Annotated in this window: 57 protein-coding genes and 1 tRNA gene (2 of these 58 running past the window's edge); 33 read left to right on the top strand and 25 right to left on the bottom strand. The window is 70.4% G+C overall.

The window, feature by feature from the left end:
* Positions 1-118 carry the 5' end (the start) of an FHA domain-containing protein FhaB/FipA gene (locus tag OG194_RS23305; protein ID WP_266770390.1) on the bottom strand. Its footprint begins 404 nt before the window's first position, so only the first 118 of its 522 coding nucleotides appear in the window; its start codon is at positions 116-118; the stop codon falls past the left edge of the window.
* Positions 119-128: 10 nt separating this feature from the next.
* Positions 129-977, bottom strand: coding sequence for a DUF3662 and FHA domain-containing protein (locus OG194_RS23300; RefSeq protein WP_327402767.1), 849 nt, complete (start codon positions 975-977; stop codon positions 129-131).
* A 584-nt stretch (positions 978-1,561) separates the two neighbouring features.
* Here OG194_RS23300 and OG194_RS23295 point away from each other — a divergent pair.
* The 3 genes from OG194_RS23295 to OG194_RS23285 all read left to right on the top strand — a co-directional run bounded on the left by OG194_RS23295 (position 1,562) and on the right by OG194_RS23285 (position 2,730).
* A tRNA-Leu gene (locus OG194_RS23295) sits at positions 1,562-1,645 on the top strand.
* Between the two features lie 520 nt (positions 1,646-2,165).
* Complete coding sequence (locus OG194_RS23290; protein ID WP_327402766.1) at positions 2,166-2,492, top strand: hypothetical protein; 327 nt, start codon at positions 2,166-2,168, stop codon at positions 2,490-2,492.
* 7 nt (positions 2,493-2,499) lie between these two features.
* Positions 2,500-2,730 (top strand): hypothetical protein, encoded by a 231-nt coding sequence (locus OG194_RS23285; RefSeq protein WP_327402765.1) that lies wholly within the window; start codon positions 2,500-2,502, stop codon positions 2,728-2,730.
* Between the two features lie 217 nt (positions 2,731-2,947).
* Here OG194_RS23285 and OG194_RS23280 read toward each other — a convergent pair whose 3' ends face one another.
* Positions 2,948-3,601 carry an FMN-dependent NADH-azoreductase gene (locus OG194_RS23280; RefSeq protein ID WP_327402764.1) on the bottom strand — a complete coding sequence of 218 codons (654 nt, stop codon included), beginning with the start codon at positions 3,599-3,601 and terminating at the stop codon, positions 2,948-2,950.
* Between the two features lie 167 nt (positions 3,602-3,768).
* On the opposite strand from OG194_RS23280, the gene OG194_RS23275 reads away from it, so the two are divergent.
* From OG194_RS23275 to OG194_RS23260, 4 genes are all read left to right on the top strand, one after another.
* The gene (locus OG194_RS23275; protein ID WP_327402763.1) at positions 3,769-4,131 is read left to right on the top strand and encodes a winged helix-turn-helix transcriptional regulator; all 363 of its coding nucleotides are present in this window, start codon (positions 3,769-3,771) and stop codon (positions 4,129-4,131) included.
* A 335-nt stretch (positions 4,132-4,466) separates the two neighbouring features.
* Positions 4,467-5,876 carry a DUF2252 domain-containing protein gene (locus OG194_RS23270; RefSeq protein WP_327402762.1) on the top strand — a complete coding sequence of 470 codons (1,410 nt, stop codon included), beginning with the start codon at positions 4,467-4,469 and terminating at the stop codon, positions 5,874-5,876.
* A gap of 346 nt (positions 5,877-6,222) precedes the next feature.
* Positions 6,223-7,284 carry a hypothetical protein gene (locus tag OG194_RS23265; RefSeq protein WP_442811610.1) on the top strand — a complete coding sequence of 354 codons (1,062 nt, stop codon included), beginning with the start codon at positions 6,223-6,225 and terminating at the stop codon, positions 7,282-7,284.
* Positions 7,285-7,298: 14 nt separating this feature from the next.
* The gene (locus tag OG194_RS23260) at positions 7,299-7,628 is read left to right on the top strand and encodes a rhodanese-like domain-containing protein (protein ID WP_043675918.1); all 330 of its coding nucleotides are present in this window, start codon (positions 7,299-7,301) and stop codon (positions 7,626-7,628) included.
* Positions 7,629-7,662: 34 nt separating this feature from the next.
* Here the strand turns inward: OG194_RS23260 and OG194_RS23255 are convergent, their stop codons facing one another.
* Positions 7,663-8,796: an acyl-CoA dehydrogenase family protein gene (locus tag OG194_RS23255; RefSeq protein WP_327402761.1), complete on the bottom strand. Its 1,134-nt coding sequence runs from the start codon at positions 8,794-8,796 to the stop codon at positions 7,663-7,665.
* Positions 8,797-9,223: 427 nt separating this feature from the next.
* Between OG194_RS23255 and OG194_RS23250 the strand changes: the two genes are divergently transcribed.
* From OG194_RS23250 to OG194_RS23240, 3 genes are read left to right on the top strand one after another with little or no spacing between them, the layout of a single operon-like run.
* Positions 9,224-10,174: a DUF5819 family protein gene (locus OG194_RS23250; protein WP_327402760.1), complete on the top strand. Its 951-nt coding sequence runs from the start codon at positions 9,224-9,226 to the stop codon at positions 10,172-10,174.
* Positions 10,171-11,580, top strand: coding sequence for an HTTM domain-containing protein (locus OG194_RS23245; protein WP_327402759.1), 1,410 nt, complete (start codon positions 10,171-10,173; stop codon positions 11,578-11,580). Before OG194_RS23250 ends, OG194_RS23245 begins: the two co-directional genes overlap by 4 nt.
* 39 nt (positions 11,581-11,619) lie before the next feature.
* Positions 11,620-12,372 carry a TrmH family RNA methyltransferase gene (locus OG194_RS23240; protein ID WP_327402758.1) on the top strand — a complete coding sequence of 251 codons (753 nt, stop codon included), beginning with the start codon at positions 11,620-11,622 and terminating at the stop codon, positions 12,370-12,372.
* A gap of 69 nt (positions 12,373-12,441) precedes the next feature.
* Here the strand turns inward: OG194_RS23240 and paaN are convergent, their stop codons facing one another.
* The gene (gene paaN / locus OG194_RS23235) at positions 12,442-14,133 is read right to left on the bottom strand and encodes a phenylacetic acid degradation protein PaaN (protein WP_327402757.1); all 1,692 of its coding nucleotides are present in this window, start codon (positions 14,131-14,133) and stop codon (positions 12,442-12,444) included.
* A 172-nt stretch (positions 14,134-14,305) separates the two neighbouring features.
* Between paaN and OG194_RS23230 the strand changes: the two genes are divergently transcribed.
* Both OG194_RS23230 and OG194_RS23225 read left to right on the top strand, forming a co-directional pair.
* A complete protein-coding gene (locus OG194_RS23230) occupies positions 14,306-15,820 on the top strand; it encodes a 3-hydroxyacyl-CoA dehydrogenase (RefSeq protein ID WP_327402756.1) in 1,515 nt (504 codons plus the stop codon).
* The gene (locus OG194_RS23225) at positions 15,817-16,413 is read left to right on the top strand and encodes a TetR/AcrR family transcriptional regulator (protein WP_327402755.1); all 597 of its coding nucleotides are present in this window, start codon (positions 15,817-15,819) and stop codon (positions 16,411-16,413) included. The genes OG194_RS23230 and OG194_RS23225 overlap by 4 nt, the downstream gene beginning before the upstream one ends.
* A gap of 24 nt (positions 16,414-16,437) precedes the next feature.
* Here the strand turns inward: OG194_RS23225 and OG194_RS23220 are convergent, their stop codons facing one another.
* Positions 16,438-16,938, bottom strand: coding sequence for an Lrp/AsnC family transcriptional regulator (locus OG194_RS23220; RefSeq protein WP_442811609.1), 501 nt, complete (start codon positions 16,936-16,938; stop codon positions 16,438-16,440).
* A 174-nt stretch (positions 16,939-17,112) separates the two neighbouring features.
* Here OG194_RS23220 and pdhA (OG194_RS23215) point away from each other — a divergent pair, with 174 nt between their 5' ends.
* The 7 genes from pdhA (OG194_RS23215) to OG194_RS23185 all read left to right on the top strand — a co-directional run bounded on the left by pdhA (OG194_RS23215) (position 17,113) and on the right by OG194_RS23185 (position 25,967).
* Positions 17,113-18,246 (top strand): pyruvate dehydrogenase (acetyl-transferring) E1 component subunit alpha, encoded by a 1,134-nt coding sequence (gene pdhA, locus OG194_RS23215; protein ID WP_327402754.1) that lies wholly within the window; start codon positions 17,113-17,115, stop codon positions 18,244-18,246.
* The gene (locus OG194_RS23210) at positions 18,246-19,250 is read left to right on the top strand and encodes an alpha-ketoacid dehydrogenase subunit beta (protein WP_327402753.1); all 1,005 of its coding nucleotides are present in this window, start codon (positions 18,246-18,248) and stop codon (positions 19,248-19,250) included. The genes pdhA (OG194_RS23215) and OG194_RS23210 overlap by 1 nt, the downstream gene beginning before the upstream one ends.
* Positions 19,250-20,626, top strand: coding sequence for a dihydrolipoamide acetyltransferase family protein (locus OG194_RS23205; RefSeq protein WP_327402752.1), 1,377 nt, complete (start codon positions 19,250-19,252; stop codon positions 20,624-20,626). Before OG194_RS23210 ends, OG194_RS23205 begins: the two co-directional genes overlap by 1 nt.
* A gap of 912 nt (positions 20,627-21,538) precedes the next feature.
* Positions 21,539-22,429, top strand: a complete 891-nt coding sequence (locus OG194_RS23200) for an NTP transferase domain-containing protein (protein ID WP_327407176.1) — start codon at positions 21,539-21,541, stop codon at positions 22,427-22,429.
* On the top strand, positions 22,426-23,823 hold the full coding sequence (locus OG194_RS23195) for a molybdopterin molybdotransferase MoeA (protein ID WP_327402751.1): 1,398 nt from the start codon (positions 22,426-22,428) through the stop codon (positions 23,821-23,823). The genes OG194_RS23200 and OG194_RS23195 overlap by 4 nt, the downstream gene beginning before the upstream one ends.
* Positions 23,820-24,914 carry a potassium channel family protein gene (locus tag OG194_RS23190; protein ID WP_327402750.1) on the top strand — a complete coding sequence of 365 codons (1,095 nt, stop codon included), beginning with the start codon at positions 23,820-23,822 and terminating at the stop codon, positions 24,912-24,914. Before OG194_RS23195 ends, OG194_RS23190 begins: the two co-directional genes overlap by 4 nt.
* Positions 24,915-24,986: 72 nt before the next feature.
* Complete coding sequence (locus tag OG194_RS23185; protein ID WP_327402749.1) at positions 24,987-25,967, top strand: NAD(P)H-quinone oxidoreductase; 981 nt, start codon at positions 24,987-24,989, stop codon at positions 25,965-25,967.
* A 32-nt stretch (positions 25,968-25,999) separates the two neighbouring features.
* Here OG194_RS23185 and OG194_RS23180 read toward each other — a convergent pair whose 3' ends face one another.
* Complete coding sequence (locus tag OG194_RS23180) at positions 26,000-26,656, bottom strand: hypothetical protein (protein ID WP_327402748.1); 657 nt, start codon at positions 26,654-26,656, stop codon at positions 26,000-26,002.
* Positions 26,657-26,817: 161 nt separating this feature from the next.
* Between OG194_RS23180 and OG194_RS23175 the strand changes: the two genes are divergently transcribed.
* Positions 26,818-27,357, top strand: coding sequence for a bacterial proteasome activator family protein (locus OG194_RS23175; protein WP_327402747.1), 540 nt, complete (start codon positions 26,818-26,820; stop codon positions 27,355-27,357).
* Between the two features lie 152 nt (positions 27,358-27,509).
* On the opposite strand, the gene OG194_RS23170 is transcribed toward OG194_RS23175, so the two are convergent.
* On the bottom strand, positions 27,510-29,129 hold the full coding sequence (locus OG194_RS23170; protein ID WP_327402746.1) for a protein kinase domain-containing protein: 1,620 nt from the start codon (positions 29,127-29,129) through the stop codon (positions 27,510-27,512).
* A gap of 374 nt (positions 29,130-29,503) precedes the next feature.
* On the opposite strand from OG194_RS23170, the gene OG194_RS23165 reads away from it, so the two are divergent.
* A complete protein-coding gene (locus OG194_RS23165; protein WP_327407175.1) occupies positions 29,504-31,015 on the top strand; it encodes a protein kinase domain-containing protein in 1,512 nt (503 codons plus the stop codon).
* A 117-nt stretch (positions 31,016-31,132) separates the two neighbouring features.
* On the opposite strand, the gene OG194_RS23160 is transcribed toward OG194_RS23165, so the two are convergent.
* The 3 genes from OG194_RS23160 to OG194_RS23150 form a co-directional block, all read right to left on the bottom strand.
* Positions 31,133-32,137 (bottom strand): phosphotransferase, encoded by a 1,005-nt coding sequence (locus OG194_RS23160; protein WP_327402745.1) that lies wholly within the window; start codon positions 32,135-32,137, stop codon positions 31,133-31,135.
* 113 nt (positions 32,138-32,250) lie between these two features.
* On the bottom strand, positions 32,251-32,688 hold the full coding sequence (locus OG194_RS23155; protein ID WP_327402743.1) for a pyridoxamine 5'-phosphate oxidase family protein: 438 nt from the start codon (positions 32,686-32,688) through the stop codon (positions 32,251-32,253).
* Between the two features lie 49 nt (positions 32,689-32,737).
* A complete protein-coding gene (locus OG194_RS23150) occupies positions 32,738-33,412 on the bottom strand; it encodes a response regulator transcription factor (RefSeq protein WP_327402742.1) in 675 nt (224 codons plus the stop codon).
* Between the two features lie 320 nt (positions 33,413-33,732).
* Between OG194_RS23150 and pdhA (OG194_RS23145) the strand changes: the two genes are divergently transcribed.
* Genes pdhA (OG194_RS23145) through OG194_RS23135 form a run of 3 tightly spaced genes read left to right on the top strand, consistent with a single transcriptional unit; the run spans position 33,733 to position 37,283 of the window.
* Entirely contained in the window at positions 33,733-34,890 is a 1,158-nt protein-coding gene (pdhA, locus tag OG194_RS23145) for a pyruvate dehydrogenase (acetyl-transferring) E1 component subunit alpha (protein WP_327402741.1), read from the top strand.
* Between the two features lies 1 nt (position 34,891).
* Complete coding sequence (locus OG194_RS23140; protein ID WP_327402739.1) at positions 34,892-35,908, top strand: alpha-ketoacid dehydrogenase subunit beta; 1,017 nt, start codon at positions 34,892-34,894, stop codon at positions 35,906-35,908.
* 10 nt (positions 35,909-35,918) lie between these two features.
* Positions 35,919-37,283, top strand: coding sequence for a dihydrolipoamide acetyltransferase family protein (locus OG194_RS23135; protein ID WP_327402738.1), 1,365 nt, complete (start codon positions 35,919-35,921; stop codon positions 37,281-37,283).
* A 97-nt stretch (positions 37,284-37,380) separates the two neighbouring features.
* Here the strand turns inward: OG194_RS23135 and OG194_RS23130 are convergent, their stop codons facing one another.
* From OG194_RS23130 to OG194_RS23095, 8 genes are all read right to left on the bottom strand, one after another.
* The gene (locus tag OG194_RS23130; RefSeq protein WP_327402737.1) at positions 37,381-38,334 is read right to left on the bottom strand and encodes a BRO-N domain-containing protein; all 954 of its coding nucleotides are present in this window, start codon (positions 38,332-38,334) and stop codon (positions 37,381-37,383) included.
* Between the two features lie 149 nt (positions 38,335-38,483).
* Positions 38,484-39,179, bottom strand: coding sequence for a contact-dependent growth inhibition system immunity protein (locus tag OG194_RS23125; RefSeq protein WP_327402736.1), 696 nt, complete (start codon positions 39,177-39,179; stop codon positions 38,484-38,486).
* 24 nt (positions 39,180-39,203) lie between these two features.
* Entirely contained in the window at positions 39,204-39,503 is a 300-nt protein-coding gene (locus OG194_RS23120; protein WP_327402735.1) for an RNase A-like domain-containing protein, read from the bottom strand.
* A 22-nt stretch (positions 39,504-39,525) separates the two neighbouring features.
* On the bottom strand, positions 39,526-40,248 hold the full coding sequence (locus OG194_RS23115) for a hypothetical protein (RefSeq protein ID WP_327402734.1): 723 nt from the start codon (positions 40,246-40,248) through the stop codon (positions 39,526-39,528).
* 10 nt (positions 40,249-40,258) lie between these two features.
* Positions 40,259-42,187 (bottom strand): RNase A-like domain-containing protein, encoded by a 1,929-nt coding sequence (locus tag OG194_RS23110; protein ID WP_327402733.1) that lies wholly within the window; start codon positions 42,185-42,187, stop codon positions 40,259-40,261.
* Entirely contained in the window at positions 42,187-42,504 is a 318-nt protein-coding gene (locus OG194_RS23105) for a WXG100 family type VII secretion target (RefSeq protein ID WP_327402732.1), read from the bottom strand. The genes OG194_RS23110 and OG194_RS23105 overlap by 1 nt, the downstream gene beginning before the upstream one ends.
* 69 nt (positions 42,505-42,573) lie before the next feature.
* Positions 42,574-43,005 carry a WXG100 family type VII secretion target gene (locus OG194_RS23100; RefSeq protein WP_327402731.1) on the bottom strand — a complete coding sequence of 144 codons (432 nt, stop codon included), beginning with the start codon at positions 43,003-43,005 and terminating at the stop codon, positions 42,574-42,576.
* Positions 43,006-43,243: 238 nt separating this feature from the next.
* Positions 43,244-44,155 carry a D-alanyl-D-alanine carboxypeptidase family protein gene (locus OG194_RS23095; RefSeq protein WP_327402730.1) on the bottom strand — a complete coding sequence of 304 codons (912 nt, stop codon included), beginning with the start codon at positions 44,153-44,155 and terminating at the stop codon, positions 43,244-43,246.
* A 311-nt stretch (positions 44,156-44,466) separates the two neighbouring features.
* Here OG194_RS23095 and OG194_RS23090 point away from each other — a divergent pair, with 311 nt between their 5' ends.
* Positions 44,467-45,162 (top strand): GntR family transcriptional regulator, encoded by a 696-nt coding sequence (locus OG194_RS23090; protein WP_327402729.1) that lies wholly within the window; start codon positions 44,467-44,469, stop codon positions 45,160-45,162.
* Positions 45,159-46,484: an MFS transporter gene (locus tag OG194_RS23085; RefSeq protein WP_327402728.1), complete on the top strand. Its 1,326-nt coding sequence runs from the start codon at positions 45,159-45,161 to the stop codon at positions 46,482-46,484. Before OG194_RS23090 ends, OG194_RS23085 begins: the two co-directional genes overlap by 4 nt.
* Positions 46,485-46,552: 68 nt before the next feature.
* Here the strand turns inward: OG194_RS23085 and OG194_RS23080 are convergent, their stop codons facing one another.
* Both OG194_RS23080 and OG194_RS23075 read right to left on the bottom strand, forming a co-directional pair.
* Positions 46,553-47,368 carry an SAM-dependent methyltransferase gene (locus OG194_RS23080; RefSeq protein WP_327402727.1) on the bottom strand — a complete coding sequence of 272 codons (816 nt, stop codon included), beginning with the start codon at positions 47,366-47,368 and terminating at the stop codon, positions 46,553-46,555.
* 59 nt (positions 47,369-47,427) lie between these two features.
* On the bottom strand, positions 47,428-48,252 hold the full coding sequence (locus OG194_RS23075) for a maleylpyruvate isomerase family mycothiol-dependent enzyme (protein ID WP_327402726.1): 825 nt from the start codon (positions 48,250-48,252) through the stop codon (positions 47,428-47,430).
* 179 nt (positions 48,253-48,431) lie between these two features.
* Between OG194_RS23075 and OG194_RS23070 the strand changes: the two genes are divergently transcribed.
* Positions 48,432-49,256 carry a carbon-nitrogen family hydrolase gene (locus tag OG194_RS23070; protein ID WP_327402725.1) on the top strand — a complete coding sequence of 275 codons (825 nt, stop codon included), beginning with the start codon at positions 48,432-48,434 and terminating at the stop codon, positions 49,254-49,256.
* A complete protein-coding gene (locus OG194_RS23065; RefSeq protein ID WP_327402724.1) occupies positions 49,253-49,786 on the top strand; it encodes a hypothetical protein in 534 nt (177 codons plus the stop codon). The genes OG194_RS23070 and OG194_RS23065 overlap by 4 nt, the downstream gene beginning before the upstream one ends.
* On the opposite strand, the gene OG194_RS23060 is transcribed toward OG194_RS23065, so the two are convergent.
* Complete coding sequence (locus OG194_RS23060; protein WP_327402723.1) at positions 49,783-50,274, bottom strand: LURP-one-related/scramblase family protein; 492 nt, start codon at positions 50,272-50,274, stop codon at positions 49,783-49,785. The two genes, OG194_RS23065 and OG194_RS23060, sit on opposite strands and share 4 nt — an antisense overlap.
* On the bottom strand, positions 50,271-51,287 hold the full coding sequence (locus OG194_RS23055; RefSeq protein ID WP_327402722.1) for a GlxA family transcriptional regulator: 1,017 nt from the start codon (positions 51,285-51,287) through the stop codon (positions 50,271-50,273). The genes OG194_RS23060 and OG194_RS23055 overlap by 4 nt, the downstream gene beginning before the upstream one ends.
* Positions 51,288-51,340: 53 nt before the next feature.
* On the opposite strand from OG194_RS23055, the gene OG194_RS23050 reads away from it, so the two are divergent.
* Positions 51,341-51,748 (top strand): cupin domain-containing protein, encoded by a 408-nt coding sequence (locus tag OG194_RS23050; RefSeq protein WP_327402721.1) that lies wholly within the window; start codon positions 51,341-51,343, stop codon positions 51,746-51,748.
* Here OG194_RS23050 and OG194_RS23045 read toward each other — a convergent pair.
* Positions 51,733-51,924 (bottom strand): DUF397 domain-containing protein, encoded by a 192-nt coding sequence (locus OG194_RS23045; RefSeq protein WP_327402720.1) that lies wholly within the window; start codon positions 51,922-51,924, stop codon positions 51,733-51,735. The two genes, OG194_RS23050 and OG194_RS23045, sit on opposite strands and share 16 nt — an antisense overlap.
* Positions 51,925-51,934: 10 nt before the next feature.
* Entirely contained in the window at positions 51,935-52,780 is an 846-nt protein-coding gene (locus OG194_RS23040; RefSeq protein ID WP_327402719.1) for a helix-turn-helix domain-containing protein, read from the bottom strand.
* Between the two features lie 219 nt (positions 52,781-52,999).
* Between OG194_RS23040 and OG194_RS23035 the strand changes: the two genes are divergently transcribed.
* From OG194_RS23035 to OG194_RS23020, 4 genes are all read left to right on the top strand, one after another.
* Positions 53,000-53,443 carry an ATP-binding protein gene (locus tag OG194_RS23035; RefSeq protein ID WP_327402718.1) on the top strand — a complete coding sequence of 148 codons (444 nt, stop codon included), beginning with the start codon at positions 53,000-53,002 and terminating at the stop codon, positions 53,441-53,443.
* A gap of 161 nt (positions 53,444-53,604) precedes the next feature.
* Complete coding sequence (locus tag OG194_RS23030) at positions 53,605-54,624, top strand: DUF262 domain-containing protein (protein WP_327402717.1); 1,020 nt, start codon at positions 53,605-53,607, stop codon at positions 54,622-54,624.
* Positions 54,590-54,781 carry a hypothetical protein gene (locus OG194_RS23025; protein ID WP_327402716.1) on the top strand — a complete coding sequence of 64 codons (192 nt, stop codon included), beginning with the start codon at positions 54,590-54,592 and terminating at the stop codon, positions 54,779-54,781. Before OG194_RS23030 ends, OG194_RS23025 begins: the two co-directional genes overlap by 35 nt.
* Positions 54,778-55,379: the 5' portion of an AAA family ATPase gene (locus OG194_RS23020; protein ID WP_327402715.1), read on the top strand. 523 nt of this gene lie beyond the right edge of the window; only the first 602 of its 1,125 coding nucleotides appear in the window; its start codon is at positions 54,778-54,780; the stop codon falls past the right edge of the window. Before OG194_RS23025 ends, OG194_RS23020 begins: the two co-directional genes overlap by 4 nt.

Raw genomic sequence — 55,379 nt, 5'->3', positions numbered from 1 at the left:
GCTGTGTGACACGCGTTCCGAACAGGTCGCTGCGGATGACCTGCACGGCCACGATCACGAACAGCCACAGTACGGCCAGGAAACCCAGCCGCATGACCGTGAGGGTCAGCTCTGACATTGCCCCCGCTTCACCCTTCGGCTTGCCGGTAAATGATGGTGGTGCTGCCCACGACGATCCGCGAGCCGTCGCGGAGCGTAGCGCGGGTGGTGTGCTGCCCGTCCACCACGATGCCGTTGGTGGACCCGAGATCCTGGATCACCGAGGGCGTTCCGGTCCGGATCTCACAGTGCCGGCGGGATACGCCGGGGTCGTCGATCCGCACGTCGGCCTCGGTGCTGCGGCCCATCACCAGCGTCGAGCGGGAGATCTGATGGCGGGCGCCGTTGATCTCCACCCAGTACCGCATCCGCACACCGGCCGCCGGGGCGGCGGGCGCGGGCTGGAGGTACGGCGCCGAGCCGCGGCCGCCGGGCGGCGGTGCGGCGGGCATGGGCGGCGGGGCGCTCGCGGGCGCGGCGGCGGGCGGATAGCCGTAGCCGCCGGGCCGTCCCGCCGTCGGCGGTGCCGCCGGAGCGGGGGTGCCGGGAGCCTGCTGGTTGGCGGAGGAGGCGAGCGTACGGCTGCGCACCCGGTACAGACCGGTGTCGAGGTCGTCCGCCTTCTCCAGGTGGACCTTGATGGTTCCCATGAAGGTGTAGCGCTGCTGCTTGGCGTAGTCGCGCACCATGCCGGCGAGCTCGTCACCGAGCTGGCCGGAGTAGGGGCTGAGCCGCTCGAAGTCCGGCGTGCTCAGCTCCACGATGAAGTCGTTGGGTACGACGGTCCGGTCGCGGTTCCAGATCGTCGCGTTGTTGTCGCACTCCCGCTGGAGCGCGCCGGCGATCTCGACGGGCTGGACCTCGGACTTGAACACCTTGGCGAAGGTGCCGTTGACCAGACCTTCGAGGCGTTGCTCGAACTTCTTCAGGACTCCCATGGGGCACCTCCTCCGTCGTTGCCGCACTGGCTGTCGTACCGACCGCCGTGCCGGCTGCCGTGGTGTCTGTCGTCGTGTCTGTGGTGGTGATTGTCGTGCCGACTGCCTTGGTACTGCTTACTGATCGTATCCACGCGCCGGTAAATCGGCTGGTTCCCCCTTGTCGGCCCGGTCGAACTCCTTCTGCCACTACTCCTGTCAGTACTCCTGCCCAGGATCGTAGAGGGGGCCGCAGACAAGTGTCCCGCACCTGACTGTGGACCTTGCCCGCCTCCTGGGGAGATGGCGGTTACCGGTACGAGGTTGATACGTGAACCGGTCCACGTTGATACGTGGGTTGATACGTGGCGGGGGGTGGGGGGTGTTCGGAGGGGGAGGTCGGAGGGGGTGAGGGGGGTCGGCGGGACGGGTGGGTGCGAGGCGGTGACCGCTGATGGGGGCCTCGCGCGGGGCGTCCGGCCCGGGGGAACGGGGGGTCCTGCTCAGGGGAAAGGGATGTGAATCCACCCCGTGCACCGTGCTAATCTTCTGCATGTCGGAAGGCGCCAGCCCCCTGGGGTGAAGGGCCTGAGGACACACCCAATGCGCGGGTGGCGGAATAGGCAGACGCGCTGGATTCAGGTTCCAGTGCCCGAAAGGGCGTGGGGGTTCAACTCCCCCCTCGCGCACAGACAGAAGCCCCTCAGGTCTCGGACCTGGGGGGCTTCTTCGTGTTCCCGGTGAGCCTGTTTCGCGCTGTGCCGGGGGAGGCCGGGCGCAATGTGATCGTGCTTACACGAGCGGTCGCGGGGCGGTTGGTGAGGCGTCGGCTCCGGGGGTGTTGATCTTCGATGGGTTGTCGAAGTGTGGGCTGTCTCACTCGTCGGGATCGGTTCTGTCCGAGGTGACCGACCTGCGGCTCTACGAGTGGGTCGCGGAAACGAATCACCAGGTCAGCGCGCTATCTCTTGATCACTCAAGTCGGTGAACCATCCCATCGGCCAGAAACATGATCGCGGCGACGGAGTTCATTCCGGTCGGAAGAGATGCTCCGCCGGAAGGGGATTGTTCATGGTCGCGCTGTATCGATCCAGGTTTTTCACGGCTCTTGCCGCCGCGTGTGCTCTCGTGCTGACGAGTTCCTCGGTGGCTCAGGCCGGTGCTGTCGGGTCGGCTCCTGTCCGGACCTTCGAGTACAGCGTCGGCGGCATGACGGTGAGGATTCCGACCGGGTGCCTGTTCACGCACATCGTCCGAGGCGGCGGGAAGAGGATCACCTACCAGAACGCGGGGGTCGACTGCGCCTTCGTTGGCGCGCTGAGCAGCGGGTTCTGCAACTGGCGTATCGACTTCACGTATGCCGACACCAACAACAGGACCTATCGGACGTCCCGAGGGCGAACGCACCCCGAGTGCAAGATCGACCCGATGAGGAACAACTCCCCGCAGACGTTGCCTCGTTATGGGAAGGCGTGCGCGCATCTCCATGTCAACGGGGTGCGGCGGGTGAGTCAGTGCCACCACATCACGAAGTGAGCCGTTCATGATCGATCAGCAGCAGGGGCGCGAGCAGTCCTCGGAGGTGCGACGGCGGTCGGCCGGGATCGCCGCATTTGTGGCGGGCCTTGTGGTGACGCTCGCCTTCTTCGCCTTCTGGCCCGGGCTTCCGCACGTCATCGACTGGGGGGCGATCGTCGTCGCCGTTCTGGTGGGGGCGCTGGCCCGTTGGATCTGCCGGTCCTGGATGGGGAAGAGGGGCAAGGGGAGCGAGTGAGCTCCGGCATGGTGTCGCCGCATCCCCGTATCCCCCGTAACCCCGTGCCGCCGTGTCGCGGCAGTTCGGGAAACCATCCCGGCGCCAGCTTCCGTGACGCCCCGGTGATCGCCGCCTCAGGTGAGGACAATCACACGTTGTTCTCACCTGAGGCGGAGGCGGAGGCGAGGCGGCGGCGAGGTGGAGGCGGAGGAAGAGATCGAGGCCAGGTGGTGGGTCAGGCCGCGAGGCGTTCCGCCAGGGCCTTGGCCTTGGTGGCCGCGTCGCCGAGGGCGCGCTCGCGGGACGCCTCGTAGAGCGGGACCAGGTCGGCCATCGCCGGGTTCTGCGGGGCCATGGTCAGCTCCGGGACGATGAACTCGGCGTCCAGGCCGAGGGCGTCGACGAGGACCGCCTTCAGGTAGTTCTGGACGTAGTCGTAGCCCTCGCGCGGGGTGCCGGGACCGTAGGCGCCGCCGCGGCTGGCGATCACGACGGTCGGGATGCCCTTCACCTTCGAGTCCTCGGTGCCCGCGGTGCGGCCCATCAGGATCACGTTGTCCAGCCACGCCTTCAGGGTCGAGGGGATCGTGGCGTTGTACATCGGGGCGCCGATCAGCACCGCGTCCGCCTGCTCCAGCTCCTCTATGAGCTGCACGCGCTCGGCGAAGGCAGCCGCCTGCTCGGGCGTGTGCGTGGCCGGGTCGGCGAAGCCGGCGGTGTGGGCGTCGACGGTGATGTGCGGGACGGGGTTCGCGGCGAGGTCGCGGTGGATCACCGTGCCCTCCGGGTGCTGTTCCTCCCAGGACGTGCGGAACGCGTCGGCTACGGCACGGGAGGCGCTGGCGCCGGCGGGGAACACGGACGAGTCGATGTGCAGGAGCGTGGCCATGGGGGTCTCCAAGAGGTGTCGAGCGAAGTGTCGAGCGGGTGCCGGGCGCGTGCTGGGCGCAGCGGTCCCGTCGCGATGTTCAGTAGCTAAGTTTTCGTACTCGACTATGAATAACACAGGTACTTACTTTTTTTCATCCCCGTACGGGAGGGCAGTACCCTGAGGGCATGGCGGTCGAGCAGAGTCACGGCACGGAGCAGTGCAAGAAGGTCGACGACGGCATCACCCGTGTCTTCCAACTGTTCGGAAAGCGCTGGACCGGGCCGATCGTGGCCGTCCTGATGGCGCAGCCCGTCCACTTCGCCGACCTGCGCCGGGCGATCCCGGGCATCAGCGAACGCATGCTCTCCGACCGGCTCACGGAACTCGGCGCCGCCGGGCTGCTCGTCCGCGAGGTCGACGAGGGCCCGCCGCTGCGCGTCTCGTACCGGCTGACGGAGTCGGGCAAGGCGCTGGGACCGGCACTTCGGGAACTCGGCGCGTGGGCGCAGGTGCATCTGCGCGAGGGGTGGCAGTCGGGCGGGTGCTAGGCCGGTGTGGGGCGCGGTAAGCCGAGGTAGGCCGTTCGGGGTGGGGCGGGACAGGCGCCGGGTTGGGCAGGGGTGCCGATCGCTGGTGCTTCGACGGCTCCCTGCGGCTTTCGACGACATCGCTGAGGCCTTGATCGGCTCCGGTGAGGCAACCTTCGGCTCCGGTGAGGCGTCCTTCGCAGCGGCAAGGCACCCTTCGGCACGGGTTTTCCACAGCCGCCGAGTTGTCCACAGGGTCTGACGTGTTTTCGCCACCGGTTGTACGGTCGTCGCGAGTTGATGTTCGGACGAGCGCACGTGTGAGCGTGGGTGTGTGTACGGGGGAGGCGGTCGGTATGACCGAGGCCGGTATCGGTGTGGGGCGCAGGCTGCCCGGGGTGCGGGGGTTCGCCACCTGGCCCGTGGAGGGGTCGCCCAAAGAAGAGGGGAAGGCGCTGCGGGCGAGCGTTCCGCGCAGCGCGCACGCCGCTTTCGACCTGGACGGTTCCCGCCCCGACGCGGTGACCACGGTCGAGGAGTCCGGCCGCGGCCGCATCCCCGGGCTCACGCCGATACGCGTGGGCAGGATGGCGGCCACGCCCTTCGCGTTCCTGCGCGGTTCGGCGGGACTCATGGCCTACGACCTCGCCCGCACCCCCATGACCCGGATCGGCGCCCAGATCTGCGGCGACGCCCACGCGGCCAACTTCGGCCTGTACGGCGACGCCCGCGGCGGCCTGGTCATCGACCTCAACGACTTCGACGAGACCGTGCACGGCCCCTGGGAGTGGGACCTCAAGCGCCTCGCCGCCTCGCTGGTGCTCGCGGGCCGGGAGGCCGGCGCCGACGAGGACACCTGCCGTACGGCGGCGCACGGCGCGGTGGGTTCCTACCGCCGCACCATGCGGCTGCTGGCCAAGCTCCCGGTGCTGGACGCGTGGAACGCCATCGCCGACGAGGAGTTGGTCTCCCACGCCGACGCCCGCGACCTGCTCGGCACGCTGGAGCGGGTCTCCGAGAAGGCGCGGGGCAACACCAGCGGACGGTTCGCGGCCAGGTCGACCGAGGCCGCCGAGGACGGCGGGCGCCGCTTCGTCGACGCCTCGCCGGTGCTGCGGCGGATCCCGGACGCGGAGGCCGCGGCGGTGGCGGCGTCCCTGGAGGCGTATCTGGACACGCTCTCCGAGGACCGCCTCCCGCTGCTCGCCCGGCACACGGTGCACGACGTCGCCTTCCGCGTCGTCGGCACCGGCAGCGTGGGCACGCGGTCGTACGTCGTGCTGCTCCTGGACCACCGCGGCGAACCGCTCGTCCTCCAGGTGAAGGAGGCCCGCCCCTCGGCGCTGGTGCCGCACCTGTTGACCGCCGGGTTCGACGCGCCGTCCGTCGCGCACGAGGGTCGGCGCGTGGTGCTCGGGCAGAAGCGGATGCAGGTCGTCAGCGACATCCTGCTGGGCTGGACGACGGTCGACGGACTCCCCTTCCAAGTACGGCAGTTCCGCAACCGCAAGGGCAGCGTCGACCCGGCCGCCCTCGCCGCCGACCAGATCGACGACTACGGCCGCATGACCGGCGCCCTCCTGGCCCGTGCCCACGCCCACAGCGCCGACCCGCGCCTGGTCGCCGGGTACTGCGGGAAGAACGATGAGTTGGACGAGGCGATAGCGACGTTCGCCGTGGCCTACGCCGACCGGACCGAGGCGGACCACGCGGAGTTGGTGGGGGCGGTGCGGGCGGGGCGGATCGCGGCGGAGATGGGGGTGTAGGCGGTTGGGGGCCGGGGGCCGGGAGCGGGAAGTGCGGGCGGGAAAGGGAAGTAGGCAGCGGGAAGCGGGAAGCGGGAAGTGCGGGTGGGAAAGGGAAGTAGGCAGCGAGGAGCGGGTGCGGATGCTCGCTGTAGTCGCGGGCGGGGGAGCTGATCACGGCGAGGTACCCCGGATCACCTGTCCTCTCCTCGGGGCGAGACCCGCACCGGCGGTGACCTGACCCGCAGCTCAAAAGGCACTGCCGGCACTGCCGATGCCCCACCGTCGGCGAGGTCACCCGTGGTCCACAGGGCCCCAGCCCAACCGATGCCCCATAGCCCGTCGGGCCGTGGCCTACGCTGGGCGGGTGACGACCCCGGAAGCTGAGCAGTCCCAGTCCGCACCCGTTGGTGAACCGGTGCCGGAGCAGACGGGTGCCGAGGTGCCGTCCGCCGCCGGAGCCGTGGCGGGTGACGGTTCCGTGAGCGAGGGCACCGAGGGCGGTGCGGCCGACGCCCGCGAGGCCGACTCCGGCCCGTCCGACTCCGGCCCGGCAGATTCCGCCCAGCCAGCAGATTCCGCCCACCCGGCCGACTCCGCCGACGGTGCCGCGCCCCGGCCCGAGGAGCGGCTGGAGCGGGCCGTGCGCGCCGCCGAGCAGGCGTTGATCGAGTACGAGATCGCGGTGGACACCTTCCGCATCGAGGTCGAGAACTTCTCGCGGCTGCACCACCAGAAGCTCGGCCCGATGTACACCCGCCTCGACGAGCTGGACGCCCGGATCGCCGAGGCCCTGGCCGCACGCACCGGCAACCCCGAGGACATCCGCAAGGCGGACGAGGCGCGGGCCCGGGTGATGCCGATGCCCGCGGTCGAGGAGCTGTTCCACGGCTGGATGGACGGGGACGGCCTGTTCCCCGAGGCCGCGGCGATGCTGACGGACCAGCCGGTCCGGCCCCCGCAGCGGGTGCGCCCCAGCGAGGAGGCGCGCAAGCTCTACCGCGAGCTGGCCCGCAAGGCGCACCCCGACCTGGCGCAGGACGAGGACGAGCGCAAGCGCCGCGAGGAGTTCATCACCCGGGTCAACGCCGCCTACAGCCGCGGTGACGCCCCGCTGCTGCGCGAGCTGGCCGAGGAGTGGGCGGCGGGACCGGCCCCGGTGGAGCGCGGCCCGAGCCCCAGCGAGGAGCTCTACGCCCGCCTCGAATGGCTCGCCCACCGCAAGGAACTCCTCACGCTCGTCGCCCGCGAACTGGAGGAGGGCGCCATCGGCTCCATGCTCCGGATCGCCCCGGACGACCCGGATCGCCTGCTCGACGAGATCGCCGAGCAGTTGCTCGCCCAGGTCTCCGAGCGGGAGGCCGAGCTGGCGAACCTGCTCGCGCAGCCGCACGCGTCGGAAGGCCCGTCGGGTAGCGTCGGGCCATGAGTTTCGGAACTGGTGTGCCCACGGTCGAGGTCGGCGACCTCAAGGACGGCGACTTCCTGCTGGACGTCCGCGAGGACGACGAGTGGCAGGCGGGTCACGCCACGGGGGCGCTGCACATCCCCATCAGTGAATTCGTGGCCCGCTACGGCGAGTTGACCGAGGCGGCGCCGCAGGACGGCAGGGTCCATGTGATCTGCCGCTCCGGCGGGCGTTCGGCCCAGGTCACGATGTACCTGGCCCAGCAGGGCATCGACGCCGTGAACGTCGACGGCGGCATGCAGGTGTGGGCCGCCGCGGGCCGGCCCGTCGTCACGGACGAGGGCCAACCGGGCTTCGTGCTGTAGCTGTAGCTCCAACTGCGTTCGGCGCGGGCGGGGTTCAGCCCAGCGGATGGGCCGCCAGCAGATCCCCCAACGCCTCCTCGTGCGCCGACGCCGGGCCGAGCGACAGCTCCAGGTGCTTGGCCCAGGCGTGGTAGCGGTGCAGGGGATATTCGGTGTCGGCGCCGAACCCTCCGTGCAGATGCTGCGCGGTCTGCACGACCCGTCGTACCCCTTCCGCCGCCCAGATCTTGGCCACGGCCAGGTCCGCGGCGGCGGGCAGCGTGCCCGATGCCCCCGAGGAGATCCGCCACGCGGCCTGCCACAGGGTGGCCTCCATCGCGCGCAGGTCGATGTAGCGGTCGGCGGCCTGCACGGCGACGGCCTGGAAGGTCGCGACGGGGAACCCGAACTGCTCGCGCTTGCCTGTGTATTCGCTGGTCATACGCAGCACGGCGGTGCCGAGGCCGAGGGCCAGCGCGCAGGTGCCGGCGGTCAGCAGGTCCCGCAGCCACTCCCAGGCGCCGTCGGCGTCGATGACGTCGACCCGCGCGATCGGCACGGAATCCAGGCGCAGTTCGGCGAGCCGCTCGCCCGCGGTGGAGATCTGCTCGGCGAGCACGATCCCTTCGCGGTCCGGGGCGACCAGCGCGAGGACGGTCCGGCCGGCGTCCGTGTGCGCCGGTACGACGACCAGGTCCGCGTTGTGCGCCCACGGCACCGCGGTCTGTACCCCGTCCAGCACCCACCGGTCACCGTCCCGCCGTGCCGTCACGGCGAGTTCGGCCGGGTCGTGGCCGGTGCGGCCGTGCGCGGCGACGGTCAGCACGAGGTCGCCGCGGCCGGCCCGGGTGAGCAGGGCGGACCTCAACTCCTCGCCGCCGTAGGCCTGTACGGTCGCCGCGGCCGCGCTGCTCTCCAGGAGCGGCACCCTGGCCAGCACCTTCGCCGACTCCCGGAGCACCAGGCACAGGGCGATCGCGTCCAGCCCCGCGCCGCCGTACGCCTCGTCGAGCAGCAGGCTCAGCAGGTCCGCCTCGGCGAGCCTGGCCCACAGCGCGCGGTCGAAGTCGTCGGCCACGGCGCCCGTGGTGTCGGCCGGACTGGGCACGCCGTCCGGCGCGACATCGGCGAACACCCCCGCTGCCGCCTCGGTCGCCGCCTGCTGCTCCTCGCTGAAGGTGAAGTCCACGGTCCCTGCCCTCCCGCACGCGCACACCGGCCAACAGCCGGGCGTGCGACCAGATCTGACGGAGCGTCAAGATAGAACAGGTTCTAGGAGAAGGGAACGGGCGCACCTCCGGGGTGTGCGGTAGCGGTCGAGGGGTCGTTCGGTGTCCGGCCGTGGGGTCGGCGGACGACCGATCGTTCGGTTCGGGGATTCAATGGTGGGATCCGACGAGGTGAGGTGTCAACGGCTGTGGATAACCTGCGGGCAGCCGCTGTGGACAACCTGTGCGGCCGGTGAGGTAGGGGACTGTGCCCGGGGCGTGCCCCTGAGTACCGTTCCGTGCGGCGCCGGGGAGTGGTAGGCGTGGAGCGCCGCCCGGCCCGCGACCGGTCGGGCAGGCGCGGTGGACGGTGGCCGATGGACGGACGGGACTCGGAAACGGGGCGGAATGGACGCGAACGACGGAGGCTCGAACGCCCCCGAGGACGGCGAGCGCACGCCTGCCTCCTCCGAGGACGGCGAGCGGACGCCCGCCCCCTCCGAGGGGCCACGCCCGCCCGCCCCCTCCGGCGGGCCGCACCCGCCCGCCGCCCCGGAGGACCCGCACCCGACCGCCGCCTCCGGGTGGCCGCACGTGCCCGCCCAGCAGCCCCCTCACCCGCCTCCGCCGCCACCCGAGCCACAGCCACAGCCGCAGCCGTCGTACGACCCAGCGGACGCGCCCACCGCCGTCCCCGCGTACCCAGATGCCCGTATCGGCGTCGCCGCGCTGTCCCTGCGCTATCAGGTCGGTGCCGCGCTCGCGGTCGCGGTCGTCGCGGTGGCCGCGCTCGTCCATCTCGGGATGGTGTTCCTGCACGTCGCGCCGTCGAACACGGTGACGAAGCAGCACGGCAAGGCGATCGACGAGTGGATCTACCCGGAGTTCGAGCAGAACTGGAAGCTCTTCGCGCCGAACCCGTTGCAGCAGAACATCGAGGTCCAGGTGCGCGCCGACGTCCGTACCGCGGACGGCACGACCCGTACGACCGGCTGGTACGACCTGTCCGCCGAGGACGGCGCGGCCATCGACGGCAATCTGCTGCCGAGCCACACCGAGCAGAACGAACTGCGCCGGGCCTGGGACTTCCTCACCGCCACGCACGACAACTCCAACCGCCCGATCGGCCTGCGCGGCACGCTCGCGGAGACGTATCTGCGGCGCATCGTCGTGCTGCGCCTGGACCGGGACGACGCGGCCGGAAAGGGCGGCGCCGTCCAGCGCGTCCAGGTCCGCTCCCGCACCACCAACGTGCCCCCGCCCGAGTGGAGTGACGAGCAGGTGTCGACCACCCCCCAGTACCGCCTGCTGCCCTGGTGGGCGGTTCCGGCGGACGAGGCCGCGGGAGGCGTCCGGTGAACGGTTTCGCCCTGTCGGTGTCCCGAGGCATCGCCCGCGTCACCGAGTCGGCCCTCGGCCCGTACCAGAGCGCCGTGATCCGCATCGGCTTCGCCGGCACCTGGCTGCTGTTCCTGCTCCGCGAACTGCCCCACCGCCAGGAGCTCTACGGCCCCGACGGACCGTGGAGCTGGGACCTCGCCCGCCAACTGATCGCGGACAACGGCGCGTTCACCGCCCTGATGTGGTGGGACGGGCAGTTCTGGTTCGAGGCGGTGTACGCGCTGGCCGTGCTGGCGAGCGTCCTGCTGCTGCTGGGCTGGCGCACCCGCACGATGTCCGTGCTCTTCATGGTCGGCGTGCTCTCCCTCCAGAACCGCAGCGTCTTCATGGGCGACGGCGGCGACAACGTCCTGCACCTGATGTCCCTCTACCTGGTGTTCACCCGCTGCGGCCAGGTCTGGTCCCTGGACGCGCGCCGGGCCGCGCGCACGCGGGAGGCACGCGCGCGTGGGGAGTGGATTCCCGACCGGGTCGGGCCCGTCCTGTGGGTCGTCCTCGGCGCGGTGCTCGTCGCGGTGACCGCGGGGGGCCGGTTCGACAGCGACTGGTTCGTGCCCGCGCTCCTGTGGGGCGTCTGGCTGGCGCAGGCCCTGTGGTGGGTCATCGGGTGGTACGCGAAGTCGTACGAGCCCCGGGTGCTGCTCGACATCGTCGCGAACGTGATCCACAACGGCGCGCTGTTCGTGATCGCGAGCGAGGCCTGTCTGATCTACGCGACGGCCGGCTGGTACAAGATCCAGGGTTCCCGCTGGCAGGACGGCACCGCCGTCTACTACCCGCTCCACCTCGACTACTTCTCCCCCTGGCCCGCCCTCGCCGACCTCCTGGCCGGCAACGGCACGATGGTCATGCTTGTGACCTACGGGACCGTGATCGTCCAGGTCGCTTTCCCGTTCACCCTCTTCAACCGACGCGTCAAGAACGTCCTGCTGGCCCTGATGATGGCCGAGCACGCCGCGATCGCCGTGCTCCTGGGCCTGCCGTTCTTCTCCCTGGCGATGATCGCGACGGACGCGGTCTTCCTGCCGACGTCGTTCCTGAGGAGGCTCGGCGGCTGGGCGGCACGCGCGCGTGGACGGTTGTTTTCCGCACGCGGCCCAGTGCTGCTCCCCGAAGGGGGCGCCGCCGCCCCGGTACCGGCCGGCGGTCCCATGCCGTCGCGCTCCGGGACGGACCCCGCTCCGCTCGCCGACGGCGGTTCTACGGTGGCCTCCGCGTCCGGTTCCTCGACGCGTCCCGAAGGCGGCCACGAAGGCGCCTCCACGCCGCCGCGTCGGCGCCCCGAGGAGTCGGCCGCAGCCCTTGAGGACCCCGGCGCCCAGGAGAGCCCCGCGCCCCGGACGACCCCGAGCACGCCCACGTAGGGCCAGAAGGCCGCGCCGCACCCACGTAGGCTGCACCCCATGACCGCCCCCGTCGCAGCCGCCTGGCACCGGCTGGCCGAGACCTCCGTGCTGCTCGACGGCTTCCACGCCCTCAAGCACGCGCTGCGCTTCGGGGCCGAGGTCCCCATGGCGGTCACCACGGACCGGCGGGCGGCCCTCGCCCTCGCCGACGAACTGGCCCCCGACGTACGGGACACCCTGGACGCCCTGCTGACGGAGGTCCCGGAGGACACGTACCGGTCGTTCGTGCCGCGCCCGCATCCCACGGCCGTGGCCGCCCTGGCCGTACGCCCCGCGCGCGAGGCCAACCTCCGGCAGCTCGCGCACACGCCCCGCACCGCGCCCGTCGTCGTCCTCGACAACCCGCGCAACCTGGGCAACGCCGGGGCCGTGATCCGCCTCGCCGCCGGTTTCGGGGTGACCGGGGTGGTCACCACCGGAACGCTCGACCCCTGGCATCCGTCGGTCGTACGCGCCGGGGCGGGCCTGCACTACGCGACCGCCGTGGAGCGGCTGACCGTGGCAGAACTGCCTCCCGGCCCGGTGTTCGCCCTCGACCCGGAGGGCGACGACATCCGGGGCCTCAAGCTCCCGGACGACGCCGTCCTGGCCTTCGGCTCGGAGCGCAGCGGCCTGTCGGCCGAACTACGCGCCCGCACCGACCACTTGGTGTCCCTCCCGATGCGCCCCCAGGTCTCCAGCTACAACCTGGCGACGAGCGTGGCGATGACCTTGTACCACTGGAGCACGTCCACTGCAGCGCCCCTTTAGGGGCGCGGGGAACGGCGCGACAAGCCACAACGAACCGTCAGCCGCACAGCACCCGCACCCCCCGAGCTCCTAGGCGTCCCGACGAACCTCGACAACCCGGAACCGGTTCGCGACAAACGCCCCATCACACAGCGCCGCATTGGCAGCCGGGTTACCACCCGACCCGTGGAAGTCGGAGAACGCGGCCGTCTGATTGACGAACACCCCACCGGTGAGGTTCAGCGACAACTGGGCGGCCTCCTCCAGGCAGACCTCCTCAACCGCAGCCTCAACCCCGGCGTCAGTCGTGTACGCCCCGACAGTCATCGCCCCCTTCTCCCGCACCGTCCGCCGCAGCAACTCCACCGCGTCGGAGGCCGAATCGACCGCGACGGCGAAGGAAACGGGCCCGAAGCACTCACTCATGTACGCGGCCTCGTCATCCGGCTTCGCCCCGTCCAGCTTCACGATCACCGGCGTGCGGACGACCGCGCCCGGGAACTCCGGGTTGGCGATCTCCCGTGAGGCGAGGGCGACTTCACCCAGCCCGGCGGCAGCCTCCAGGCGGGCCTTCACGTCCGGGTTGACGAGCGCGCCCAGCAGACCGTTCGCGCGGGCGTCGTCGCCGAGGAGACCGTCCACGGACCGCGCGAGGTCGGCGACGACCTCGTCGTAGGACTTGGGGCCCTGGTCGGTGTTGATGCCGTCCCGGGGGATCAGCAGGTTCTGCGGGGTCGTGCACATCTGGCCGCTGTACAGCGACAGCGAGAACGCCAGGTTGGACAGCATCCCCTTGTAGTCGTCGGTCGACTCCACGACGACCGTGTTGACGCCGGCCTTCTCCGTGTAGACCTGCGCCTGGCGGGCGTTGGCCTCCAGCCAGTCGCCGAAGCCCGTCGACCCCGTGTAGTCGATGATCCGGATCTCGGGGCGGGTGGCGAGCGTCTTGGCGATGCCCTCGCCGGGACGCTCGGCGGCCAGCGCCACCAGGTTCGGGTCGAAGCCCGCCTCGGTGAGCACCTCGCGCGCGATCCGCACCGTCAGCGCGAGCGGCAGCACCGCGCGCGGGTGGGGCTTCACCAGGACCGCGTTGCCGGTGGCGAGGGAGGCGAACAGGCCCGGATAGCCGTTCCACGTCGGGAAGGTGTTGCAGCCGATGACCAGGGCGGTCCCGCGCGGCACCGGCGTGAACTCCTTGTTCATCACCAGGGGATCGCGCTTGCCCTGCGGCTTGGTCCACTCCGCGACGGCGGGGGTGCGGACCTGCTCCGCGTACGCGTACGCCACCGCCTCCAGGCCGCGGTCCTGGGCGTGCGGGCCGCCCGCCTGGAACGCCATCATGAAGGCCTGGCCGCTGGTGTGCATGACCGCGTGCGCGAACTCGTGCGTCCGGTCGCTGATCCGCTTGAGGATCTCGATGGAGACCACGGCACGCGTCTCCGCGCCCGCGTCCCGCCAGGCCCGCTGCCCGGCGCGCATGGCCGGCAGCAGGACGTCGAGGTCCGCGTGCGGGTACGTCACGCCCAACTCGATCCCGTACGGCGACACTTCGCCGCCCACCCAGTCGTCCGTGCCGGGCTGGCCGAGGTCGAGGCGGGTGCCCAGGAGGGCGTCGAAGGCGGCCTTGCCCGCCGCCGCGTCCAGGCTGCCGTGCTCGCCGTAGGCCTTGGGGTGTTCGGGGTGGGGGGACCAGTACGCGCGCGTGCGGATCGCTTCGAGCGCCTGGTCGAGTGTCGGCCGGTGCCGGGCGATCAGCTCGTGCGCGGTCGGTTCGGCGGCCATGCGGGACCAACTCCTCGTTTCAAGAACTCGTCTGCGAGCTCATGACCTGGGCGGGAACAGGGAAAGGATCAGGGGCGGAAACAGGCGGTCAGAGTTAGAGTAACCGAACGATCGGTCGGGACAAGGGGGTCCGCCGCATCTGTGGAAAACCCCGTGCGGGAGGATCGCGCACATGACAGCACTCGACCTCAGCAGCCCCGTGGCCGTCGTCGGCGCCGGCACCATGGGCCAGGGCATCGCCCAGGTCGCGCTGACCGCGGGCCACGTCGTACGGCTGTACGACGCCGTACCGGGGCGGGCCCGGGAGGCGACCGACGCGATCGGCGCCCGGCTCGACCGGCTCGTCGAGAAGGACCGGCTCTCCGCCGCCGACCGGGACGCGGCCCGTGCCCGTCTGCTGCCCGCCGAGGCCTTGGCCGACCTCGCGGACTGCACCCTGGTCGTCGAGGCCGTCCTGGAGCGGCTGGACGTCAAGCAGCAGCTGATGCGCGACCTGGAGGACATCGTCGGCGAGGACTGTCTGCTCGCCACCAACACCTCGTCCCTGTCGGTGACCGCCATTGGCGCCGCCCTGCGCAACCCCGGCCGCTTCGTGGGCCTGCACTTCTTCAACCCGGCGCCGCTGCTGCCGCTCGTCGAGGTCGTCTCCGGGTTCGCCACCGACGTCACGTCGGCCACGCGCGCGTACGAGATGTCCCGCGCCTGGGGCAAGACACCCGTGGCCTGCGCCGACACCCCCGGCTTCATCGTCAACCGCATCGCCCGGCCCTTCTACGCCGAGGCCTTCGCGGCTTACGAGGCACAGGCCGCCGACCCGGCCACCATCGACGCCGTCCTGCGCGAGTCCGGCGGCTTCAAGATGGGCGCCTTCGAACTGACCGACCTCATCGGGCAGGACGTCAACGAGTCCGTCACCCACTCCGTGTGGCAGGCCTTCTTCCAGGACGTGCGCTTCACGCCTTCGCTGGCCCAGCGGCGCCTGGTCGAGTCCGGCCGCCTCGGCCGCAAGACCGGGCAGGGCTGGTACGACCACGGGGACGACGCCGAGCAGCCCGAGCCGCACACCGCGGAACCGGCCCAGGCGCCCGCGTACGTCGTCGTGGAAGGCGACCTGGGCCCCGCGGCCGAGCTGGTCGCGCTGATACGTGAGGCGGGCATCGTCGTCCGCGAGGAGGAAGAGGACCACGGCACCCGGATGGTGCTCCCCGGCGGCGGGCAGCTGGCGCTCGCCGACGGACAGACCTCCGTGGAGTTCCGTGACGTCGTCTACTTCGATCTCGCCCTCGACTACCGCAGGGCCGGCCGTATCGCCCTGTCCGCCTCCCAGGACACCGCGTCGGGGAGCCTCTCCGAGGCGATCGGCCTCTTCCAGGCGCTCGGCAAGAATGTCAGCGTCGTAGGGGACGCCCCCGGGATGATCGTCGCCCGCACGGTGGCCCGGATCGTCGACCTGGCGCACGACGCCGTCGCCAAGGGCGTCGCCACCGAGGAGGACATCGACACCGCGATGCGCCTGGGTGTCAACTACCCTCTGGGTCCGTTCGAATGGAGCCGCAGGCTCGGCCGCAGCTGGGCCTACGACCTCCTGGACGACCTGCACCTGCGTGATCCGTCGGGACGGTACGCGCCGTCCCTGGCGCTCTACCGCCACGCGTACGCCACCGAGAAGCGGGAGGGCACCCCATGACCACCGCCAAGCGCGACACGTACACCCCGGAGACCCTGCTCAACGTCGCCGTCCAGGTCTTCATCGAGCGCGGCTACGACGGCACCTCCATGGAGCACCTCGCCAAGGCGGCCGGTATCTCCAAGTCGTCGATCTACCACCACGTCACCGGCAAGGAGGAGCTGCTCCGCCGCGCGGTCAGCCGTGCCCTGGACGGCCTCTTCGGGATCCTCGACGAGGAACACGCGCGCGTGGGGCGTGCCGTGGAGCGGCTGGAGTACGTCGTACGGCGGATGGTCGAGGTGCTGACCTCCGAACTGCCGTACGTGACGCTGCTGCTGCGGGTGCGCGGCAACACCGACACCGAGCGGTGGGCCCTGGAGCGGCGGCGCGACTTCGACCACCGGGTGGCCGACCTGCTGAAGGCCGCGGCGGCCGACGGCGATCTGCGCGGTGACGTGGAGGTACGGCTCGCGACCCGGCTCGTCTTCGGGATGATCAACTCCATCGTGGAGTGGTACCGGCCCGACGGGCGGGGCATGGGCGAGCGCGAAGTGACCGACGCGGTCGCCCAGTTGGTCTTCTCCGGGCTGCGCAAGCAGAGCCAGGGCTGAGCCGTCGCAGGCTCTCGGGCCGGGTCAGCTCTGGGGCTCCAGGTCCTCCTCCTCGAAGACCAGCAGGGTGCGCGTGCTGAGCACCTCGGGGATCGCCTGGAGCCGGTCGAGGACCAGCTCGCGCAGCGACCGGTTGTCCAGGGTGTGCACCAGCAGCAGGACGTCGAAGTCGCCGCCCACCTGCGCGATGTGCGAGGCCCCCGGGAGCAGCCTCAGCTGCTCGCGGACCGTGCGCCAGGAGTTCTGCACGATCTTCAGGGTGATGTACGCCGACGTGCCCTGACCCGCGCGTTCGTGGTCGACCCGGGCGCCGAAGCCGCGGATGACGCCGTCCTCGATGAGCCGGTTGATCCGCGCGTAGGCGTTGGCGCGGGAGACGTGCACCCGTTCGGCGACGGACCTTATCGACGCGCGGCCGTCCGCCTGGAGCATCTGGAGGATGTCCTGATCGATGGCGTCGAGCGGGCGCGGGGGCGGCAGCGCGTTGCCCGCCTCCGGGCCTTCGGCCATTTGTTCAGGTGCCATGTCCCCCCGCCTCCCTACCATGGACGTACTGCGTTCATTTCAGGTTGTGGAGAACCGTTTGTCCACAGCCTGGAGGTGCCTGTAGCCAAAATGTGCCGACGACCGAACAATCGGTAGGGAGGCGCGGCACGTCCGACGCGCCTCTTCGAGCCACTCCCCCGAGGAGGTGCCGTCATGACGGTCATGGAGCAGCGGGGCGCGTACCGGCCCACACCGCCGCCCGCCTGGCAGCCGCGCACGGACCCCGCGCCGCTGCTGCCCGACGCCTCGCCGTACCGCGTGCTCGGCACCGAGGCGGCCGCGCAGGCCGACCCCGCGCTGCTGCGCCGGCTGTACGCGGAGCTGGTGCGCGGCCGCCGGTACAACGCGCAGGCGACCGCCCTCACCAAGCAGGGCCGGCTCGCCGTGTACCCCTCCACCACCGGCCAGGAGGCCTGCGAGGTCGCCGCCGCGCTGGTCCTCCAGGAGCAGGACTGGCTCTTCCCCAGCTACCGCGACACGCTCGCCGCCGTCGCCCGCGGCCTCGACCCCGTGCAGGCCCTCACCCTGCTGCGCGGCGACTGGCACACCGGATACGACCCGCGCGAGCACCGCATCGCACCCCTGAGCACCCCGCTCGCCACCCAACTCCCGCACGCCGTCGGCCTCGCCCACGCGGCCCGTCTCAAGGGAGACGACGTGGTCGCCCTCGCCATGGTCGGCGACGGCGGCACCAGCGAGGGCGACTTCCACGAGGCGCTGAACTTCGCCGCCGTCTGGCAGGCCCCGGTCGTCTTCCTCGTCCAGAACAACGGCTTCGCGATCTCCGTCCCCCTCGCCAAGCAGACCGCGGCCCCCTCCTTGGCCCACAAGGCCGTCGGCTACGGCATGCCCGGCCGCCTCGTCGACGGCAACGACGCGGTCGCCGTGCACGAGGTCCTCGGCGACGCCGTACGGCACGCGCGCGAGGGCGGCGGTCCCACGCTCGTCGAGGCCATCACGTACCGCATCGAGGCCCACACCAACGCCGACGACGCGACCCGTTACCGGGGCGACACCGAGGTCGAGGCCTGGCGCGCGCACGACCCGATCGCCCTCCTGGAGCACGAACTCACCGAGCGCGGGCTCATCGACGAGGACGGCATCAAGGCCGCGCGCGACGCCGCCGAGACCATGGCGGCCGAGCTGCGCGCGCACATGAACCAGGACCCGGTGCTCGACCCCATGGACCTGTTCGCCGACGTGTACGCCGAACCCACCCCCCAACTGCGCGAGCAGCGCGAACAGTTGGCGGCGGAGCTGGCGGCCGAGCGCGAGGGGACGCACTGATGACCACCGTCGCCCTCAAGCCCGCCACCATGGCGCAGGCCCTCACGCGCGCGTTGCGCGACGCCATGGCCGCCGACCCCACCGTGCACGTCATGGGCGAGGACGTCGGCACCCTCGGCGGCGTCTTCCGGGTCACCGACGGACTCGCCAAGGAGTTCGGCGAGGACCGCTGCACGGACACCCCGCTCGCCGAGGCGGGCATCCTGGGCACGGCCGTCGGCATGGCGATGTACGGCCTGCGCCCGGTCGTGGAGATGCAGTTCGACGCTTTCGCCTACCCGGCGTTCGAGCAACTGATCAGCCACGTCTCCCGCATGCGCAACCGCACCCGCGGCGCGATGCCCCTCCCGATCACCATCCGCGTCCCCTACGGCGGCGGCATCGGCGGCGTCGAGCACCACAGCGACTCCTCCGAGGCCTACTACATGGCGACCCCGGGCCTGCACGTCGTCACCCCCGCGACGGTCGCCGACGCCTACGGCCTGCTGCGCGCCTCCATCGCCTCCGACGACCCGGTCGTCTTCCTGGAGCCCAAGCGCCTCTACTGGTCGAAGGACACCTGGAACCCCGAAGAGCCCACCCCCGTCGACCCGATCGGCCGCGCGGTCGTACGCCGCCCCGGCCGCAGCGCCACGCTCATCACCTACGGCCCCTCCCTGCCCGTCTGCCTCGAAGCCGCCGAGGCGGCCCGCGCCGAGGGCTGGGACCTCGAAGTCGTCGACCTGCGCTCCCTGGTGCCGTTCGACGACGAGACGGTGTGCGCGTCCGTACGGCGGACCGGCCGCGCCCTCGTCGTGCACGAGTCGGGCGGCTACGGCGGCCCGGGTGGCGAGATCGCGGCCCGCGTCACCGAGCGCTGCTTCCACCACCTGGAGGCACCGGTGCTGCGCGTCGCCGGGTTCGACATCCCGTATCCGCCGCCGATGCTGGAGCGGCACCATCTGCCCGGCGTCGACCGGATCCTGGACGCCGTGGGCCGGCTCCAGTGGGAGGCGGACAACTGATGGCTCAGGTACTGGAGTTCAAGCTCCCCGACCTCGGCGAGGGCCTCACCGAGGCGGAGATCGTGCGCTGGCTGGTCGAGGTCGGCGACGTCGTCGCCATCGACCAGCCGGTCGTCGAGGTCGAGACGGCCAAGGCGATGGTCGAGGTGCCGTGCCCCTACGGCGGTGTCGTCACGGCCCGCTTCGGCGAGGAGGGCACGGAACTGCCCGTGGGTTCCCCGCTGTTGACGGTCGCGGTGGGGACACCGGCGTCCGATGCGGGGGCCGAGACCGAGACGGAGACCGAGGGTTCCGGGAACGTGCTGGTGGGCTACGGCACGGGGGCGCCTCAGGCGCGGCGGCGGAGAGTACGGCGGCTGGCGGCGGACGTCGTGACGTCGGTGGCGGACGCCCCCGCCTCCGCCCCCGCACCTGCCCCCGCTCCCGAGACCGGCGGTCGCGACGACGGTCCCGTACCCGTGATCTCACCCCTCGTACGACGACTCGCGCGCGAGAACGGCCTGGAACTACGGGAGTTGACGGGTTCCGGGCGGGACGGGCTGATCCTCCGGGCGGACGTCGAGCAGGCGCTCCGCGCGGCGGCGACCCAGGAGGCGACAGCCCAGGAAGCGACACTCCTTCCCCCGGCCACGCTGCCCCCGACCACGCTCCCCACCCCCGCGACCACGACGACCCCCACGACCGACGGAGTCACCCGCACCCCCCTCCGCGGCATCCGGGGAGCCGTCGCCGACAAGCTCTCCCGCAGTCGCCGGGAGATCCCCGACGCGACCTGCTGGGTGGACGCCGACGCCACGGAGCTGATGCGTGTCCGCGCGGTGATGAACGCCGCCGGTGGCCCCAAGATCTCCGTACTGGCACTCCTCGCCAGGATCTGCACGGCCGCGCTGACCCGGTTCCCCGAGCTCAACTCCAGCGTGGACATGGAGGCGAGGGAGATCGTCCGGTTCGACCGGATCCACCTCGGCTTCGCCGCGCAGACCGAACGGGGGCTGGTCGTACCCGTCGTAAAGGACGCGCACGTGCGCGACACGGAGGCGCTGAGCGCGGAGTTCGCCCGCCTCACCGAGGCGGCCCGGACCGGGACGCTGACACCCGGGGACCTCACCGGCGGGACCTTCACGCTCAACAACTACGGGGTGTTCGGCGTCGACGGTTCCACGCCGATCATCAACCACCCCGAGGCGGCCATGCTCGGCGTCGGCCGCATCGTCCCCAAACCCTGGGTCCACGAGGGCGAGTTGGCGGTCCGGCAGGTCGTCCAGCTCTCGCTCACCTTCGACCACCGGGTGTGCGACGGCGGCACGGCGGGCGGTTTCCTGCGGTATGTGGCGGACTGCGCGGAACAGCCGGCGGTGCTGTTGCGCACCCTGTGATCACGGCGGCGCGGGCGAGTTCCCTGTGATCAGGGCGGGACGCATACTCGGGGGGTGACCGCGCACGAGCCCCCCGACGCCCCCGGCGCTGCCAACGGCCCCGTGCCGGGCGCCACCGGCTCCGCCTCGGGTGCCGTTGTCGCCGTCCCGGGTGTCGCCGTGGCCGTGCTCGGTGGCGGTGTGAGCGCGCCGGGTGTCACCGGCTTCGCGCAGGGTGCCGCCGATGCCGTACCCGGCGCGGTGCCGGAAGCCACGCCTCTGGTCACCCATGCCGTCCGGCCTGGCGCGGTGCGGGAAGCCACGCCTGCGGTCATGCACGCCGTCCCGCCCGGCGCGGTGCCGCCCACTCCGCCCGAGAGTCCTGCCGACGGCCCACCCGGCGCCGCACTTGACGCCTTGCCCGCCGCCGTGCGGGACGCCGCTTCCGGGGCAGCACACGGCGCGCTGCGCGACGCAGTGCGGGAAGCCACGCCTGCGGTCATGCACGCCGTCCCGCCCGGCGCGGTGCCGCCCGCTCCGCCCGAGGCTGCCGCCGACGGCCCACCCGGCGCCGCACTTGACGCCCTGCCCGCCGCCGTGCAGGACGCCGCTTCCGAGGTAGCACCCGGCCCGCGGCCCGACGCGCCGCCAGCCGCCCAGCCCGGTGCTGGCCTCGAAGTCCCGTCTGGGGCCGACCTCGGCGCCACACCCAGCGCCGACCCCGCCACGCTGCCCGGTGCCGACCTCGATGTCCCGCCTGGAGCTGTCCTCTGCGTCGCACCCGGCGCAGGCCTCGACGCGCTGCCCGGTGTCGTCCTCGGCGTCGCACCCACCGCAGGCCTCGAAGTCCCGCCCAGCGCCAACCCCGGCGCCACGCCCAACACCGCCCCCGACACTCCGCCCAGCACCGCCCCCGACACCCCCCACGACGCCATCGTCCTCGCCGGCGGCGCCGCCCGGCGGCTCGGCGGTGCCGACAAGCCCGGCCTGCGGGTCGGCGGTCGGCCCCTGCTCGACCGGGTGCTCGGCGCCTGCGCCGACGCCGGGACCACGGTCGTCGTAGCCGATCCGAGGCCCACCGTCCGGCCGGTGCGCTGGGCGCGCGAGGATCCGCCCGGTGCGGGCCCGGTCGCCGCGCTCGACGCCGGTCTGCGCCACACCACCGCCGACGTCGTCGTGGTCCTGTCCGCCGACCTGCCGTTCCTCGAAGTGGCCACCGTACGAAGGCTGTTGACCGCTCTGCGGAGCAGTGGTGCCGAAGGGGTGCTGCTCACCGACGCGGACGGGCGGGACCAGCCGCTTGTGGCCGCGTACCGCGCGTCGGCGCTCCGTCGGGAGCTGGCCGCACTCACCGCAGAGCACGGCGGCCTCACCGGGCTGCCCCTGCGCCGGCTGACCGGCGCGCTCGAACTCACCCGCGTCCCGGACCCCGTCGCGTCCTTCGACTGCGACACCTGGGACGACCTCGCCACCGCCAGGGCACGCATCAGGGAGCATGGGCACGTGTTGGATGAATGGATTTCCGCAGTCAAGGACGAACTGGGCATCGACCTGGACGTCGACACCGGCATCCTGCTCGACCTCGCCCGCGACGCCGCCCACGGGGTGGCCAGGCCCGCCGCACCGCTGACCACCTTCCTGGTCGGTTACGCGGCGGCGCAGGGCAAGGGCGGCCCGGAGGCCGTCGCCGAGGCCGCCCGCAAGGCCGCCGCACTCGCGCTGCGCTGGGCCGACGAGGACACCCCGGAAGCCCCGTCCGACGCCAAGCCCGACGCCAAGGACGACACCCCCGCGTCCGCCCCGGGTCCGGACGTCGCCGGATGAGCGCGCGCGGTGTTCACGCCGGCGGGCACGCCCAGGACGCCGAGGACCTCCTCGACGTCGAGGAGGTCCTCGCCCTGGTGAACGAAGGCAGCACCGGCTCCGGCGACCCCGCCGTGCCCCCACCCTCGGCCTCCCCCTCACACACGCCCCAGGGCACCCCCCGCACCCCCCGCAAGCCCGGCACCGATCAGCACAGGGCCACCCCCTGGCCCGAGGCCCGCGCGATCGCCGGCCGCGCCCCACGTAGCGGATCCCGCCGGGCGCCTGTCTCCGTGGCCCTCGACTCCGCCCTCGGACTCGTCCTGGCCGCGCCGCTCGTCGCCCTGAGCGACCTGCCCTCGTTCGACACCTCGGCGATGGACGGCTGGGCGGTCGCGGGCCCCGGCCCCTGGGCCGTACGCGAGGACGGGGTGCTCGCCGGGCACGCGGAGCCGGAGCCGCTGAGCGACGGCGAGGCCGTGCGGATCGCGACCGGTGCGCGCGTCCCTGCGGACGCCACCGCCGTCATCCGCAGTGAGCACGGCCGTACCGACGACAAGGGCCGGCTCCACGAGGCCCGGGCCGTCGGGCACGGCCAGGACATCCGTCCGCGCGGCCAGGAGTGCCGTAGCGGCGACCATCTGCTGCCCGGCGGCACGCTCGTGACTCCGGCGGTGCTCGGCCTCGCCGCGGCCGCCGGGTACGACACGGTCACGGTCGTACCCCGCCCCCGGGTCGAAGTCCTTATCCTGGGCGACGAGTTGCTCACCGAGGGACTGCCCCGGGACGGGTTCATCCGGGACGCGCTCGGGCCGATGCTGCCGTCCTGGCTGCGCGCGCTCGGCGCCGAGGTCACCGCCGTCCGCCGGCTCGGTGACGACGCGAAGGCGCTGCACAAGGCCATCACCAGCAGCACCGCCGACCTCATCGTCACCACCGGCGGCACCGCCTCCGGCCCGGTCGACCACGTTCACCCCACCCTGCACCGCATCGGCGCCGAACTCCTCGTGGACGGCGTGAAGGTGCGCCCCGGCCACCCCATGCTGCTGGCCCGCATCAAGGACGACCAGCACCTCGTCGGCCTGCCCGGCAACCCCCTCGCCGCGATCTCCGGCCTGCTCACCCTCGCCGAACCGCTGCTGCGGACCCTGTCCGCACACCCCGCCCCGGAGCCGTACGCGCTGCCCCTCCAGGACGCGGTGCACGGGCACCCGTACGACACCCGGCTCATCCCCGCCGTGCTGCGCGGCGACTCCGCCGTGCCGCTGCACTACAACGGCCCGGCCATGCTGCGCGGGATCGCGGCGGCCGACGCGCTCGCGGTCGTACCGCCGGACGGTGCGCGGCAGGGACAGCAGGTGGAACTGATCGATCTGCCCTGGGCGGCCGCCGGGATCGGGGTGTGTTTCACGTGAAACAGTCGGGCCATGACGCGATCGCCCGCCAGGCGGACGAACATCTCGTGACCCATCGGGTGGAACTCCCGAAGAAAGTGGTCGAGCACCCCTTTCAACAGGTCGCCAAACGGCTGTCCATCGCCCTGTTCCTGCTGGTCGCGACGGCGTTGATCGTCTATGTCGATCACGAGGGCTACAACGACAACTCGGACGGCTCGGTCGACCTGCTCGACGCCTTCTACTACGCCACGGTCACCCTCTCGACCACCGGCTACGGCGACATCACCCCGGTCAGCGACGGCGCCCGGCTCACCAACATCCTTGTCGTCACGCCCCTGCGCGTGTTCTTCCTGATCGTCCTCGTCGGCACCACCCTTGAGGTCCTCACCGAACGCACCCGGGAGGAATGGCGCCTGAACCGCTGGAGGTCCACCTTGCGGGATCACACCGTCGTCATCGGCTTCGGGACGAAGGGGCGGTCCGCGATCCAGACCGTGTGCGCGACCGGGCTCAAGAAGGAACAGGTCGTCGTGGTCGACCCCAGCGGCAAGGCGATCGAGGCGGCGAGCAGCCAGGGCTACGTCGGGGTCGTCGGGGACGCCACCCGCAGCGAGGTCCTGAAGCGCGCCGAGGTGCACAAGGCGCGACAGATCATCATCGCGACCCAGCGCGACGACACGGCCGTGCTGGTGACCCTCACCGCCCGGCAGCTCAACCGCGGCGCGAAGATCGTCGCCGCGGTCCGCGAGGAGGAGAACGCGCCACTGCTCAAGCAGTCCGGCGCCGACGCCGTCATCACCAGCGCCAGCGCGGCCGGCCGGCTGCTAGGCCTGTCCGTGCTCAGCCCCGCCGCCGGCATGGTCATGGAGGACCTCATCCAGCAGGGCAGCGGCCTCGACATGACCGAACGCCCGGTCATAAAGGCCGAGGTCGGCAAGTCGCCGCGCGACACGGACGACCTGGTGGTGAGCGTCGTCCGCGGGCACCGCGTGCTCGGCTACGACGACCCGGCCATCGGGACCCTTCAGCTGACGGACCGGCTCATCACCATCGTGCGGGTGTCGCCGGGCTCGCAGGTCGCGCCGGACACCCGGCCGCTGCCGGAGTGACACGCCCTCGGCCGCTGCCTCGGTGTCCCGCCTTCGGCGGTCGGCCGTAGGACGAGGAGTAGCGTCGGCCTCATGCATGCGATCACGATTTCCGAACCTGGTGGGCCCGAGGCACTGGTGTGGGGCGAGGTCCCCGATCCGGTCGCCGGTGAGGGCGAGGTACTGGTCGAGGTGGTGGCCAGCGCCGTCAACCGGGCCGACATCATGCAACGCCAGGGCTTCTACGACCCGCCGCCCGGCGCGTCCCGCTACCCCGGCCTCGAATGCTCCGGCCGGATCACCGGGATCGGCCCCGGGGTGTCCGGCTGGTCGGTCGGCGACGAGGTGTGCGCGCTGCTTGCGGGCGGCGGTTACGCCGAGAAGGTCGCCGTTCCGGCCGGGCAGTTGCTGCCCGTACCCGCCGGCCTCGACCTGAAGCAGGCCGCCGCGCTGCCCGAGGCGGTCTGCACGGTCTGGTCGAACGTCTTCATGGTCGCCCACCTCCGCCCCGCCGAGACGCTCCTCGTGCACGGCGGCTCCAGCGGCATCGGCACCATGGCGATCCAGCTCGCCAAGGCCGTCGGCGCGAAGGTCGCCGTCACCGCCGGCACGAAGGAAAAGCTGGACTACTGCGCCGAGTTGGGCGCCGACATCCTCATCAACTACCGCGAGCAGGACTTCGTCGCCGAGATCCAGCGGGCCACGGGCGGTGCTGGCGCCGACGTCATCCTCGACAACATGGGCGCCAAGTACCTGGACCGCAACGTCCAGGCCCTCGCCGTCAACGGACGGCTCGCGATCATCGGGATGCAGGGCGGCATCAAGGCCGAGCTGAACATCGCCGCGCTCCTCGGCAAACGGGCCGCGATCAGCGCGACCTCGCTGCGGGCCCGCCCGCTCGGCGAGAAAGCGGCCATCGTCGCCGCCGTACGCGAACATGTGTGGCCGCTGATCGAGGGCGGTCACATCCGCCCGGTCGTCGACCGCGAGCTGCCGATGAGCGAGGCCGGGACCGCGCACCAGGTGCTGGAGGACAGCGGGCACATCGGAAAGGTGCTGCTCGTCGCGCCGTAGCGCCGGACTGTCCGCCGTAGGCACGGCAGTTCCTAACTACGGCGCACCCGGAGGCCGATGAAGGCGAGGCCCAGGCCGAGTCCGATGAGGATCAGGCCGCTGCCCAGCGGCAGGATCCGCAGCACGGGCTCGGCGGGGTCCTCGGCGTGGGTGACGGTCTGGCGCACGGGCTGGAGCGGAGGGGAGGTCGGCACGGGTGCCGCCTCCTGGGAGGACGCGGAGTCGGCGGGCGCGGGACTGTCGGGACTGGCGGGACTGTCCGAGCGGCTCCCGTCGTCGTCCCCGTCCGCTGTCAGTCCGGCCGTGTCATCGCCGTCGCCCCCACCTCCGCTTTCGTCCTCGTCCGCGGTCGGCCCTGCGGTACGTCCCGGCCGTTCCCGGCCTTCGCCCGCCTGGCTTCCGGCCCTTGACGGTTCGGCGGAGACACGGGCGGGGTCGGGGCCGGCAGCAGGGCGCAAGGCGGAGGTGGTGGCAGACGCCGTAGCGGAGGCCGTGGCCGGGGCGGACGGGGACGAGGGCGCCGAGATCGCGACCCGACCACTCCCGGAACCGCCGGTACTCGTACCGCTCCCCGCCTCCACCCCGTACGCGAGAACAGCCCCGTACGCCGGAACACCCCCGCACGGACTCACCACCGCGCCCGTGCCCAGCACGAACAGCAGTCCCGTTGTACGCAGCCATGGAGTCACGTCCGTGACCCCCTCCCGAGCCGAGGCGGCAAGATCGACGCAACCAGCGTCACACCGGGTGGCCGCTCCGGCACTCCGGGTTCGGCCATGCGGAAAAGGTCGATCACCCTTCGAGGGGGGCACCACGGTGGTGAGGTGTACGAGTGCGAGAGAATGGCGGCATGGAGATGCCGAGGAACGAAAGGTCACCGGAGAAGCCTCAGATCCTGGTCGTGGGACAGGACGGAATGGCGCTCGGTGGCACCGGGGACGAGGACTCCCGCGAGATCCCGGTGACGGAGATGGTGGAACAGCCGGCCAAGGTCATGCGGATCGGCAGCATGATCAAGCAGCTTCTTGAGGAGGTGCGAGCGGCTCCCCTCGACGAAGCCAGCCGGGCCCGGCTCAAGGAGATCCACCGCAGCTCCGTGAAGGAGCTGGAGGACGGTCTGGCGCCCGAGCTGGTGGAGGAGCTGGAGCGGCTGTCGCTGCCGTTCGCGGACGACGTGACGCCGAGCGACGCGGAACTGCGTATCTCGCAGGCCCAGTTGGTGGGCTGGCTGGAGGGGCTCTTCCACGGGATCCAGACCACGCTGTTCGCCCAGCAGATGGCCGCGCGGGCGCAGTTGGAGCAGATGCGCCGGGCGCTGCCGCCGGGCAGCGGCGACGGTGCCGAGGAGGGGCAGCCGGGCGGCGGCCGCGTGGGCGGCCCGTACCTGTAGGACCCCCGACTCGGCCCTGTAGGACCCCGACCCGGACCTGTAGGAGCCCCCGACCCGCACACGAGCCCGTACCGACATGACAAAGGGGCCCGGCAGCCGATGCTGCCGGGCCCTTCCACATCACCGGGGTCGCGACGGGTCGCTCTCCGGCGTCAGGACGGGTTGCCCGTGGACACGCCCAGCTGGATCTGGGGCATGTCCTTGGGGTCCACGTCCGTGCCGGCCGCCGGGAACTGGTCCATGACCGTGCCCTGGCCGTACGTGTTCTCGTCCTCGGACTTGATCTTCACCTTCCAGCCCGCGGCCTGGAGGCAGGACTTGACCGAGGCGATGTACTTGAACTGGAAGTCCGGGACCTGGATCTTGCTGGGGTCGTTGTACGACTCCTCCGGCTCCTTGCACGCGGTCGTCGCGATCGTCTTCGATGTGTCGCCGTCGCGGTGCCCCTCGACCGCGGTCACCGAAGCGCTCGCGCTGCTGTCGCTGCCCTTCGCGTCGTCGTCGCCGTTGTTCATCGACAGGGCGGCGATCAGCGCGCCGACCGCGACGACGGCGACGACCGCGGAGCCGATGATCACCGGCTTGTTGCTCCTGCCGCCGCCTCCCCCGGAGGCCGGGGTCGGGTGCTGCGGGGTCAGGTTGTACGGCGGCGGCGTCGAGATGCCCTGCTGCCCGAACCCGACCGAGGGCTGCGGCTGGTAGCCCGCCTGCTGCGGATAGCCGTAGGCCGGGGCGGGCGCGGGTGTGCCGCCGTAGGGGCCCGGCTGGTACGGCGTCTGTACGGGGCCGGTGGGCGCCGGGATCGCCTGGTCGACCGGCGGGAAGACCGCGGAGCCGACGCCCGCGCCGCTCTGCGCGGGCGCGCCCGGCACGATGCTCGGGGCGGCCGCGTGCAGCGAGGACGCGACGCGCAGGCACTCGTCGCGCATGGCCTCGGCGTTCGGGAAGCGCTCGTTCGGGTTCTTCTTCAGCGCGCGGGTGATCAGCGCGTCCACGGCCGGCGGCAGGGAACGGTTGATCGAGGAGGCCGCGACCGGCTCCTCCTGCACATGCGCGTACGCGATGGCCAGCGGCGAGTCCGCGTCGAACGGCAGCCGCCCGGTGACCAGTTGGAACAGCATGATGCCGACCGAGTACAGGTCGGAGCGCGCGTCCACGCCCCGGCCGAGCGCCTGCTCCGGCGAGAGGTACTGCGGGGTGCCGACGACCATGCCGGTCTGCGTCATCGAGGTGACACCGGACTGCATCGCGCGGGCGATGCCGAAGTCCATGACCTTGACGACCCCGCGCTTGGTCATCATCACGTTGCCCGGCTTGATGTCCCGGTGGACCAGGCCCATCTCGTGGCTGATGTCCAGTGCGGCCAGCACGTCCGCGGTGATCTTCAGTGCCTTGTCGGCGGGCATCGCGCCGAACTGCCGTACGTCCTCGTCGAGTACGGAGCCGAGCGGCTGCCCCTCGACGTACTCCATGACGATGTACGGCATCGTCGTGCCGTCGAGGGCGTCCTCGCCGGTGTCGAAGACCGAGACGATGTTGGTGTGGGTGAGCTTGGCCACGGCCTGGGCCTCGCGGCGGAAGCGCTCGCGGAAGGCCTGTTCCCGGCCGAGTTCGGTGTGCAGTGTCTTGATCGCGACCTGGCGGTCGAGCACCGAGTCGTAGGCCAGGTGCACCGAGGCCATGCCGCCCTCGCCGAGCAGGTCGCGCAGTTGATAGCGGCCACCTGCGAGCGCGCGCCCCGCATACCGGCCCTGTGCGCCGTCCTGACTCATGTCCCGTGTCCCCCATCGGCGCGGCTCAGTGATCGAAAGTGCCATTCCCGGCCAAGTCTGCCGGAGGGCACTGACACGTCAAGCGCGGTGCCCGATCCGTGACCGTACGCGAAAGAAGAGTCGTGGAAGCGTTACAGGTGCTGTACCGGCGGTACACAGAATTTGCACGACGCCCCGTGATACCGATTTGATGGCCGGTCCGTCTCCGGACGATTCCGGCACTGATCCCGGACCGGAGGCTTGCGCCGAGCCTGTAGCGTGGCCGACGGAGACCGTAACAACACCGCGCGCACCGCGGGCAGAAACGACGGCGAGGACTGATGGCACAGCAGCACGCTCAGGGCCCGTCCGACCCCGAGGCGGCTGGCGGCGGAATGTCGGACGCACCGGAGCTGTGGGGTAACGGCGGACTGGTCGGCGACGGCCGGTACCGGCTCACCCACAGACTGGGCCGGGGCGGTATGGCCGAGGTTTTCGCGGCCGAGGACGTACGGCTCGGGCGCACGGTCGCGGTCAAGCTGCTCCGCTCGGACCTGGCCGAGGACCCGACGTCGAAGGCCCGCTTCACACGCGAGGCCCAGTCGGTGGCCGGCCTCAACCACCACGCGATCGTCGCCGTGTACGACTCCGGCGAGGACTACGTGGGCGGCATGTCCGTGCCGTACATCGTCATGGAGATCGTCGAGGGCCGCACGATCCGCGACCTCCTCCTCAACGCCGAGGCGCCCGGGCCCGAGCAGGCCCTGATCATCGTCTCCGGCGTCCTGGAGGCGCTGGCCTACTCGCACCAGCACGGGATCGTGCACCGCGACATCAAGCCCGCGAACGTGATCATCACGCACAACGGCGCCGTCAAGGTCATGGACTTCGGCATCGCGCGCGCCCTGCACGGGGCGTCCACGACGATGACGCAGACCGGCATGGTCATGGGCACGCCCCAGTACCTCTCCCCGGAGCAGGCGCTCGGCAAGGCCGTCGACCACCGCTCCGACCTGTACGCGACGGGCTGCCTCCTCTACGAACTCCTCGCGCTGCGGCCCCCGTTCACCGGCGAGACGCCCCTGTCGGTGGTCTACCAGCACGTCCAGGACATCCCGGTCCCGCCGTCCCACACCTCGAACGGCGTCTGCCCGCCCGAGCTCGACGGCCTCGTCATGCGCTCCCTCGCGAAGGACCCGGACGACCGTTTCCAGACGGCCGAGGAGATGCGCGGGCTCGTCCAGTACGGCCTCCAGATGCTCTACGACCAGGGCGGCCACACCGGCACCTGGAACACCGGCCCGGTGACCGTGGCCAACGGGCAGGGGACCCCGCCCGGCGGCTTCGCCGGTACGACCGTGATGCCCCAGGACTCCTCCGGCACCACGCAGATCCCGCAGCCGATCCTGCCGGGCGGCTACGGCAACGGCGACGACGGCGGTTTCGAGGGGCACGGCAACCAGGGCAGCGGCCGCGGCAAGCTGTGGATCCTCGCGGTGCTCGCGGTGATCGCCATCGCGGCGGGTGTCGCGCTCGCGCTGAACAACACCGGCAACGGCAGCGGCGGTTCGGGCACCACGCAGTCGCCGACCACCTCGCAGACCGCCACCGACGACACGGCCACCGAGACGCCGAGCGACGACGCGACCGCCTCGCCGTCCGAGACGGACACGGACGACAGCGGCACGAGTTCCGGTTCGCAGTACACGCCGTCGTCGAAGCCCTCGTACACCCCGACCGAGACGGCCACCGAGCGGCCTTCGAGCACCCCGTCCGCGACGGCCTCCGAGGAGCCGTCGGACACCCCGTCGGCGACGACCTCGGCGGACCCGACGGACACGGGCGGCACCGGTGACGACGGCGGGGACGACGCCGGCACCGTCGCCGGCGCCCTGGGCAGCGGCTGACCCGGCCCGGATCACCGGCACTGAAACACTCACGCGCGCGTGCGCCCCGTAAACAGGGGTCCACGCGCGCGTGCTGTTTTTCGCTGTCCTAGAGGGCGCCCTTCGTTTTTCGCTGCCCTAGGGGGCGCCCTCCGCGAACGCCTCGCACACCGTGTCGTACTCCCGCGTCCACCACACGGCGAGCGCCGACGCCGCCGGGAACTGGGGGTCCGCGCGGGTGTCGCCCCGCTCGTAGTGCCAGCGCAGCATCCAGAAGTCGTTGAGCCGCTCCCACCACACCCGGTGCACGGCGGCGGCCAGTTCGACGGGGCCGGCGCCCGCCGAACGCCGGTACGCGTGCGCGTACGCCCGCACCCTGGGCAGGTCCAGGGCCCCGTCGGGCCGTACGAAGAAGATCGCGGCGGCGCGTACGGCCTCCTCCGCGCGGGGCTGGACGCCGAGACGGTCCCAGTCGACGATCGCGGCGGGGGCGTCGCCCTTGTAGAGCAGGTTGAACGGGTGGAAGTCCCCGTGCACCCACCCCACGGAGGCCCCGCGCGGAGGCCGTCGGTCCGCGTGCCGTTCCAGCAGCTCCCGGCGTTCCAGCAGCCGGTGGCGGGCCAGTTCGTCGAAGGCGTCGGCGGGCCGGTGCCGGCGGACGTGCCCGAGGAGGTCGTCGATGAGGGCGAAGGTGTCGGCGGGGTCGGCGCCCGGCGCGCACTCCTCCCGGCGCCCCGGCATGACCCGCTCCAGGCACGCGTGGACGACCCCCAGGAGCGCGCCGAGGCGCCCGCACTGACCGGTGGTCAACTGGCCGCCGTGGCGGTGCCTGCCGTCGATCCAGGGGTGCAGGGCGTAGGCGTGCCCGCCGACGACGGCGACCGTACGGCCGTCGCGGGCGGGCAGCGGGGGAGCCACGGGGACGCCGAGGTCGGCCAGCCGCCGGGTCGCGGTGTGCTGGCGCGCGATCGCCGCCGGGTCCGCGGTCTCGGGGTCGAAGTGGTGCTTGAGGAAGTAGCGGCCCCGGGTGGTGCGGAGCCGGTAGCCGCGGTTCAGCAGGCCCTGCTCGACGGGTTCGCAGGTGACCGCGGACCCGGCGGCGTACTGGCGGAGGAGGGCGCCCAGCGGGGGCGCGTGGGGCACGGGGGGTGGTACACGTAAGGGCGGCACGCGGCCGATGCTAGGGCACGGAGGGAGCCCTTGAGCTGCGGTTTGTCACAGAAAGTCACCGCTCGGTCGTCGATGGTCGCTTTCGGTCACAGGGTGGGCCCGAAGCGCCGTTCCAGACCGCCGTCCGCCGAGTGCACGGTGCTCAACTGCGGCTCGATGCGCAGATAGACCGGCTCGTACGACTCCCCGTCGACCGTGGCCGGGGCGGGGCCGAAACGTTCGACCTGGTCGGCCGTCGGATCGTAGCTCTCGCACGCGCCCACGACCTGCACGGACCACAGCCCCTCGCCCGGCCCGGCCGAGCCCAGGTTGTCCGCTCCGTAGGCGACGACGCTGCCCACGCACGCGTGGTGGTAGCCGTGGCTCCGGGGCATGCGCAGCAGCAGCCGGCCGTCCTGGACGATGTGGCTGGCGAAGGCCAGGAAGGGCAGCGCCCGCAAAGTGGTGGCGACCCTGCCGTGATCGGTGCGGGAGAGCAGGTCGACGGCGAGTTGTTCGGCGCCGGGTCGTGCGTCGAGGGACATAGGAACACTGTCGGCCGGACCGCGTGCCCAGGGGAGGGGTCTTTGGTCCCTAATGACGCTGCTGCTCGGCCTGTCTCTGTGCCTGTTTCCGTGCCACATAGGCAGCCGCCTGCGAGCGCCGCTCCATACCGAGTTTGGAAAGCAGACTCGACACGTAGTTCTTGATGGTCTTCTCCGCGAGGTGCAGCCGCTCGCCGATCGCCCGGTTGGTGAGGCCCTCCCCGATCAGGTCCAGGATCCTGCGCTCCTGGTCGGTGAGGGACTCGAACTTGTCGTCCTGCTGCGGGCCGCCGTTGCGCAGCCGCTCCAGCACCCGGGCCGTCGCCACCGGGTCCAGCAGCGACTTGCCGGCCGCGACATCCCGTACGGCACTCAGCAGCTCGTTCCCCCGGATGGCCTTCAGGACGTACCCGGAGGCGCCCGCCATGATGGCGTCGAAGAGTGCCTCGTCGTCCGAGAAGGAGGTCAGCATCAGGCACTTCACGGACTCGTCCCGCGCGCGGATCTCACGGCACACCTCGACCCCGCTGCCGTCCGGGAGCCGTACGTCGAGAATCGCCACATCCGGGCGCACGGCCGGGATCCGCACCAGCGCGTCGGCCGCCGTGCCGGCCTCGCCGACCACCTCGATGTCGTCCTCGACGGAGAGCATCTCGTGGACACCCCGGCGGACCACTTCGTGGTCATCGAGGAGAAATACGCTGATTTTTCCGTCTCCGGGCACGCGGTAAGTCTCACATACGGGCTCTTCCCGTGCCCGAGGTGAGCGGGATAACGTGCCGTTGTTCCGGCCCCCTGCAAGGCTGTGACCAGGACTTGTTCCCGACTTTCGCGATTTACTTGGAAATCCAAGCAAAATCGCAGGTCAGGAGGGGTTTCACAGAAATGTGGAGCACTGGGTAACGTGCCTTTTGCAGGCGCTCGCCGGGGCACCTGTCACGCCTGCTCCCGACGAACCGCACCCACCCTGTGCGTCCGTGGGGCGCAGGTGAGCCGCACTGGCACCCGGCGAACCCGGGGAGCCGGACCGACGGAGGAGCACACGTGACCGTGGAGAGCACTGCCCCGCGCAAGCCGCGACGCAGCGCCGGAAGCAAGGCCAAGGGCGCCGACCCGGACCTCGTCCAGCTGCTGACGCCCGAGGGCAAGCGAGTCAAGAACGCCAAGACCGCCCCGTACGACAAGTACGTCGCCGGCATCACCCCCGATGAGCTCCGCGGCCTGTACCGCGACATGGTGCTCACCCGCCGCTTCGACGCCGAGGCCACCGCCCTCCAGCGCCAGGGCGAGCTGGGCCTGTGGGCGTCGCTGCTCGGCCAGGAGGCCGCCCAGATCGGCTCCGGGCGGGCCACCCGGGAGGACGACTACGTCTTCCCGACCTACCGCGAGCACGGCGTCGCCTGGTGCCGCGGGGTCGACCCGACCAACCTGCTCGGCATGTTCCGGGGCGTCAACCACGGCGGCTGGGACCCCACCACGAACAACTTCCACCTGTACACGATCGTCATCGGCTCGCAGACGCTGCACGCCACGGGCTACGCGATGGGCGTGACCATGGACGGCGCCGACAGTGCCGTCATCGCGTACTTCGGGGACGGCGCCTCAAGCCAGGGCGACGTCGCCGAGTCGTTCACCTTCTCCGCGGTCTACAACGCCCCGGTCGTGTTCTTCTGCCAGAACAACCAGTGGGCCATCTCCGAGCCCACCGAGAAGCAGACCCGCGTCCCGCTCTACCAGCGCGCACAGGGCTACGGCTTCCCGGGCGTCCGCGTCGACGGCAACGACGTCCTGGCCTGCCTCGCCGTCACCAAGTGGGCGCTGGAGCGGGCCCGCAACGGCGAGGGCCCGACGCTCGTCGAGGCGTACACGTACCGCATGGGCGCGCACACCACCTCCGACGACCCGACCAAGTACCGGGCCGACGAGGAGCGCGAGTCCTGGGAGGCGAAGGACCCGATCCTGCGCCTGCACAGGTATCTCGAAGCCGCAAACCACGCGGATGAGGGATTTTTCGCGGAACTGGAGACGGAGAGCGAGGCGTTGGGCAGACGAGTGCGCGAAGCGGTCCGTGCCATGCCGGACCCGGACCGGTTCGCCATCTTCGAGCACGTGTACGCGGACGGGCACGCGCTCGTCGACGAGGAGAGGGCCCAGTTCGCCGCCTACCAGGCGTCGTTCGCGGACGAAGAGGGGGGTAAGTGACATGGCGGAGACCGCGACAACCAAGAACCTGCCGCTGGCCAAGGCGATCAACGAATCGCTGCGCGCCGCCCTGGAGTCCGACCCCAAGGTCCTCATCATGGGCGAGGACGTCGGCAAGCTCGGCGGCGTCTTCCGCGTCACGGACGGCCTCCAGAAGGACTTCGGCGAGCGCAGGGTGGTCGACACCCCGCTCGCGGAGTCGGGCATCGTGGGCGCCGCCATCGGTCTGGCCCTCCGCGGCTACCGCCCGGTCGTGGAGATCCAGTTCGACGGCTTCGTCTTCCCGGCCTACGACCAGATCGTCACCCAACTTGCCAAGATGCACGCCCGCTCCCTGGGCACGGTCAAGCTCCCGATCGTCATCCGCATCCCCTACGGCGGCGGCATCGGCGCGGTGGAACACCACTCCGAGTCCCCGGAAGCCCTGTTCGCGCACGTCCCGGGACTGAAGATCGTCAGCCCGTCGAACTCGTCGGACGCCTACTGGATGATGCAGCAGGCCATCCAGAGCGACGACCCGGTGATCTTCTTCGAGCCGAAACGCCGCTACTGGGACAAGGGCGAGGTCGCTGTGCTCAATAGCGGCTCCGCCGCGGGGGAGTCGATCCCCGACCCCCTCCACAAGGCCCGCGTGGTCCGCGAGGGCACGGACCTCACCCTCGCCGCCTACGGCCCGATGGTGAAGCTCTGCCAGGAGGTCGCCGACGCGGCCGCCGAGGAGGGCAGGTCGCTGGAGATCCTGGACCTGCGCTCGGTGTCCCCGCTGGACTTCGACGCGATCCAGACCTCGGTGGAGAAGACCCGCCGCCTGGTCGTGGTCCACGAAGCGCCGGTGTTCTTCGGCTCCGGCGCCGAGATCGCGGCCCGCATCACGGAGCGCTGCTTCTACCACCTGGAGGCCCCGGTACTCAGGGTCGGCGGCTACCACGCCCCGTACCCGCCGGCCCGCCTGGAGGAGGAGTACCTGCCGAGCCTGGACCGGGTGCTCGACGCCGTCGACCGCGCTCTGGCGTACTGAGGAGAGGGCCGTGACGACGATGACAGAAGCGTCCGTACGCGAGTTCAAGATGCCGGACGTGGGCGAGGGCCTCACCGAGGCCGAGATCCTCAAGTGGTACGTCCAGGTCGGCGACACCGTCACCGACGGCCAGGTCGTCTGCGAGGTGGAGACGGCGAAGGCGGCGGTGGAACTGCCCATTCCGTACGACGGGGTGGTGCGCGAACTCCGCTTCCCGGAGGGGACGACGGTGGACGTGGGGACGTCCATCATCGCGGTGGACGTGTCCGGGGGCGCGGCTCCCGAGGAGACCCCGGCCGCTCCCGTACAGGAGGAGGCGAAGCCCGCGGCGCCGGCCCGCACACCGGTCCTGGTGGGCTACGGCGTCTCCACGGCCGCCACGAAGCGCCGCCCCCGCAAGGGCGCGGAGATCCCGGCCCAGGAGGCGTCGGCGGCGGTCCAGGCGGAGCTGAACGGTCACGCGCCAGAAGCGGTGGTGGCATCCCGCCCCCTCGCCAAGCCGCCGGTGCGCAAGCTGGCGAAGGACCTGGGCGTCGACCTGGCGACGGTGACCCCGTCGGGCCCGGACGGCGTCATCACCCGCGAGGACGTGCACGCGGCGGTGGCTCCGGCCCCGGTGCGGGCGCCTGAGCGAGTCACGCCTCCGGCGCTTTCCCTGCCTGTCGCGGACGCGACCCGCGAGACCCGCATCCCGGTCAAGGGCGTCCGCAAGGCGACGGCGGCGGCGATGGTCGGTTCGGCGTTCACGGCACCGCATGTCACGGAGTTCGTGACGGTGGACGTGACGCGGACGATGAAGCTGGTCGAGGAGCTGAAGCAGGACAAGGAGTTGCAGGGCCTACGGGTCAACCCGCTCCTGCTGATCGCGAAGGCCCTCCTCGTGGCCATCAAGCGCAACCCGGACATCAACGCGTCCTGGGACGAGGCCGCCCAGGAGATCGTCCTCAAGCACTACGTCAACCTCGGCATCGCGGCGGCGACCCCGCGCGGCCTGATCGTGCCGAACATCAAGGACGCCCACGCGAAGACACTGCCGCAACTGGCGGAGTCGCTGGGCGAGTTGGTGTCGACGGCGAGGGACGGCAAGACGTCCCCGGGGGCGATGCAGGGCGGCACGGTCACCATCACCAACGTCGGCGTCTTCGGCATCGACACCGGCACACCGATCCTCAACCCGGGCGAGTCCGCGATCCTCGCGGTCGGCACGATCAAGCTCCAACCCTGGGTCCACAAGGGCAAGGTGAAGCCCCGTCAGGTGACGACGTTGGCGTTGTCCTTCGATCACCGGTTGGTGGACGGGGAGTTGGGATCGAAGGTGCTGGCGGATGTGGCGGCGATTCTTGAGCAGCCGAAGCGGTTGATCACCTGGGCCTGACGTCCGCCCATTCGGTAGCCTTGGACGTCTGGAGGGGACGGCCGCAACTTGGATTTGCGACCGCCCCCTCCGCTGCTCCGAAGTGTTCAGGCCAGTCTCAGGACCGGTTGAGCACGTACACCGGCGCCCCGTCCTCCGCGCCGCCGCGCGAGCGGATGCAGGCGTGCTGGCGCAGCAGACGGAGACACTCGTTGACGCGGCGTACGGTCAGCCCCGTACGCGACGCGATCGATTCGAGCGGCTCACGCAGCTCCCCCTCCTCGACCAGAACCGGGGCGATCACCACGGCCACCGTCCACACGTCCTCCGTCACGGACAGCCGTTCCCGCCAGTCGGCCAGCACGGACTCCGTCGTGGGCTGAAGGGCGGCGACGACGGCTGCGGTCCGGTCGAGCGTCAGGACGTCGAGCCGGTCCGCGATACGTCCCATGGCCTGGGCGACGGCTTCCTGCGCGGCGAGCGTCGCACGCTGTGCGGCAAGCATCTCCCTTTGCAGCGTGAGCGATTCGCGCTGTGCGGCCGCAAGCTCCCCGTCCACCTGAAGGTTGTGTGCCTCCAGCCGGACGATGGCCTCGGCGACCTGCTCCGGCATGGCGTACGCGATGGGGGCGCCGGGGTCTGCGGGCTGTACCTCGGCCTCTTCGAGGGTGTACGAGCCTTCGCGCTGGATGGTCTCGATCACTTCGACGGCCCACTGTTTGAAGGGCGCGGCGGAGGACTTCGTGCAGGCGTTGACGAGGAAGAGCAGCCCCTGAAGATTGATGAGATTCATGTCTCGGCGCCACTCCCGACCTGCGGGAACGCTGAGACCGTAACCATTCGTTACGGTCTCAAGAGTTTCTCGGGACCCCTCGGGGACATGGTCGGAGAGAGCCTTCCTGGCATTGGAGTGTCCCAACTCCTTGCAGACATCCACCGCAGGGAACCAGTGAGTCCCGTCCGGCATGGTCAGCCTCCGGACGCGGGCCCCGGTAGCCGCGTAGACGAAGTCGTTGACGTCGATCGCCTCGTGCCGTTCGGCAGAGTCGGGTCGTTTGCTGGGTTCGTTCATGTGAACCACCTCCGCCGGGGAACGTAAGACGGAGGCAAGTGAATATGCCAACTGGTACAAGGATGTTCATGATTACGGGGGAAGATCATCCGAATCCACTGCACGGGACCGCCGAAGCGTGTAGGGCGTCAACTCATCGGCCCGCTGGGTTACTTCGCGGCGCTGCCCGATGGGAGCCCGTAGTCGGCGCGCGGCACGGTCAGCCGGTCGGCGACGAGGGCGAGCCAGCCGCTCGGTGAGTACGGCGTTGGTGGGTCGACCTCCATGCCCAACTCGGCGACGGCGAGGGCGTAGTCGGACTCGTCGATGTCCAGGGCGAGCAGTTCGTGCAGCTCGCCGGTGAGTCGGGCGACGAGCTGCGGGTCGGTCGAGGTCCGGTAGTCGTCGATCGCCGCATCGTGGTCGTCGAACTCGTCCGGCATGTCCTGGGAGAACCAGCCGCCGAGGAACTGGCCGAGTTCCGGGAAGCGGGCGTGCCATTCCCAGTGGGTGGCGGGGGTTGCCGGGGGCGGGACCTCGCCCTCCTCGACGCTGTGTTTGATGTGGTCGGCGAGGCAGTACAGCCATTGCTGGATCTCGCCCTCGGGGAGCCCGACGTCCGGGATGGCGTAGAACTCGCCGAGCCGCAGGCGGAGTCGGCCCGGCGGAGTGTCGGCGTACTCCCGTAGCTGCCGCTCCGCGACGGCCAGGGCCCACGGTCGGCTGTGCCAGGTGTGGCGCAGGTACGCGACCAGCGCCTCGCTCGGCTTGTCCGGGGTGTCGTCCGCCGGCTCCCCGGCGTAGGCGCGGATCACCTGGTCCAACTCGCCGTAGCGGCGGTCGTGTTCGAGGGGGCTCAAGGGCACGGGATCAGCCTCTACGGGTCGTCGTCACAGGTACATCGGAAACGTGGCGTGGACTGCGAAGCCGTGCGGCCGGGACTCGTCCCGCTTCAGGATCACCCGGGCCGCGCGTACGTCGACGGGGTCTCGCCCGGCCAGCAGCATCGCCTGGAGCAGGACCCGGCCGACCGGTTCGGGGCGGGAGGGCCAGGATGCCTCGATCGTCAGGCGGGGGCGGGTGGACTGGGCGAGCCAGCGGTGGATGGCCTGCTCGTTGGCGGTGACGGTCTGTTGGGTGGCCCACTGGGCGGTTTCGCGGTCGGGGTAGGTGGCGGTGCGGGTGCGCATGGTGGACCGATCCTCTCGCGCTCTACTGGGGTTCCCACAAGGACGGGTGGGCCTCACTCATGTGCTCGACGCAGAGCCGCGCAAAGAGGGGAAAGAAGTCGACGAAGTCCTCGGTGCCCGAACCTCCGCTCATCGCGGCCTCGCTGAAGAACCGGTCCAGTTGCTCCTCGGTGTGGAAAAGGGCCATTGCCTGATAGCACTCGGAGACCACACTCGGCAGGTGCCACGGACAGCGCGGGTGGGTCTCGTCGATGTACATGCGGATACCGTCATCGGACGTGGCGTCGTGCATGTCATCGCTGATGGCCACGCCGTCCTGGCCGAAATAGATGGGCAGGATCTGGCTGAGGCGAGGAAAGCGCAGGCTCAATTCCCAGATGTCCATGGGAGTTTCCTCCCAGGTGCGCCAGTCGGAGTTCCAGTTCTCCAGGTGCTCGGCGATCTCCCGCAGGGCCGCGGGTGTACGTGATTCGGTCCTCGTCTGCGGGATTCTGCTGAGAGCGCTGTGGGAACCGTCGGGGAAGGCCTCGAAAAGTTCTGCCGCAACACGTAGTTCGGCCGCGATTTCCCGCAGTGTGCGACCGCCGTCCAATTCCGCGTTCTTCATCCCGCGAATCAGCGGGAAGAGTTTCTTCTGCCACTCGGCTGAATCGTCTGGAATCCGACGGCTCCAGCCGTCGTAGGGTTCCAACAGCTTACGGGCACCCGTGAGATTCCAGTAGCCGACGGATTCCTGGTGTGTCATGCAGGGCATCCTACTTCTTCACGTTCCTCGGCATCGAGGTCACGACTGTGAAAGGGGGGTCGAGGTTCGGGTCGTAGAGAAGACGAGTCTCGACCCCGTCGACGTAATTGGCCTTCGAAGCCGGGAATTCGTCGGTCTTGATTTCTTCCTTGCCGATGCTCCGACCGCTGTGCCCATAAGGGGTCTCGGGGACTGTGATCTCCAGTCGACCCCCCTTGTTGGGATGGTCCGCGATCCATTTCTTGATTTCGTCCGTGTTCTTGTCGATGTTGAACTGAGTCATCTTCTGTGCTGATTCCAGGTCCTTGAAGGACGACGCTTCGGCGACCCTCGGCTGCCCGTAGGGCCATTCGGTCCCCGGCCGGGGCGGTTTCTTCAGCTCGTCACGCAGACGTTGGGCCAACTGGTCGTCCGTCAGGCCGACATGCTTTGAGACGGTGTGGGAATTCTCCAGCCACTCCGTGGACGCCAGGTCGACTTTGTAGACCCCGTTGTCCGCGTCGCCGGGTGTGGACCACACATGGCCAGGTTTGAATTCGGTCAGGGAGCGCGCCCCGAACGCCTCGGCGCGGGCTTCCTCGGCCTCGTACGTCGGAGCGCTCATGGCGGCTTCGGTCAGTTCGGGAAGCAGTTTACGGAGGCGATCGGCGCCGTCGTGGAACGCCTTGTGATAGGTCTCGACGGCTGCGTCGCACCCTCCCTTGTCCATGTGCGACCGGAACTTCAGGACGATCTCGGCGAAAGTGGCGTAGGCACTCAGCTTGGTGAACTCGTCCCAGGAGAAGCCGTCCGGGACCATGTCGTTGACGGTCGCCTTCGTGGCCTCCAAGGCCAGGCGCTCGGTCGTCTTCCGGCATTTCTCGGCGGCGTCCGCGACATCGTGGAAGATCTGCCTCATGTCGTCACCGGTCTTCTTGAGGACCTCGATGACGGGGCGCCGGTCGGCGGGCGCCGTACCGGGATTGGTACGCCAGTCACGGCCGCCGGTCTGGGACGGCGGTATGGCGTTGTTGTCGCCGTCCCGTCGGCCGCCCCACGCGGTGGTGCCCCAGATCGACTGGCAGAAGGCGTTCATCGCGCTCTGCCAGTCGTTGTTGCCGCTGTCCGTCAGATACTCGATGTCCTGGGTGAAGCTGTCGGCCGATGACTGTGCCGCTCTGCCGGCCGCTTCCCATGCGTTGCCGATGCTGCGGAGGTTGTCCGTCTCGGCGCCGGGAGTGATCTCGTGGGTTCTGCCGAGTCGCAGCCCTTCCTCGATCGCCGGTTTGATCAAGTCGGCCAGAAAATCAGGGAAGTTGCCGATGGCCGCCACGAAGGGGATGTCCGAACCGTCGCCGGTGCCGGTCCACTTGATGGAGGCGACGGGTCCGTACGAGACGTTGCCGACGCCGATCGGAGGATCCCGGCGGGGTGGTGGTCCGTAGATGCCCCGGGAGTGCCAGTCGGCCGCCATGTAGTTGTTCGCCGTGTTGGTCAGCCCGAGTGAGACGCCGCCGATACTGGCCACGCACGCCGCCCACGTCTTCAGGAACTCCTTGGCCACGTCGTCGTAGGCACCGGCGAAGTCGTCGGGGCCACTGCCGTTCCCGGCCGCCTGTCGATGGTCGGCGTCCTGTACGAGTCGGCCGGCCGTCTTGTGGAAGGTGAACTGCTCGTCGCGGATCACCGTGGACGTGTAGTAGACGTGCCCCGGTTTGATGTCGAAGCCGCTCCCGCTGTCGGGCGCCGGCTGTTTCGACTGGTCGCGTTCCCACGCTCGGCGAGCGTCCGAAGGGCGGCCGTCGGATTCGGTGGCCTTCGGGGGCGGCGGCTCGTAGTGGGGATCCGGAGAGGTGCCGGGGCTCGGTTCGGGCTGGGAGGCACCGGGTTCGGGAGCCGGTTGGGTGTCACCGGCGGCGGGGCTGGTGGACGGACTCGGCTGAGGCGAGGGCGTTGCCATCAGGCGGCTCCCCAGCCGCGCAGCACCGCCCGGTGTGCCGCCGCGTAGTTGGCGTGACCGGTGGTGACATACGCGTGCAGCCACTTCTGCGCTGCCTGCAGATCCTGCGCCGACCGGTCCCACTCGTCGAGCTTCTGGACGAAGACCTCGCGGGCCTCGCCCTTCCACGACAGGACGACCGGTTCGGCCCGGTCGTAGAGGTCGTCGAGCTTGCCGTTGAGCTGCTTGAGGATGCCCTCCAGCTCCGCGGTGAGGTCGTGGAGCGTGGCGAAGGAGACGGCTATGCGGTCGTTGTCGGCGGAAGCCCCGGTCGACATGATCCCCCTGGATTTCGGTCGGCAACTACGGCTGGGCGATGGGCACTTGAGGGCTCGCGTGCGGAAGGATCAGAAGGAGTCGAGGCTGCTGCGGGGCGTCGGCGTCGGCGTATCTCCCGTGGCCTCGGCATTGGGCGTGGACAGCCTGTCGACCTCGCTGCCGATGTCGACCTGGATCGTCCGCATGTGTTCCAGCACCTCGATGTCGTTCGAGGAGAAGCCGTCGCGGCTCATCCGCACGGCCTGTTCCAACAGCTTCATCACTTCGCGGATGCGTACGGCGTCTTCGGTCGCCGCGCGGTGGAACTCGCGGTACGCCGTCGCCGCCGGGCCGCGCCAGCCGGCCTCGACGCGGTCGACGATCGCGTCCATCCGCTTGACCTGCTTGTCGAGGTGGTCCTGCATGTCGTCGAGGTCGCCGGCGAGTTTGGTGAGGTCCTTGGACGACACATGCAGGTCAGGGTTGCCACCCTGGCCCGCGCCGGTTCCGGGTACTGCCATGCCGTATCTCCGCCCCCGTCGCGTCGACATCACACGTCACTTGCTGTTGCAATAATCCTACGGTTCGCAGTGACCTTGAAGCGAGGCGGCCAGGGGCGCCGTACTGCCCGTCGTGGAGCCTCTGACGGCAACGGCGGTGCCGCCGAGGGACGTCTCCACGCCGCCGCCGTACGCCAAAGGGACCCGCCGCTGGCATGCGGCAGGTCCCTCGGTTATGGACAAGCAAGCTGACTGGGCGTCAGCCGATCGTCGCGAAGCCGTAGTTGAGCAGCTTCGTCGCGTCCGTCGAGCGCTGGGCGACCGAGGACGACGCGAGGACCGTGCCGATGACCGTCTTGCCGTTGCGGGTGGCGGCGAAGACGAGGCAGTACTTGGCCTCGGGGCCGGAGCCGGTCTTCACACCGATCGTGCCGCTGTAGCTGCTGAGCAGGGTGTTCGTGTTGGTCCAGGCAGCCATCGTGCGGGTGCTGCCGGTCTTCGTGATCGTCTTCGCCTTGTACGACTTGGTCTTGACGACCGTCTTGAACGTGGCGTTCTTCATCACGTTGCTGGCGAGCTTCGTCAGGTCGCGCGGCGTCGAGTAGTTGTTGCCGTTGCCGATGCCGTCGAACGAGTCGAACTTCGTGTTCGTCAGGCCGAGCGACTTCGCCGTCGAGTTCATCTTCGCGATGAACGACTTCACGCGCGCGGCCCGGGTCGAGCCCGTGCCGAACTTGTCGGCCAGCGCGTACGCCGCGTCGCAGCCGGACGGGAGCATGAGCCCGTACAGCAGCTGGCGGACGGTGACCTTGTCGCCGACGATCAGGTGGGCGGAGGAGGCGGTGTTGGCGACGATGTAGTCGCTGTACGCCTTGGCGATGGTGACCTTGGCGTCGAGGTTGAGGTTCGACTGGGAGAGCACGACCTTCGCGGTCATGATCTTCGTGGTGGAGCCCGTCGACCGCTTGGTGTCCGCGGCCTTCGTGTAGAGCGACTTGCCGGTGGCGTTGTTCATCACAAAACCGCCCGCGGCCACGATCGTCGGCTTCGTGACGGCCTGCGCGGGTGCCGCGGTCAGGGCGCCGGTCGCGAGCACGGCGCCTGCGGTCACGGTGACCGCGGCGGCTCTGCGGAAGCGGCTGCCCTTGATGCCGGTAATGGCAGTAATCAACTGAGGTACCCCGAATACGTTGAATGCCCCTGAGGAACGGCCCAGTTGGAGGGGGGAAAGAGAGGGCCGCACGTGTGTGACACGTAAGTAGCACAGAAGGTTGTGCGGTTGCTGGGCCGGGTTCCCCGAATGTGTGAAACGCCCCCGAGAACCGGCCGCGGAAACTACGGAAACTCACGTCGTACACGCATCCCCGTAGACGCAACCCCGGCGCCCCTTGGTTCCCTCCGATTCCCCGTAATCCCCCTCGGTTCCCGTCCGCATCCTGGACGCCCGTCCTCATGCGTACGTGTTGTATCTATGCTGTCCTCATGCCGTCCCCGTCCCCCGCTCCGTCCCTCGCCGCCACCGATTCCGCCCCTCCCGCCGTCAAGCAGCCCCCCGCCGCCGACCGCGTCTACACCCACGTCAAACAAGGTGTCCTGGACCGGCGTTACGAAGGCGGAACCCTGCTCACCGAGGGCGAGTTGGCCGAGGCCGTCGGAGTGTCACGGACACCCGTGCGCGAGGCGCTGCTGCGCCTGGAGGTCGAGGGGCTGATCAGGCTCTACCCGAAGAAGGGCGCCCTGGTCCTGCCCGTCTCCTCGCAGGAGATCGCGGACGTGGTGGAGACCCGGATGCTGGTCGAGCAGCACGCGGTCCGCAAGGTCGTACCGGCGTCACCGACCCTCATCGCCCGGCTCGAAGAACTCCTCGACCGGCAGAGGGAACAGGCCGCCGCGGGCGACCTGGCCGGCGCCGCCGTCACCGACCGCTGCTTCCACGCCGAGATCGTCCGCAGCGGCGGCAACGAGATCCTCTCCCGGCTCTACGACCAACTCCGCGACCGGCAGCTGCGGATGGGCGTCGCCATCATGCACTCGCACCCCGACCGCATCGCCAAGACGCTCACCGAGCACGCGGCGATCCTCGACGCGCTGCGCACCGGCGACGCCGAGGCGGCCGCCGGGATCGTGCACCAGCACGTCGACTGGTTCTCCCACCTGGCCCGGGGCGAGGTCCGATGAGCAGCAGCAGTAGCAGTCCTGGTAGCAGTTCTGGCCTCTCCCTCCCCGGTGATCCGCCCGGGGGCCGCCGCGCCCTCGCCGTGTGGGGCATCGGCGTCTCCGTCTACTTCGTCGCCGTCATCTTCCGTACGTCCCTCGGTGTCGCCGGCCTCGACGCGGCGGAGCGGTTCCACGTCAACGCCTCGGCCCTGTCGACGTTCTCGATCCTCCAACTGCTGGTCTACGCGGGCATGCAGATACCCGTCGGCCTCCTCGTCGACAGCCTCGGCACCAAGAAGGTGCTGACCATCGGGGTGGTTCTCTTCACCGCCGGCCAACTCGGCTTCGCCTTCTCGCCCTCCTACGGCACCGCCCTCGCCTCCCGCGCGCTGCTCGGCTGCGGTGACGCGATGACGTTCATCAGCGTGCTGCGGCTCGGCACCCGCTGGTTCCCGGCGCGACGCGGCCCGATGGTCGCCCAGCTCGCGGGCCTCGCGGGAATGGCCGGAAATCTCGTCTCCACCCTGGTGATCGCCCGCCTGCTGCACGGCATCGGCTGGACGGCCGCCTTCGCGGGCAGCGCGCTCGCGGGGGTCGTGGTCCTCGTCCTGCTCCTTCTGTTCCTGAAGGACCACCCGGAGGGCCACGAACCGGCCCCCTTCCCGCACCGCGGCGCGGCCTACGTCCGCCGTCAGATCGCCGCCTCCTGGCGCGAACCGGGCACCCGCCTCGGCCTCTGGGTGCACTTCACCACCCAGTTCCCCGCGATGGTCTTCCTGCTCCTGTGGGGCCTGCCGTTCCTGGTCCAGGCCCAGGGCCTGTCCCGCGCCACCGCCGGTGAACTCCTCACCCTCGTCGTCCTGTCCAACATGCTGGTCGGCCTGATCTACGGCCAGATCGTCGCCCGGCACCACACCGCGCGGCTGCCGCTGGCGCTCGGCACGGTCGGCGCCACGGCGCTGGCGTGGGCGGTCACCCTCCTCTACCCCGGTGACCACGCGCCGATGTGGCTGCTGATCGTGCTGTGCACAGTGCTCGGCTCCTGCGGGCCCGCCTCGATGCTCGGCTTCGACTTCGCCCGCCCGGCCAACCCGCCGGAGCGCCAGGGCACCGCCTCCGGGATCACCAACATGGGTGGTTTCGTGGCCTCGATGACGACCCTGTTCCTGGTCGGCGTGCTCCTCGACGCGACCGGCGACAACTACTCGATCGCCTTCTCGGTGATCTTCGTCCTCCAGGCGGTCGGCGTCAGCCAGATCCTCCGGCTGCGGAGCCGGGCGGCCCGCCGCGAGAGCGAACACCTCGTGGCGAGCCGGGTGGAGACGGTCCACGTGCCGGCGTGACCCCGTGACCGTGTGACCTCGTGCCGGCGCGAACCCGCCCTTTCTCACACCGCTCTCCTACGGCTTTCTTACGTCGGCACGACGGGCACCAGCGTGAGGTAGGCGAGCCCCAACACGCCCCGGTAGCTCATCCATTGGGCCCGGTGCCGGTCGAGGCGCTCGCGCGTCTCGGCGGCCAGCGGATGGTCACCGTGCCCGGCGAGCCACACCTCCGCGTCCGCCTGGTACGCCGACTCGAACTCCTCCCACTCGTCCGCGTTCGCCGTCTCGGTCCACTCGGGACGGAACCCGGCCGCCACCGCGTGATCGACGAGCGTCCCAAGGTCGTAGTACTCATCGGCACGCGCCTCCGGCCACATGCCGGCCAACTCGGCCGTCGTGGGCGGGCGTTGCCAGAACCCCTCACCGAGCACCACCCGTCCCCCGTCGGCGACGAGCCGCCGCAACTCCCGCAGGGCTTCGACGGTGTGCCGGGGAGGCTCCTCGGCACTGAGGGCCTGGCTCGCGCCCAGACACAGCACGAGATCGGCCGGCCCGCGCCCCGTCCCCACCGCCGACTCCTCGACGAACTCGACCCGCTCCGCGAGCCCCCGCGCCTCGGCATCGAGCCGCCCACGCTCCAGATCCCGCGCGTTCACATCGACCCCGACACCCCGCGCTTCCGGTACGGCGGTCAGGACCCGGAGCATCAACTCGCCCCAGCCGCAGCCGATGTCGAGCACCGTGCGCGGCCCTGCACCGGCCAGTCGCCGCACGATCCCGGCGGCACGCGCCTCGGAGAGCGGGCTGTGGAAGGCGAGCCGGGTGAGCCGGGGAGGCCCGTCTCCGGGCTCGGCGTTGTCAGCGGTCTCGGTCTTCTCGGTTTTGGACGTCACGTCAGACATGCCGCGGAGGCTAGCGACAGACGCTCGGCCGGCGACAACGAATTTCCGCGCTGCCGCTGCTACTTGGTGATGGTGAAGTTCCGCAGTATCGAAGCCGACAGCTCCGGATCGCCGTCCGCCTTGACCTTGTCCGACACCGAGTCGACGGTGACCCGCCCGCAGGCCAGCCGGACGTACGTCTCCCAGTCGAGGATCAGGGTCGCGGCCGGACCGAGCGCGGGGGCCGTCTCCAGGGTGCCGCGGCCCTGGATGTCGACGCGGATCGTACGGAGGAACTCGATCGGACCGTGCACGTCGAAGACGACCGCCGAACTGCGCGGTGCGCCCGAGTCGTCGGCGACGACCTTCGGGAGCGCGGCGAGGAGCACGTCACGGGCGATGTGCGCGCCGGGCGAGTCCAGGTTGCCGGGGCGGCCGAGGGCGGCGCGCAGGTCCTGCTCGTGCACCCACACGTTGAACGCGTGGTTCCGCATCGACTCTTCGAGGGTGACCTCGGTGCTGACGTGGCCGCGCACCTTCGTGCCGGGGTCGCGCGACTCGTTCCGCAGCTGTCGGTTGCGGCGGATGATCGTGTACTCCAGCTCCGACGTCATCTCCGGCGCCGTGTGGTGGCGGCGTACGTCGACCTGCATCTCCATGTACCGCTGGTGCTCGTTGGTGACGTGGTAGAGGTCGCGCGGGAGGGTGTGGATGGGGCGCGGGTCGCCGAGCATCTCGTTGTCCAGCCCGATGACATGGGAGACCACGTCACGCACCGACCAGCCCGGGCACGGCGTTCGCCGGTTCCACTCTCCCTCCACGAGCGGGGTGACCAGCTCGGATATCGCGTCGATGGAGTGGGTCCAGGCGTCGGCGTAGGGCTGGAGAGTGGGATGCAGACTCACGGAACGGGACCCCTCGGCGGTCGGTACAGGTCGGGTGGCGGGCGGCGTTGCCAGCGGGAGGTGGCTGTCGGCGGGTGTCTTAAAACGCTAAGTTACGCTGCTGTGAGGCACCCCGGCAGTGCTTTCGTGTGACGATCGTAGGCCCGTGTGAACGGCTCGAATGCCAGGACGGTGGTACTGTGCGCGCCTCTCTCCTTCAAATCGCCGTAGAAGAGGGCGAATCGGTCGAATCTCGCCGGGTTCGGGTGGCGTCCCTCGTCCGCGACCAGACCGGTGCCGATCTCGTCGTCCTGCCGGAGCTGTGGACGACGGGTGCGTTCGCCTACGAGCGGTTCGCCGAGGAGGCGGAGCCTCTGGAAGGCCCGACCTACGAGGCGATGGCCAAGGCGGCGAGCGACGCGGGCGTGTGGCTGCACGCGGGCTCGATCCCTGAGCGGACTGCGTCTGACGGCGGCTCCGCCGCGGAGGACGGCCCCCTCTACAACACGTCCCTCGTCTTCTCCCCCTCCGGTGAACTGGCCGCCGCCTACCGCAAGATCCACCGCTTCGGCTTCGACAAGGGCGAGGCCGTGCTGATGGGCGCGGGCAGCGAGTTGGTGACGGTCCGTCTGCCCGAGACGGTCATCGGTCTTGCCACCTGTTACGACCTCCGTTTCCCCGAACTCTTCCGCGGCCTCGTCGACGCCGGCGCCGAGACCCTCGTCCTCCCCGCGGGCTGGCCCGAACGCCGCCGCTCCCACTGGACCCTCCTCGCCCAGGCCCGGGCGGTCGAGAACCAGTCCTTCGTCCTCGCATGTGGAACGGCCGGTACGCACGCCGGAGTTCCCCAGGCCGGTCACTCGATCGTGGTCGACCCCTGGGGCGAGGTCCTCGCGGAGGCGGGCGCGGGCGAGGAGATCCTGACGGTGGACTTCGACCCGGCGAAGGTGGCGGTGACCCGGGAGCAGTTCCCGGCGCTGAAGGACCGGGTGCTGGGGCTGGAGCGTCCGCGGCGCACGCAGTGAGCGGCAGAACCGGGCGGACCCTGGCCGCACTTGGACGCGCCTTCCTGGCCTTCGACCGCGCCTTCGGCGGAGCGAACCCCCCACCCGCACCCCAGGCGTTCGCCGCCCGCCACCCGGCGGGCTGCGCCACGGCCGCCGCGCTGCTCGTCGCGATACCGGTCGGCCTGGCCTTCGCGCCGTTCCGGGCGGTCCTCGTCGGCACGTGCGCGTGGTTGCTGTCCTGGGCGTCGCTGCGCCTCGAACGCCGCCGCCAGGCCCACTACACCCGCATCGGCTACGACACCGCACCCCGCGACTCCTGGTCGACGGCCCGTCCCCGGGCCGTACTCACCACCATGCTCGTCGCGTGGGGCCCCGTGACGGTGTTCGTCTGGCTCGTGGGCAGGACGGACGACGCCCCTCCCGGCTGGACGGCCAGCGCGGTTTTCGGCGCGTTGGCCATCCTGGGCGGCTACTTCGGGGACCGCCTGCAGGAGCGCCGCCGGGCCCGCGCTCGGGCCCGTACGGCCGCCGACCAGGACGTGGGCTAGTCCTCCCGCTCCTTCTCCGCCAGGTGGATCACGCACACCGCCACCGCGATCAGCAGCGCCGCGTCCGCGTCCTCCCGGACGATGTCGACGCCGTAGGTCTCCCGGATGTGCAGCCAGCGCCGGGAGATCTGCGCGAGCAGCTCGCCGTCGTAGTCGACGCCGAACTCGCGGTCGAGGATCTTGCCGCTGACGTCGAGTTCGGTGCCGTCGACCAGGGACACCTTGTAGTGGTTGCGCAGCAGGGAGAACCGCTTGTGTCTGATGGTCGCCAGGGGCTCACCGTCCCGTTCGATGACCATCGTGTCGCGCAGGGCGAGCATCTTCTTGTGGATGTCGATGAGCACGCGCCCGTGCGTGTCCTTCAGCTCGAAGGTGTCCCGGATGCGCATGGCCTTGCCGTCGACCAGGAACACCTTGTTGCCGTTCTGGTCCTCGATCCAGTAATCCTCACCAAAGCCGAGGATCCGATCGCGTACGAGGAATCTCATGACATTACGGCTTCCCCGGCAACCGGTCCGAAACGCCGCCGATAGGCCGACGGGCTCAATCCGGTCTCCTTCCGCAGCCGTACCCGCAGGTTCGCCCCGGTCCCCAGACCGCACCTCGCGGCGACCACGTCCAGCCGTTCCTCCCCGCGCTCGATCAGCCGGCACGCCAGCGCCACCCGCTCCCCGGTCAGCCACGCCAGCGGCGTCGTCCCGAGCTGCGAACGGAAGCGCCGGTGCAGGGTCGCGGGGGAGACGGCGGCGCGGGCGGCCAGCTCGGCCACCGTCAGCGGTTCGCCCAACCGCCCCTGCGCCCACGCGAGCAGCGGCGCGAGCGACTCGTCGGGCACATCGGGCAACGGCCGCTCCACGAACTGCCGTTGCCCGCCGTCCCGATGGGCCGCGAAAACGAGCCTCCTGGACACAGCGTTGGCGATCTCGGCGCCATGGTCCCGCCGCATGACATGCAGCCCGAGGTCGAGCGCGGCGGCGCTCCCGGAGGCGGTGAGGATGTCCCCGTCGTCCACGAAGAGGACGTCCGGTTCGAGCCGCACGCGCGGGTGCAGGGCGCGGAAACGGTCGGCCCACATCCAGTGCGTGGTCGCCCGGCGCCCATCCAGCAGCCCCGCCTCCGCGAGCGCGAAGCTCCCGGTACACAGGCTCATGACACGCGCCCCGCGCGCGTGGGTGCGCCGGATGGCGTCGAGCACGGCGGCCCCGCGCGGTACGACGTTGTCGGGCCGACCCGGCACGACCAGGGTGTCCGCCGTATCCACCCCATCCAAACCGTGCGCCCCGGTGAGGGTGAAGAACCCGTGGTTCATCCGCACCTCACGCGCGGGCGTGCACACCAGCACCTCGTACAGCGGCCCGGGCAGGCCGAGTTCGGGCCGGGGCAACCCGAACAGCTCGGTGGCGACACCGACCTCGAAGGGATTGGTGCCCTCGTCGACGATCACGGCGACACGGTGGGGCCGCGACGGAGGACGCTGAGGCTGAGAGGATCCTTGCGGCATGTGCGATTCCTAGCACTCGTACGGCGGCCCGACCACCCCCGACGATGACTGGCATGACCACCACGGAACCCATCTCCCTCCCCGCCGCCCTCGCCTCCTTCAGCGACCGGTGGAGCCCCCGCATCGTCACCACCGTCAACGACTACGACGTCCGCGTCGCCAAGGTCGAGGGCGAACACCTCTGGCACACCCACGACCACACCGACGAGTTCTTCCTGGTCCTGGACGGCGAACTGCACATCGCCCTACGGGAGTCGGCGGGCTCGGGTTCGGGCGAGCGCACAGTCGTCCTCCCCAAGGGCTCCGTCTTCACGGTCCCCCGCGGCACGGAACACAAGCCGTACGCCCCGGTCCCGTCGGAGATCCTCGTCCTCGAACCGACCGGCACGCTCACGGTCGGCGACCAGCATGAGGAGATCCCGGCCCACGTGGACGCGACGACGGGTCACACCTTGAACTGACCCTTCATTGCGGTGAGTAGGGCGTTCAGGGCGGTGGGGGTGGGTGAGAGGAGGGTGGCGGGCTCGTCGCTCTCGCGGAGGTGGAGCGTGGTGAGGGCGGCGGCTATCTCCAGGCAGTTGGTGTCATCGTCTCCTCCTGAGAACGACGATTTCTGCCAGCGGAGAGTCTGAGACACGGCATACCTTTCACAGTTGCTGAGCGATACGGCGGATGAAGTCGAGGGACGCCTCCGGCGGGAGGGCGGCACCTTCGACTCGTTCAAGGCGGGCTCGGTAGCGGTTCAGTTGGGCGGGGGCATCGATGAACTCGGCGCCGTGCGTTGTGTCGATCTGCGCGGTGTCCAGTCGAGGGACCACCCCGCCAACGTACTGCAGAGGAAATCCCGCACCAGCGAAGCCGTCGGCCACGAACGGAATGACGCAAATCGTCACGTTCGCCTGCTCGGATGCTTGGAGAAGGTGCTCCAACTGGGCGCGGGTGACTTTGGGTCCGCCGACGCGCATTCGTAGCGCGGCCTCGTGGATGATCACGTCATACGGCGTTCCGGTCTTGAGTACCTGCTGGCGTCGTATCCGGAAAGCGATGCGAGCCTCGCGGTCGTCCTCGGGAAGATGCGGCTGCGCAAATACCGAGGCGCTGCGCACATGGTCCTCGGTCTGCAGGATCCCCGGAATGTGTACAACCTCGAAGGTGCGGACGTACGACGCGTGGTGCTCCAACTCGGCGAGATCCAGAGCCTGGAGAGGCACCACGCCCCGGAATTCCTCCCACCAGCCCTTGTCCCGCTCGTTGGCCATGTCGACCAGTGCGTCGATGACCCGGGCGTCATCGCAGGCGTAGTGCTCGGCGAGCCTTCGCAGCCGCTCCTCGCTGATGCCGTGCTTCCCCGACTCGATGTTGCTGATCTGCGCCTGGTTGGTCCCCAGCCAGGCCGCGACGTCACGGGATACCAGCCCCGCCGCCTCGCGCAACCTGCGCAACTCCGCGCCAAGGCGTACCTGACGTGCGGTGGGGATGACCCTCGGCGGCATGACATCTCCTCAGTTCCACTGACCCGGTTGCGGCGTTGCAAATATACCGAGTACCTTCGTGACGTACTCACGGAGGGTGCCCGCATGGTCACCCATCCGCAACTCCCGCACGCCCACAGCTCGTTGGAAGCGCCACCCCGACCGTCGACACCGGGGCGCCGGACAGCAACGAGCCCGGGATCACGCAAACCCCCATCACCTCAACGGAGTTGATGCCCCATGCCCTCATACACCCTCATCTGCCCACCCCTCGACACCTCCCCCCACATCGCCCGCGACTTCGTCGCCACTGTCCTGTGCACGCTGGAGCTGGACCGCGCCCTGGTCGACGACGCGATCCTCTGCACCTCGGAACTCGTCACCAACGCCTGTGTCCACGCGAAGGGCGGTGACGGCACGGTGCTGTGGCTGGCGGTGGAGGAGGACCGTTTGCGGGTCGTGGTGTACGACGGGGACGAAAACCCGCCGGTGATAAGGGAGTTGACGGCTGAACCGGATGAGCGAGGCGGTGGCCGGGGGCTGTACCTGGTGGACGCCCTCACCGAAGGCTGCTGGGGGCACGGTCCGGACATTCCGTACGGCGGGCAACCGCACCCGGAGGGCAAGGGAGTGTGGTTCGACCTGCCCGCAGACCCGCCTGTACGACGGCCAGCGGCACCATGACCGACCAGCCAGACCACTCACAGCCTCCCGACCGCCGACGCCGACAACTCGGAACAGCAGCCGTCATCCCGCCGGCCAGCACCATGCACCGCCGAGGCACGTCGGGGGCGATCGGCGCAACGCCCCCACCCCCCTGATCACCCGCCCCTAGGATGGCGCGCATGGCAATCGAAGGTGCGCAGACGACCCCGGACGTCGTGGAGGACGTGTTCGAAGGACACGCCACGGACATCGAGGTCGAGGACTCCGGCGGGGACACCGAGCGGATCCAACGGCCGTGGAACCCCGACCAGATCAGGGTGAACACCAGCCAGTTCTCCCTGCGCAACATCCTCGACCAGATCGACGAGGGCTCTATCGAACTCGCTCCGGACTTCCAGCGGTTGCAGGTCTGGCGCGCTGACCAGAAGTCTCTGCTGGTCGAGTCCCTGCTGCTGCAGATCCCGCTACCGGCGTTCTACTTCGCCGAGGACGTGGACGGATCGTTCCGGGTCGTCGACGGCCTTCAGCGGCTGTCCACGCTGCACGCGTTCGTCCGGGGCGGAGAGGCGGACGGCTTCGCCCTCGGGAAGCTGGAGCACCTGGACGACCTGAAGGACCTGCGCTTCAGTGATCTCCCTGTGCCGTTCCAGCGGCGGATCAATAACACCCAGCTGATCGTCAACGTAATCGACCCGACGACACCGCGCGGGGTCACGTACGAGATCTTCAAGCGGATCAACACCGGCGGAACCCCGCTCAACGGCCAGGAGATCCGGCACTGCATGAGCAGTCGGCGCAGCCGGGACACCCTGCACCGGATGACCCACACGGATGCCTTCGCCAAGGCCACCGGAGGTCGGCTCACCAACCACATCCGGATGAACGACCGTGAGATGGCGCTGCGGTTCGCCGCCTTCTGGCTGAAGGGGGGGGGTCTCGGCGTACCACGAGCGGCCGGTGATGGAGATGTTCCTGATGGACACCACGGAGATGCTGGACGATCCGACGAGGGTTCCGGACGGGAGGGTGGTCGAGTTGGAGGCCGCCTTCGAGCGGGCGATGTCCCACGCCCGCCTTGTCTTCGGCGAGCACGCCTTCCGCAAGTGGCCGGAGGGGGACGACTATCGCCGCCCGATCAACCGTGCCCTGTTCGAGAGCTGGTCCATGGCCCTGGCCGACTCCGACCACACGACCGCTGACCTGCGCGCGCGCCGCGACGCGATCGTGAAGGCCGCCCGCGAGCGGATGACCGTCGACGTCGACTACATCAACGCGATCACCTCCTCCACCGCCGACCGCAACCGGGTCGACTACCGCTTCAAGGCCGCTGTCGCGGACGCGGGAGCCGGCCGGTGATCACTTCCCTGGAGATCCGGGGCTTCAAGCGGTTCGAGTCGGAGTCGTTCGAACTGCGCCCGCTGACCGTCCTCACCGGCGTCAACGGCGGTGGCAAGAGCACCGTGATCCAGTCCCTGCTGCTGGCCCGGCTGGCGGCCCTGTCGGGTACCGGTACGACGGGTGGCACGGTCCGGCTGAACGGGCCGCTGGGCCTGGCCCTCGGTGAGGCCCGCGACGTACTGAACTGGAAGGCCGACGCGCGGGAGATCACCGTAAAACTGGGCGGTGCGGGCGGTGAGTCCTGGGTGTACGGCTTTGGCCTGCCCGACGCCGAACAGGCTCTGCACCTCGACGTACGGCGACTGCCGGTGGCGCACGTTCCCGGTATCGGGCCGAGCGTCGCGGACCCTGCTTTCACCTACGTGTGCGCCGAGCGCCTCGGCCCACGCGACACACTGTCGGTGTCGGCCGAGGAACCCGACCGGATCGGCGTGGGGGTACGGGGCGAGTTCACGGCACAGGTGCTGGCGCTGCGTGAGTCACGCGCGGTCGGCACCCGCACGGAGGTCCGGGGGGCGCTGCATCATCCGGAAGCTGCCGGTAAGCAGCTGAGGGT

Source organism: Streptomyces sp. NBC_01288, from assembly GCF_035982055.1.
Lineage (GTDB): Bacteria > Actinomycetota > Actinomycetes > Streptomycetales > Streptomycetaceae > Streptomyces.
The sequence above is the reverse complement of the archived record's forward strand: the minus strand, read 5'-3'. Positions and strand labels throughout refer to the sequence as shown.

What these genes read in the sequence shown, in the direction of transcription:
- OG194_RS23300 (WP_327402767.1), bottom strand. Translation starts at nt 977, where the DNA reads ATGGGAGTCCTGAAGAAGTTCGAGCAACGCCTCGAAGGTCTGGTCAAC.
- OG194_RS23290 (WP_327402766.1), top strand. Translation starts at nt 2,166, where the DNA reads ATGACGGTGAGGATTCCGACCGGGTGCCTGTTCACGCACATCGTCCGA.
- OG194_RS23285 (WP_327402765.1), top strand. Translation starts at nt 2,500, where the DNA reads ATGATCGATCAGCAGCAGGGGCGCGAGCAGTCCTCGGAGGTGCGACGG.
- OG194_RS23280 (WP_327402764.1), bottom strand. Translation starts at nt 3,601, where the DNA reads ATGGCCACGCTCCTGCACATCGACTCGTCCGTGTTCCCCGCCGGCGCC.
- OG194_RS23275 (WP_327402763.1), top strand. Translation starts at nt 3,769, where the DNA reads ATGGCGGTCGAGCAGAGTCACGGCACGGAGCAGTGCAAGAAGGTCGAC.
- OG194_RS23270 (WP_327402762.1), top strand. Translation starts at nt 4,467, where the DNA reads ATGACCGAGGCCGGTATCGGTGTGGGGCGCAGGCTGCCCGGGGTGCGG.
- OG194_RS23250 (WP_327402760.1), top strand. Translation starts at nt 9,224, where the DNA reads ATGGACGCGAACGACGGAGGCTCGAACGCCCCCGAGGACGGCGAGCGC.
- OG194_RS23240 (WP_327402758.1), top strand. Translation starts at nt 11,620, where the DNA reads ATGACCGCCCCCGTCGCAGCCGCCTGGCACCGGCTGGCCGAGACCTCC.
- paaN (WP_327402757.1), bottom strand. Translation starts at nt 14,133, where the DNA reads ATGGCCGCCGAACCGACCGCGCACGAGCTGATCGCCCGGCACCGGCCG.
- OG194_RS23230 (WP_327402756.1), top strand. Translation starts at nt 14,306, where the DNA reads ATGACAGCACTCGACCTCAGCAGCCCCGTGGCCGTCGTCGGCGCCGGC.
- OG194_RS23225 (WP_327402755.1), top strand. Translation starts at nt 15,817, where the DNA reads ATGACCACCGCCAAGCGCGACACGTACACCCCGGAGACCCTGCTCAAC.
- OG194_RS23220 (WP_442811609.1), bottom strand. Translation starts at nt 16,938, where the DNA reads ATGGCACCTGAACAAATGGCCGAAGGCCCGGAGGCGGGCAACGCGCTG.
- pdhA (WP_327402754.1), top strand. Translation starts at nt 17,113, where the DNA reads ATGACGGTCATGGAGCAGCGGGGCGCGTACCGGCCCACACCGCCGCCC.
- OG194_RS23210 (WP_327402753.1), top strand. Translation starts at nt 18,246, where the DNA reads ATGACCACCGTCGCCCTCAAGCCCGCCACCATGGCGCAGGCCCTCACG.
- OG194_RS23205 (WP_327402752.1), top strand. Translation starts at nt 19,250, where the DNA reads ATGGCTCAGGTACTGGAGTTCAAGCTCCCCGACCTCGGCGAGGGCCTC.
- OG194_RS23195 (WP_327402751.1), top strand. Translation starts at nt 22,426, where the DNA reads ATGAGCGCGCGCGGTGTTCACGCCGGCGGGCACGCCCAGGACGCCGAG.
- OG194_RS23185 (WP_327402749.1), top strand. Translation starts at nt 24,987, where the DNA reads ATGCATGCGATCACGATTTCCGAACCTGGTGGGCCCGAGGCACTGGTG.
- OG194_RS23175 (WP_327402747.1), top strand. Translation starts at nt 26,818, where the DNA reads ATGGAGATGCCGAGGAACGAAAGGTCACCGGAGAAGCCTCAGATCCTG.
- OG194_RS23170 (WP_327402746.1), bottom strand. Translation starts at nt 29,129, where the DNA reads ATGAGTCAGGACGGCGCACAGGGCCGGTATGCGGGGCGCGCGCTCGCA.
- OG194_RS23165 (WP_327407175.1), top strand. Translation starts at nt 29,504, where the DNA reads ATGTCGGACGCACCGGAGCTGTGGGGTAACGGCGGACTGGTCGGCGAC.
- OG194_RS23155 (WP_327402743.1), bottom strand. Translation starts at nt 32,688, where the DNA reads ATGTCCCTCGACGCACGACCCGGCGCCGAACAACTCGCCGTCGACCTG.
- OG194_RS23140 (WP_327402739.1), top strand. Translation starts at nt 34,892, where the DNA reads ATGGCGGAGACCGCGACAACCAAGAACCTGCCGCTGGCCAAGGCGATC.
- OG194_RS23130 (WP_327402737.1), bottom strand. Translation starts at nt 38,334, where the DNA reads ATGAACGAACCCAGCAAACGACCCGACTCTGCCGAACGGCACGAGGCG.
- OG194_RS23120 (WP_327402735.1), bottom strand. Translation starts at nt 39,503, where the DNA reads ATGCGCACCCGCACCGCCACCTACCCCGACCGCGAAACCGCCCAGTGG.
- OG194_RS23115 (WP_327402734.1), bottom strand. Translation starts at nt 40,248, where the DNA reads ATGACACACCAGGAATCCGTCGGCTACTGGAATCTCACGGGTGCCCGT.
- OG194_RS23110 (WP_327402733.1), bottom strand. Translation starts at nt 42,187, where the DNA reads ATGGCAACGCCCTCGCCTCAGCCGAGTCCGTCCACCAGCCCCGCCGCC.
- OG194_RS23105 (WP_327402732.1), bottom strand. Translation starts at nt 42,504, where the DNA reads ATGTCGACCGGGGCTTCCGCCGACAACGACCGCATAGCCGTCTCCTTC.
- OG194_RS23100 (WP_327402731.1), bottom strand. Translation starts at nt 43,005, where the DNA reads ATGGCAGTACCCGGAACCGGCGCGGGCCAGGGTGGCAACCCTGACCTG.
- OG194_RS23090 (WP_327402729.1), top strand. Translation starts at nt 44,467, where the DNA reads ATGCCGTCCCCGTCCCCCGCTCCGTCCCTCGCCGCCACCGATTCCGCC.
- OG194_RS23085 (WP_327402728.1), top strand. Translation starts at nt 45,159, where the DNA reads ATGAGCAGCAGCAGTAGCAGTCCTGGTAGCAGTTCTGGCCTCTCCCTC.
- OG194_RS23080 (WP_327402727.1), bottom strand. Translation starts at nt 47,368, where the DNA reads ATGTCTGACGTGACGTCCAAAACCGAGAAGACCGAGACCGCTGACAAC.
- OG194_RS23060 (WP_327402723.1), bottom strand. Translation starts at nt 50,274, where the DNA reads ATGAGATTCCTCGTACGCGATCGGATCCTCGGCTTTGGTGAGGATTAC.
- OG194_RS23055 (WP_327402722.1), bottom strand. Translation starts at nt 51,287, where the DNA reads ATGCCGCAAGGATCCTCTCAGCCTCAGCGTCCTCCGTCGCGGCCCCAC.
- OG194_RS23050 (WP_327402721.1), top strand. Translation starts at nt 51,341, where the DNA reads ATGACCACCACGGAACCCATCTCCCTCCCCGCCGCCCTCGCCTCCTTC.
- OG194_RS23040 (WP_327402719.1), bottom strand. Translation starts at nt 52,780, where the DNA reads ATGCCGCCGAGGGTCATCCCCACCGCACGTCAGGTACGCCTTGGCGCG.
- OG194_RS23035 (WP_327402718.1), top strand. Translation starts at nt 53,000, where the DNA reads ATGCCCTCATACACCCTCATCTGCCCACCCCTCGACACCTCCCCCCAC.
- OG194_RS23030 (WP_327402717.1), top strand. Translation starts at nt 53,605, where the DNA reads ATGGCAATCGAAGGTGCGCAGACGACCCCGGACGTCGTGGAGGACGTG.
- OG194_RS23025 (WP_327402716.1), top strand. Translation starts at nt 54,590, where the DNA reads ATGGCCCTGGCCGACTCCGACCACACGACCGCTGACCTGCGCGCGCGC.